This window comes from Clostridium sp. OM02-18AC (assembly GCF_003481825.1).
Taxonomy (GTDB): domain Bacteria; phylum Bacillota; class Clostridia; order Lachnospirales; family Lachnospiraceae; genus Brotaphodocola.
This window is the reverse complement of sequence record NZ_QULW01000003.1, coordinates 173,177-230,433: the sequence shown is the minus strand read 5'-3', so window position 1 is coordinate 230,433 and position 57,257 is coordinate 173,177. Positions and strand designations below refer to the sequence as shown.

The window sequence follows — 57,257 nt, the reverse complement described above, 5'->3', positions numbered from 1 at the left end:
ATTCATTATGAACCCTTGGTCCTTCTTTTTTATAGGCTATGTTTTTTCACAGCCCCTTTACAAAGCGTTTTCATTCAGTTTCAAAGAACCTATTCGGTTTGGGGTTTTCGCATAACCCAAGGGCAGGCTCTACAATCAGCTGCATGCCGACACAGTTAATTGTTTCAACACCACGATAGCTGGTCATTGCCGCTATCCTCTGTTCTTACTTTATCATAAAAGTGCTTGCAGTCAAGAGAAAATAAGTTGTAAGGAGAACTCTTGGAAACTATATTAAATTTATATGAAATCGATCAGTCTCGGATCTACTAATTTTTATAAGGAGAACTGCAAAAGCAGCAAACAATTATGAACAACAAAACCCTAGACTACTACAATTACCATGCCCAATCCTTCGTCTCCAGCACCATATCCGTAAATTTCAAACCAATTCAGGACAAGTTTATAAATGCATTGCGTGGCAAACAGGTGCTTGATTTTGGCTGTGGTTCAGGTCGGGATGCGAAGTATTTTCTGGAAGAGGGGCTTTGTGTAACAGCTGTGGACGGATCAGAAGAAATGTGCAGATATGCCAGAGAATATACGGGCATACCGGTTCGGCATATGCTGTTTCAGGAACTGGATGCGCAGAATCAATATGACGGAATCTGGGCCTGTTCATCCATTTTGCATCTTCCGAAGAATGAATTGCGAGAGGTGTTATCAAAGATGGTGGATGCCTTATGCGGTGACGGTATTATTTATACGTCTTTCAAATATGGGAACTTTGAAGGGGAACGCAACGGAAGATATTTTACGGATTTTTCAATAGAAACATTTACGGAATTTATAAAAGATATAGAGAAAATCAGTATGGAAACATACTGGATCACAACCGATGTAAGACCTGGAAGAGGCGAGGAAAAATGGCTGAATGTAATGCTGCGAAAACATTAGAAACTGCGATTCTGGAAGAATATGTTACCGATGTCATGACGGGTGACCGGGATAAAAGAAGATATTTGTATTATCAGCTGACTCATAGCATGCGCAAGGCGGACCGCATCGATATCATTGTGTCATTTTTGATGGAATCCGGAGTGAAAATGCTTTTGGAGGAACTAAAGCAGGCTATGAAACGCGGCGCAACGGTTCGTATCCTGACGGGCAATTATCTTGGTATTACACAGCCGTCAGCATTGTATCTGATCAAGCACGAACTTGGAGAACTTGTGGACCTCCGGTTTTACCGGGAAAAAGACCGGTCCTTTCATCCAAAATCGTATATTTTCCATTATCCGGATCATAGTGAGATTTACATAGGATCTTCCAATATTTCACGCAGTGCGCTGACATCCGGGATTGAGTGGAATTACCGGTTCAGCAGTTATAAGGACCCTGAAAATTACGAAAAGTTTTATCAGACGTTCGAAGATCTTTTTCAGAATCATTCCATTGTGATTGATGAGGCAGAATTAAAACGGTACTCGAAAACCTGGCACAGGCCTGCGGCTTTCAAAGATCTGGATCGTTATGACAATACAGAAGAAGCGGAAAATACGAAAGTAAGGCTTTTGTTTGAGCCGCGTGGAGCGCAGATTGAAGCACTTTGTGCACTGGAAAACAGCCGGGCAGAAGGTGCGACCCGTGGAATTGTCCAGGCTGCGACAGGCGTTGGAAAAACGTATCTGGCGGCGTTTGATTCCAGAAATTATCAGCGGGTTTTGTTTGTGGCACACCGTGAAGAAATTCTGAATCAGGCGGCTGTTTCCTTTCGAAATGTCCGGAATTCAGATGATTATGGATTTTTTCACGGTAAAGAGAAAACAACGGATAAGTCAGTGATATTTGCTTCGGTATCGACACTTGGAAGAAAGGAATATTTGCGGGAAGAATATTTTCCGGCAGATTATTTTGACTATATCGTCATTGATGAATTCCATCATGCAGTCAATGATCAGTATCTTCGGATTGTAAATTATTTTAAGCCAAAGTTTCTGCTGGGTCTTACAGCTACGCCGGAACGAATGGACGGTCGGAATATCTACGAGCTGTGCGATTATAATGTTCCTTATGAAATTCCATTGAACGAGGCAATTAACAAAGGAATGCTGGTGCCGTTTCATTATTATGGCATTTATGATAAGACTGATTATTCTGTCTTGCATCTGGTAAAGGGACATTATTCTGAGAAAGACCTGAATGAAATTTATCTGGAAAATAAAGACCGATACGAGCTGATCTACAAATATTACAGGAAATACGGTTCGAGGCGTGCATTGGGGTTCTGCTCCACTAGAGAGCATGCTGAAAAAATGGCAATGGAATTCAGCAAAAGAGGAATTCCATCGGCTGCGGTCTACAGTGGTGCAGCAGGAGACTATGCCAAAGAACGGAATGCAGCAATAGAAATGTTAAAGGCGGGCGAGATTAGGGTAATCTTTTCTGTCGATATGTTCAATGAGGGCGTGGATATTCCGTCGGTGGATATGGTACTGTTCCTACGGCCAACGGAATCTCCGGTCGTATTCTTGCAGCAGCTTGGCAGAGGACTGCGACGCAATGCAGGAAAAGAATACCTGAATGTGCTGGATTTCATCGGAAATTATGAGAAGGCAGGAAATGTGAGGCGGCTTCTCACTGGAAATTTTGGTTCGTCGGCAATGTCATACCGGTCATCCGATCAGGCAATGAATCAACTGTCAGACCAGGCTTCAAATCAGGAAGGAATCCCGGATGATTGTCTGATCGATTTTGATATGCGGCTGATTGACCTTTTTGAAGAACTGGATAAAAAACATCTGAAAATCCGGGATCAGATCCAGATGGAATATTTCCGTGTAAAGGAAAAACTCGGCAGGCGTCCATCTCGTTTGGATTTGTTCACTTACATGGATGATGATATCTACCAGCTTGCCATATCGCATGCGAAAGATAATATTTTTAAAGATTACCTTGGATTCTTGAAATCACTGGGCGAGACAACAGATATGGAAGAAATGCTGCTGTGCGGGATTGGCAAAGAATTTTTGAACGTCCTGGAGACAACCAATATGACCAGGGTTTATAAAATGCCTGTACTTCTGGCGTTTTATCACGACGGTGATGTTCGGACAGATCTGACAGCATCGCAATTGATTCAGACTTGGAAGCACTTTTTTGATCAGAATCGAAACTGGAAAGATCTGGACAAACAGATTACCTATGAAAAATATAAAGCCATATCCGACAAAGACCATTTAAAGAAGATCATTACAATGCCGGTCCATTTCCTTTTGGAATCTGGAAAAGGATTTTTTGTAGAGAAGGACGGCTTTGTGATCTCACTTAGAAGTGAACTGCAGAGGCTAGTGCATCATGAAGTGTTTACAGAACAAATGAAAGACATTATCGAATACCGGACGATGGATTATTATCGGAGGAGATACCGGGAAACGAGATAATGTGTATAGGATTCTGTTCTAAAAGTCCGTACTTAGAAGGAGAAGAATAGTATGGAAGAGAAAGCAATTGCGCTTTATCATAGAATCATGAAGCGGGAAAATTTCGAGACAGCAGCGACCGATTTGTTTCATTTGCTGGTAAATGCCCAGAAAAAGGACCCAAATGTCCCAAGAATTTTGTATGTCGATATTGATGGACATCGGAACAAGGCCGGCGGATTTGACCGGGATATGTTGGAATTGCAAAAAGAATTTGGAATCGATTTTTTACTGCAATTTTTTCAAGAAGTTCATTTTCCATTGATTAGTGTAAAAAATACCAGAGAGCAAAACAATGACATACCACCAGAATTGGTGATTGGAAATGCAGAAAATGAAAAAGATCAAAGTCTGGATGAACTGTATATAGAAAATTATGCAAACACAGAGTTTATGTCAGAAGACAACGTTTATGATTATCTGAAACGGTTTTCAAGCTTTTTGAAGGATTATAATCAATGGAATGAATGCAATGAAAATGAGGGAAGCAGTGAAACAGATAAGCTTCATCTTCTAAATATGTGGCATGAGCATTTGAAAGATATGATCATGGAATTATTCAATAATTTTCTGTATGGGAATTTACTCTCAGCGGCTGCAATGACAAGGACATTAATCGAATGCTATGTTTATATCAGTATCTTAATTAAGGAACAAGATCCTAAGCTGATTGAGGATTGGTATCTTTGTGGCCTGATGATGAAAGTGAAAGAAGCGAAGAATCGGAAATCTCCGGTTTTAGGAATGGTAAAGCAGCTTTGCAAAGTTCTAAATCGTGATTTTTCAGAGATACAGAAAAAATTTGACGCAAATGACAGGAATAAAAATGAGAACAGTTGGCTGTGTGATGTCATTGGAGAAAAAAGGGTCACATTTAGAAAAGCCTGCGAATACTTGGGAGAACCTCAAGTGTATGGGGATTTTCAACAATTATGTTCTTTTGTGCATGGCCAGGATGTTCAGACGAAGATGATGCCATTTGTATTTTATTCTTCCATATACACAAAACTATATTTGATGTCCACGTATATTTTTAAATCGATCCGATTGTTTCCTATAGATGATACGATGGAACAAGAAATACAAAGTTTGGAATTGGGAGATCAGATATTGAATGATAGATGGGAGTGACAGCCCCTATATTGAAACTTTTTGAATCATAAACTTATGGTAAAAATAAAGAAAGAAGGTACACACCATGTTATTTATCGAATATCCAAAATGCTCTACATGCCAGAAGGCAAAGAAATGGCTGGATGCAAATCACATTTCTTATACAGACCGTCATATCGTGGAGAACAATCCAACGTATGAGGAACTGAAGCAGTGGTATGAGCGCAGCGGACTTCCGCTGAAGAAATTTTTCAATACAAGCGGCATGCTTTATAAGGAATTACAGCTGAAAGACAAACTTCCGGGCATGAGCGAAGAAGAACAGCTGAAGCTTCTGGCGTCGAATGGAATGCTGGTAAAGCGTCCGCTGATCGTGAAGGATGAGTTGGTGTTGACGGGATTTAAAGAAGAGGAGTGGAGCGAAAAATTGGGTTGCTGATGAAAAAATCCTCCATGATATCTATGAAGAGATGGATGTCATGGGGGATTTTTCATGTTGATCCCCACTCAGTAAGATAGCCTTATTAAAAATGGGAACCGATGCTTGAGATGTTAACAAATGCTTACATTTCAATCCACAGGGAAAACCTGATAAAAAGAATGTAACATGACAGGAATAAAGTTTCAAGTAAAAATTATGCAGAATAAAATATGTTTGTAAGAATTTGATAACAAATATATTGATATCTAATATGACTTGCAGTATATTAAAAGTAGTAGATCAAATGGAATGATTTATTTGTAACATTAAAAATATTCATTTTAATGCGAATTGAAAGAATAGTGATGAGCACATACTGACTGAAACACAATCATATTCGATAAAGTCACTTTGACCGTCTCTTGATGATAGACAACAGCGAGTACAGGCGGTTAGTAGTATACTCGCATCAGGGATAGGTTTTGATTAAGAAGAACAAGTAGGGAGGCGATAGATTTCAATGGGTACTACATTTTCAAAAGATATATTGGATTGCATGAAAGGGTGCATTTTATCTATTTTTTGGCCGAAAAAAGATATAGTTGATTTTATGAAAAAAGTTGGTTGCACCTCACGGGAACTGATGCCAGAAAGTGAGTATAAAGAACTGCATAGAGTTGAAATTGTAGATCAAATTTTTACTAATTTGGAAAAAAGAAGTGATTCAGGAATAGGACAATTTCGGTGCATGTTAAAGGAACTAACGGAATGGAATTATTTCAATCCTTATTATTTTCAGAAATTGAACAAATTGAGTGAGAGCGAAGCAAAAAGAAATATCAGTCATTTAAAACAGCTTCAGGAGATTCGGGATTATAAAATAAAGCAGGAAAGGCAAAGACAAGAAGAACAGGAAAGAAAAAGGAAAGATATCAGCATTAGTAGAAATGAATTAAAAAAGATTTTCTTAAATCTATTTAGTGGAAAAGATCAGAATGGAAGAGAAATAAATGCACAGCGAAGAGGATATTTGTTTGAGGAATTTCTAAAGAAATTGTTTCTAAATGAGAGTATAGAGGTTACCGAACCGTTTAAACTTGTGGGAGAACAGATTGATGGCTCCATAAAGTATGATGGAGAGCATTACATAATAGAAGCTAAGTGGCATGATAAATGGATTGCATCTGATAGCTTGTATCAGTTTGCAGCAAAAGTAGAAGGAAAGATGTATGGAAGAGGATTGTTTATTTCTGTAAATGGTTTTTCACCCGATTCGCTACAATCTTTGACAAAAGGCAAGGCACTTAGGACTATTTTGGTAGACGGAGGGGATTTAGTTCTAATTACAGAAGGAATGTACACATTGAAAGAAATGCTTGATAACAAAATTAAGGCAGCTCAAACGATGGGGAGAATATATGTTAATTCTACAAATTTGGCTGATAAAGTTGCCCAGCAGTAATAAGTTGGGCTTTTTATAGGACAGCTAAAAAGTTATACTAAATATCCAACAGCTAAAAAGTTATTCTTTTGGTAATGTGTGTTCAAGAAAAATGTCAAATAGATTTTGTTAAATGTTATCTTAAAAATTTTTATCCTATATAAAAGGAAAGGAGTGATCATAACGTGATTCAAAAAACCTACCCCATATCCATGGAAATTGCAGGAAACACAGCTCTCTGGACCCGGCCAGACACTGGCGATTCACCATGCAGCTATCCCGCACCCACATATTCCGCAGTTCGCGGATTGTTTGAAAGCGTTTTGTGGGGGCCGGCCGTTCTCGTGATTCCGAAAAAAGTGGAGTTGTGTGCAATTCCGCAATTCCATTCTTATGCGACCAATTACGGAGGACCGCTGCGGAAAAATGATTCTGTTAAAAAGGGTAACAATTATCAGATGTATGCAACGGTTCTGCTTGATGTTTGCTACCGGTTGTATGCAGATGTTATTCCGAATCCTGACAAATCGAAAATGCCGGGGCGGGCGTTGGAATGGGACCGAAAAACAACATCTCCCGGGCATGCTTATCAGGAAATATTTAATCGCCGTTTAAATCGTGGACAATCCTACGCAACATTAGCTTTGGGCTGGAGCGAGTTTACACCTTCTTACTTTGGTCCGTTTCGGGATACAACGCATGTGTGCGAAAATCTGCCGGATATCCAGATTCCTTCGATGCTGCGCGGTGTATTCCAACAGGGTTATTCTTCTCATTATCAGGCATTATATGATACCGATTTGTGCATCCACAAGGGCGTTCTGGAGTATCCGGAGAGGAGTGATTGTCGTTGATCAATGAATTGTATAACTTATCCGAAACGCTTGAAAAGGCAAAAATCCAAACGCAAAACTGGCATAGAAAATACAGACCAATCCCAAATATAAGAGAAAAGACACCTTGTGTTTGTATTATGTTTTCTGATGAAAAGGTGATGAAAATTTCTTCGCTTGATCCCAAATACAGTACGATTTTGCGAAAATATGGTTCGAATCAGGGAAGCTATCCATGCATGAACCTGGCATCATTGTATCGTGTTACGGAGGATCCTATCAAAAAAGAATTAAATGAAATAGCAGATCATCCAGAGAAACTAAATGGTGAGACACTTGAAAAGATAAAAGGATGGTGTACGGAATATAACTGGGGAAAAAAGTTTCAGGGTAAGTACAAAATATCAATGGAAAATACCGTTGTGGAACTGCAGACGGCAGCTGCCCGGTTTGAACCGCTTCAAATATTAATCGACGAGACAAAATGCTTTTCGGATGCATCCCGCTTACATAAAGAACTGGAATCTGTTGTTTGGAAGATGCTGGGTCAGCGGGAACATGTGAAACTGGCATTGGCGGTTCTTTTTTATCAGGGAAAATCTGGGGCGGATGCAGCCGATGATTATGGTTCTCTTTCCGTGGCACTTGAATCTGCAAAATTAATAGAGGCTGGAATACCGTCAGTAAGCGATAAATTTGTCACAGGTTTGAATGCGTGTTTACTTGAAATGGACTTCTCTCAACAAGGGGAACAAGAAGCAAATGATGTTGATGCGTTCGGAAATCCATTTCAGGCAATAGAAGAACCAATGCCGGGCGTGAAGCTGGCTGGTGGCTTCGATGTTACGATCCGTACCATGTTCAAAGAACAATACTGCCAGAACAGATATGGAAAAATCGAGAATGCCAGTTATCCGATTTCTCCGTCTATGCGTGTGAAGCTTCAGGCATCACTGGAATGGATCGGAAAAGAGGAACAGAGAGATAAAACATGGATGAACCTGGAAAAAAATGAAATTTTGTTTGTATATCCATTCAGAATGCCACAAGTACCGATTTCTTTCACGAATTTCTTTGGCTCTTCAAAGAATCTGGAAGAATCGTTCACAACACGGTCAGAAAAGTTTGTCCAGGAGTTAATAAAATCGAAAGATCCCGAAGTGGATTCGCAGGCGAAATGGATTCAGATTTTTATTCTCCGAAAAATTGATAAAGCACGAACCAAAGTTGTTTATACACGTCAGACAAATCCGTATGAATTGGAAGCATGTTCGGAGGCTTGGAATTGCGGCTGCAAAAACCTTCCACGCTTTCCATTTGGTGAGCCTGTGGTATTGGAACCATTGGATACGTCGGATGTACTAAACCGATTCTGGAAAGCAAATGGTGAAATGGCAACCGACCGGTTTCACCCGGTTCCGAGATATCGTGGATTAGAATTGTTGCTGGAACCTACGTTACCCGTAACTGCTGATCTTCACAGAGTATTGGAAAAGACTGAGTTACTGAGTCCATTCCTTGGAAATTTATGTGCGAAAGATAATTGGAATCATTCCATATGGAAACATGTGAAAAACATGGTATCGTTGTTGGGAATTTTACTGGATCGAGAAGATATCAGAAAGGAGGACTATATGGAGAATGTGCCATATCTCTATGGTCAGTTATTAAAAACGGCAGATGAACTTCATGCGCTTTATTGCAATGTGGTGAGAAAAGGTGATTTTCCGCCGCAGTTTTTGGGAAGTGGCTTGTATCGAAATGCCAGTGAGACGCCAGCCCGCACGTTGAATATTTTAAGTCAGCGTATCATGCCGTACTATGCCTGGGCGAAAAGTTATCGATACAAAGAAAGAACAGAACCGGGGAAGGAAAGCTGGCGGGCAGCGTGGCTGTATTATCAGTTTGAACGAATTATGAATCTGCTGCGTGAAAAATGGACAGTCCCGGCCCGATTTAATGAGGAGGAAAAAGCACAGTTGTTTATTGGATATCTTGCGGCATTTCCTAAAAAAGAAGAAAGTACGATAAACGAGGAGGTAGGAATCGATGAGTAATGAAATTAAGCGTGCAACAGGATTACTGGTAATTGAAGCAGTGAATTCAAATCCGAATGGTGATCCGGACCGAGAAGGCGATCCACGTCAGCGGCCGAACGGATGCGGAGAAATTTCTCCGGTTTCTTTCAAGAGAAAATTACGTGATTTGCTGGATGATCATGATACTCCATTTTTTCAGGCACTTCCGGAAATGTTTAGCAATCATGCGGACCGTTATTTTATTTTAGAGCATCGTGGACGTGACAGAAAGCAGATCACAAAAGAACTGGGAAAATCACCGGCTGATTTTAGAAATAGTGAATTTGTAAAGAAGTATTGGGATGCGCGCGTGTTTGGTAATACATTTCTTGAAGATGGCGGCGATAAAGGTTTTATTAAAACGGGAGTTGTGCAGTTTGGAATGGGTATTTCAATTGCGCCTGTCGATATTTTGCGCCAGACAAATACCAATAAAGCAGGTGTTCAGGAGGGGAAAAATGCCGGAATGGCACCACTGGGCTATCGCGTCGTAGATCATGGTGTTTATTGCATGCCGTTCTTCGTTAACCCCAATTATGCGGATAAGAGCGGATGTACTGCAGAGGATATCGAACTCTTAAAACTGCTGATTCCACATGCGTATGAGCAGAACCGCTCAGCAATCCGCCCGGATGTTCGCATCCGCCATGCGTGGTATATAGAACACAAAAATATACTGGGCAGTTGTCCAGAATATAAGCTGATCGAAGCGTTGACACCTGAAAAAATCGGAGACAAAATGGAACCCTCTTTATCGTGGAACGATTATCAGGACAAGCTTTCTCTTCCGGAAGAGTTGTTGGCGAAAGTAGATAGCTGTATCGATCTGGTGAATTTATAATGGAAGATTATCTTGCGCACAGTGCTAAAATGGAGTATCCGGCACAAACATATCTTGCACATATTCAAGGCGTAGATATGAGAGCTGTGCAGTACGCAAAGGACGTTGAACAGCACGCAAAATATTTGAAAAATGAACTTCATGATATTGTTCATGATGCGGTCTGTCTGCATGACCTCGGAAAATTAGAAACAGAGAATCAGATGGTATTACGAGGTCATGGACATGACCAGAGACATTTGCCGATCAATCATGTGGATGCTGGAAGCGCTGCGTTGGTAAAGAATGGTTATGGCTATGCAGCGCTTGCAGTCTATTCTCATCATAAAGGTCTTCCGAATATGCAGGCTGAGAGTATGAGAGAAACAGCCATTTTTCGTGATGAGCATATAAAAGTCCGGCAACACACGGATTCTGTGCTGTCAGATTTACTGCAATGTCACCAATCTGTGTTTCTCACCGAAACTTGTAAAGAGGAACAGCCCTATCCTGGAGAAATCAGTGTGTTTATTCGCATGGTTTTATCGTGTCTTGCGGATGCAGATCACACAGATACGGCGGTTACATATGGAAAGGCAGTTGAGTCGGAATTACCGGCATTGCGTGCAGAAGAACGACTTGCTGCATTGGATCAGTATGTATCAAAGCTAGAAGGTGATGATGAGCGTAATCGTCTTCGGCGGGAAATGTATTTAGTCTGCCGTAATGCCCGGATTAACAGTGATTTTTCATCTTGCGATAGTCCGGTGGGATCGGGAAAAACAACAGCAGTTATGGCACATTTATTGCAGCAGGCCATCAAACGCAATGCCAGACATATTTTTGTGATTCTTCCGTATACAAGTATCATCCAACAATCAGTGGATATTTACCGGAAAGCCTTGTTGCTGCCTGGTGAAGATCCAGAAGCAGTGGTTGCAGAATTACATTCACGGGTTGATTTTCAAAATTACAATACCCGTTATCTGACTTCATTATGGCGGGCGCCGATTGTAGTTACAACTGCAGTCGCATTTTTCGAAACACTTGCTTCCAATCGTCCATCAGCGCTGCGGCGGTTCCATGAACTGCCGGGGAGTGTTATTTTCATTGACGAAGCACATAACGCATTGCCTTTAAAATTATTGCCAATTGCCTGGAACTGGATGAATGTATTGGCAGAAGAGTGGAACTGTTATTGGACGCTTGCCTCGGGATCTCTGGTACGTTACTGGGAATTGAAACCTTTATCGCAAGTTGGTATGAAGCATCCCTGCGTTGAGGAATTGGTTTATGCGGATCTGCAAAAGCGCTTAATGATGTATGAAAAAGGCAGGATTCGTTTTTGCTTTCAGGAAAAACCAGTTACAAGAAAGAAACTGATAGAATGGATTCACAGCGCTCCGGGTCCGAGACTGCTGATTGTAAATACAGTTCAAAGTGCGGCAGTACTGGCAGATGACTTTTTAAAAAGATTTGGCCGATCTCATGTGGAACACCTATCAACTGCATTGAAGGCAGAAGACCGGGAACGTAAAATTGAGAAAATCAAAAGACGATTAGAGAATCGTGACGATACGGACTGGGTGTTGGTAGCAACTTCTTGTGTGGAAGCAGGCGTTAATTTTTCTTTCCGAACTGGATTTCGAGAGTTATCATCATTGCTTTCGCTTTTACAGGCCGCGGGGAGAGTTAATCGGCATGGAGATTGCCCTAGGGCAGAAATGTGGAGTTTTACGTTACAAGAAGATTCCATGTTAAAAGAGAATACGCAGCTGAATACTTCCAGAGACGTTTTGCGTGATTTCTTTTTACAAAATAAAGAAATTGTGCCAGAACTCAGCACCTACGCCATGGATGAGGAAATTGTCCGCGATGATAGTTGCCTGCGAACGATACAATCGCTCATGACGCAGGAAGCAGCCATGCAGTTTCAAAATGTCGCAAAGGAGTTTAAAGTGATTGATTCTGATACGGTTACAGCAGTTGTTGATGAATCCTTTGCAAAAGAAATTGCACACGGCAAAGGCGATTGGAAGGTATTGCAGAAAAAGTCCATTTCAATTCCCCGGAATAAAATCAAGCAATGGAATGTAAAAGAAATTGCAGATGATATTTTTCAATGGACTTTGGCGTATGATGAATTTTGGGGATATATGCGTGGCGTTTTGGAACAGTACAAGTAGAAGTTTCTGAAATATTTGACACGAATAGGTATTGGGTGCGAGTCAGAAGTGCACATAAAATGTTGGCAGATTCGCACCAGTAAAATTGTATATTTTTATAGGGTTGACAGCAATAGAAGAGGATAATGGTATTATTTTGTGAGTATTGCTGTGATTTATGCAGGCGTGCAAGGAATGGTTGTGCATGTTTGCTGTCGCTTTCTACGAGGAAGCTGTGGATTGAAATTTTGTGATCTGCATCGGCGTCATATCAACAATGGTCGCTTTCTACGAGGAAGCTGTGGATTGAAATGTGTTGCATAGTATTTAAAAATATACCATTTTTGAGTCGCTTTCTACGAGGAAGCTGTGGATTGAAATCGTATATGCCGATGGTAACTGGCAGCTTTATCAAGTCGCTTTCTACGAGGAAGCTGTGGATTGAAATTTCTGTATCGGGAATTACAGCATAGCTCAAATGGTCGCTTTCTACGAGGAAGCTGTGGATTGAAATTATGTCATTGGTGTACTGCACCGTAACAGGCAGGTCGCTTTCTACGAGGAAGCTGTGGATTGAAATCCTGTCCTATATGACATATTATTATGTCCAGGGCAAGTCGCTTTCTACGAGGAAGCTGTGGATTGAAATTTCAGTGTATTCGGTCGGTGGAACGAAAAATATGTCGCTTTCTACGAGGAAGCTGTGGATTGAAATAGAACGGTTTTGACCCCGGTGATTTTGCAACATCGTCGCTTTCTACGAGGAAGCTGTGGATTGAAATATGCTGTCGGAACGATTGAAGTCACCGTACACAATGGTCGCTTTCTACGAGGAAGCTGTGGATTGAAATTTTGCATGGATGGTAACAACGGTGGTTTTATTGGGTCGCTTTCTACGAGGAAGCTGTGGATTGAAATGCTTGATGTTGGCATCAATCTGGGGCTGTGCCATCGTCGCTTTCTACGAGGAAGCTGTGGATTGAAATAGGTATTTGACCACTTTGAGCCGATCATAAATCGTCGCTTTCTACGAGGAAGCTGTGGATTGAAATATAGTGCCTAGTGAAAGGGGGCGGTTGTTATGAGTCGCTTTCTACGAGGAAGCTGTGGATTGAAATGAACTCCAGACCGATGTTACCGGACGGTTTTACACCGTCGCTTTCTACGAGGAAGCTGTGGATTGAAATCTGAATGTCCCTTGTCATATCAATACCGCTTGGGGTCGCTTTCTACGAGGAAGCTGTGGATTGAAATACAGTGCTTAGAAAGGGGGAAATAGTATGTCTGGGTCGCTTTCTACGAGGAAGCTGTGGATTGAAATCTGCCATTTATAATATACCTCCACTGTTTCTTCTGTCGCTTTCTACGAGGAAGCTGTGGATTGAAATTACAAGGTCACGGGCGGCACGACATATCACATTTAGTCGCTTTCTACGAGGAAGCTGTGGATTGAAATCTTTGACTGTCTTTATTATATACTTACGGAAGTATGTCGCTTTCTACGAGGAAGCTGTGGATTGAAATTTTGCACCGCCGCCGTTGTTGCCTGCTCCTGCTGTGTCGCTTTCTACGAGGAAGCTGTGGATTGAAATTTACGTCAGCAGCAGTGTGTCCTTGCGTTCCGCGTCGCTTTCTACGAGGAAGCTGTGGATTGAAATCCTTGAACAACGTACAAGAGGGCGTGTTATACCGTCGCTTTCTACGAGGAAGCTGTGGATTGAAATCACCCTCTGCCAGCTAATATCTGCATAGGCATAGTCGCTTTCTACGAGGAAGCTGTGGATTGAAATATCACGTATGGTTTTTATTGTTCCGTCTTCGTCAGTCGCTTTCTACGAGGAAGCTGTGGATTGAAATATTCCAGCAAACTCGTCAAGCTCCTCAAACCAAGTCGCTTTCTACGAGGAAGCTGTGGATTGAAATAAGTACAGCAAACGCAAGGTAGAGCAGCTGGCGAGTCGCTTTCTACGAGGAAGCTGTGGATTGAAATAATTATAAAGGTCTGGCAGGTTTGCAACTACTGGTCGCTTTCTACGAGGAAGCTGTGGATTGAAATACCTGAAAGGTCAATCTGTAACTTAGCAACTTCAGTCGCTTTCTACGAGGAAGCTGTGGATTGAAATCTTCATAAACTTGCAGATTTTGCGTGATTCAACCGTCGCTTTCTACGAGGAAGCTGTGGATTGAAATTATGACCGTATCGGATCCATACTCTTTGATTCTTGTCGCTTTCTACGAGGAAGCTGTGGATTGAAATCACCCTCTCCATACCCTCTGTCGATAAGATCCGTGTCGCTTTCTACGAGGAAGCTGTGGATTGAAATCCGGGACGTCGCCCAGTTCCGCAAGTTCTGCGTTGTCGCTTTCTACGAGGAAGCTGTGGATTGAAATATAACTCTTGCATTGTTCTCTGCTGTGCTTATCGTCGCTTTCTACGAGGAAGCTGTGGATTGAAATAATGGTAGTAATCAACCTTGACCTTGGAGATATAGTCGCTTTCTACGAGGAAGCTGTGGATTGAAATTGTGAGGAGCAGTACGATGACACATACAAAGCATGTCGCTTTCTACGAGGAAGCTGTGGATTGAAATGGGTTAGGAACCTGATATGCCGGAATCGGTGCCGTCGCTTTCTACGAGGAAGCTGTGGATTGAAATTGCAAGCAATCGTAGACGGTCGAGGCGGGGCAGCAGGTCGCTTTCTACGAGGAAGCTGTGGATTGAAATCCATTGTGTTCCGCTTCAGAAATGGGGCGTTTAAAGTCGCTTTCTACGAGGAAGCTGTGGATTGAAATAATGTCACGTCTGCTGTTGCAGCCCAGCAGTTGCCGTCGCTTTCTACGAGGAAGCTGTGGATTGAAATACTCTGGATGCCTCGACCGCAAGCATTGGTAAGGGTCACTTCCTGCGAGGAAGCTGTGGATTGAAATTAAGCGCCATACTACCTCCGCTCCTGTAAACAAGTCGTTTTCTGCGAGGAACCTGTGGATTGAAGTGAGAAAGTTCTGACCAAGAAGATGTTCATCAATATGCAAAGGAATTGATTGCCCTAGAAGGAATAGATGCGTATAATTTAAGTAAAATTAGTGGATATCCACACAAGATATGTACATGGAAAAGCTGTTCAAAGTTGAAGCTGAATACAATGCATGGTTCCAAATCGAAAAGGAAAAAGCATTATGGTAATTATCGAATGTCTAGAAAAAATAGAAAAACTGATGAGTATTTACGAGCCTTACATGGTGGGGTGTCATCTGGAAGATGCGCCGCCGGAGGCGGTAGAAGCTCTTGAAAAAGTAAAGGAATGGTCATGGAAATAGGCTCAGTAAATGCCACCGGTCAGCGAACTGGTGGTATTTTTATACCCATTTACAACATGTTTAAAAGAACAGTTTTTAAATTGTAGAAATCTTGCATCAGGATGTTAAGGACTATCTAAGAAGTATCATCATGCAATAAGAGACCGGAAAACGGACTAACCATATATCTTTTTCATCCCGCCTATGCCACAATATCATTATCTGAGAATACAAGGGATAACAGGGGGAATGATCATTGGAAAAAGGAGAATTACCGGAAGAAAAGCAGCGTGAACAGGAAATACCTGCGGATGCGGGAAATACAGAACACGCAGAAACACAAGAGAAAAAATTGCAGCTTATCTGTGAGATAGATGATGTGCTGACATATGCCATTATACACAATAGTGCCAGAATCGTAAGGGATATTTGTCTGCAAAACGAAACAGAAAATGACAAAACGAATCTGAAAGTTTGCATTACATCGGACAACGGACTAACAGAACCGCTGGAATTTGCGGTGGATCAGATAAAAGCGGGAGAAGAGCGGCATTTTAAAAATTTGAATGTGTCAGTGAATACAGGATATTTTGCATCTCTTACGGAGCGCAGTATCTGCTGCCTAAAGGTTTGTGTCTATGAAAATGAGATGGTTTTGGCAGAGCAGACGGTGCAGATTACAGCACTTGCATTTGACCAGTGGCCGGGACTGAGGTATACATCGGAACTTTTGGCTGCATTTGCCATGCCGAATCATCCGGTAGTCATCAGTCTGATTCAAATAGCTGCACAGTATCTGGAAAAATGGACAAAAGATCCATCACTGGCAGGATACCAGTATCACGATCCGAACCGGGTCAATTATATGGCGGCAGCTGCGTATGCGGCAATTCAGCAGAAAAATATCACTTATGCGGAACCACCGTCCAGTTTTGAAACGTGCGGACAGAGAGTGCGTCTGGCTGATGCGGTAATGGAACAGCATCTTGGAACCTGCCTGGATATGACATTGCTGTATACAGCCTGTCTGGAGGCAATGGGATTAAATCCTATCCTGATCATGATGCAGGACCATATTTTTGCCGGAGTCTGGTTATCAGATGAGTCGTTCACGGACATGCTGGTGGATGATCCATCACAGCTGGAGAAGCGTATGTCCAAGGGAATCCGGGAAATGATCGTGGTGGAGTGTACGGCAATGTGTGCCGGAAAGAGCAGAAGCTTTGATGAGGCATCTGTAATTGCGCAGCGGAACGTATCGGATTATAGCCATTTCGTATTTGCATTGGATGTGAAACGGGCACGAAGTATGGGGATTCGTCCGCTTCCGGTTCGCGTCATGACAGCATCTGGTTTTGAGGTGCAGCATGAGGAACGAAAAGAACAGGATGTCACGCATGCACCAGAGAAGGTTGGAATATCATTCGAATTGCCGGATTCTTTCAAAAAGGAACGGGGTACCAAATTAACGCAATGGGAGAGAAAACTTCTGGATCTCAGTCTGCGGAATATGCTGATCAATATGCGTTTTACGAAAGCAGTAGTGTCTCTTTTGTCAGCGGATATCAGCCTTTTGGAAGATGCATTGTCGGATGGCGAGGAGTTTCAGGTACTTCCAAGACCTGCCGATATGTCGGTCAATGCAGAGGGAGACATTCCGGTTGAAGCGCTTGGGGAATTGGGAATATTTACGGATTTTATGGCGCTTGAGAGCCGGCATAAACGGCTTCATTCCCTGTATTCTGCAAAAGAACTGGATCTTAGTCTTACCAAAATGTATCGTTTTGCAAAAACATCGATGGAAGAAAACGGAGCAAGTACGCTCTATCTGGCATTGGGACTGCTGCGCTGGTTTGAAGAAAAGAAAGACCCCACTGCAAGGTATGCTCCGATTGTTCTTGTTCCGGTCGATATTGTGCGTAAATCTGCCCGCAAGGGTTATGCAATGCGTATGAGGGATGAAGATGCCCAGATTAATATAACGCTGCTGGAATTCTTAAAGCAGAATTGCCAGCTGCAGATCGGTGGATTGAATCCTCCTTTGACTGATGAGCACGGGCTGGATCTTCCAAAGATTTTTGCGATCATTCGTCATGCAGTAATGAATCTTCCCATGTGGGATGTAGTAGAAGCTGGAATTTTGGGGAATTTTTCGTTCTCTCAGTTTGTGATGTGGAATGATATACACAGCAACAAGGAGTTCCTTGAGAACAGCAAAATTGTCCGGAGTCTGATGATGGGAACAGTAGACTGGGATTGTTCTATTCCGAAGGAGATTGATGAGAACGAAGCATATCTTCCAGTGACGGTTGATGCATCTCAGCTGCGCGCGATTAATATGGCGGCGGCCGGAATCAGCTTTGTCTTGCATGGACCTCCGGGAACCGGAAAGTCCCAGACTATTACAGCCATGATTGCAAATGCGTTGACAAAGGGCAGGACGGTCCTTTTTGTAGCAGAGAAAATGGCAGCTTTGGAAGTAGTCCAGAAACGATTGACGGCATTGGGAATTCAGGATTTTTGCATGGAATTACATTCCAATAAATCAACCAAAAAGGCAGTGCTGGATCAGCTTCGCCGTGGACTGGAAATTGATGTTTGTGGAACAGAAACCGATTATGATAAAAAAATCCAGGACATTCGTGCCATGCGGACAGAATTGGATGCTTATGTAAAAGCACTCCATAAAAAACGCAGTTTTGGTAAGAGTCTTCGTCAACTGATGGATCTGTATGAAATGATTCCGGAACAGAGTCAGCTGGTTCGTTTTGATCATTCTTATGCCGAAAATCTGACAGAGAGCGATCTTGATCATCAGACGCAGTGTCTGGAACGTCTGGTTGCTTCTGCAAAGGGCATTGGGCATCCGCAGCACCATCCCTTGGCTGCGATCCGGCAGACACAGTACAGTCAGCGGCTGAAATTCGACCTGGAAAGTACGATTCGTACCTATGCCTCTTCTCTGGAAAATCTGCGCAGGCATGTGCTTGATTTTATTCAGATCATGGAACTTACAGTTCCGGTACAGGAAGCAGAATGGAAACAGATTTGCATATGCGGCAGCATGGTAAGTGCATTAAAAGAAATTCCTGCATTTTTGAGAAACAGTGAAGATACAGACCGGCAGTTTGAACTTCCGTTGGCCTATCTGGAGTCCAGAAATCTGTTTTTACAGAAAAAAGCAGATTTTCTAAAACGCTGGAATGAAAACTTCCTTCGTATGGATATGAACGATTTCCGGGGAAAATATAACCAGGCAAATCGGAGGTTTTTCGGAAAGAAAAAGGCACTGGATGCATTAACGGCAGAATTACAGGCGTATGCTGAGTTTCCGGTAGAAACAGACCGGATTCCGGTTTATCTTACGGATGTGTCTTTTTTCCAGAAAGAGCAGCAGGAAATAGCAGAAGCAGAGAGTACGCTTCCTTATGAATGGAAACAGGTTTTGCAAAAATATGACAATTCCGAATTGTTGCAGCAGTATCGTACAAAAATACGGGAACAGAAACAGGTGCTGAAGCAGTATGAGACTGTGACCAGCAAGCTGGAACGGTCAGGAAAACTGGAAAACTGCATTCAGTGTGCGGAAAAATTACAAGGTGACTGGCAGTGTGCAAAAAAAGCGGAACAAGCGGCGGATGAACTTTTGAAGCTTGATTTTTCGGTCAGCCAGTCAGAGCGTGGATGGCTTGAGAGCCGCCTGGAACTTTGCAAATGTATTCTGGATCATACGGATGCCTTGAAAGACTGGATTATTTACCGGCAATACGATGAAGAATGCAGAACACTTGGATTGTCACCTGTCTGTGATGCTTATGCAAACGGACTTTCTCATGATTCTGTCATGAATGTTTATCTGCGAAGTGTTTACCGCGAACTGATTCTGTCTGTCATTGAAACAGAGCCGGTATTGAATGAATTTACCGGAATAGGCTTTCATGAGAAAATTGCCCAGTTTAAAAAGATGGATCAGGAATTTATGGAATTGATCAAGGCAGAGATGTTCCATAAACTGACACATCAGCTTCCACGATCCGGAGATTCGGTGGAAGCCAGCAAAGAACTCAATATTTTACGCCGGGCTATCAGCAGCAATGGACGTGGAATCTCAGTCCGGAGTCTTTTTGAGCAGATTCCGCATATCCTGCCACGGCTTTGTCCTTGTATGCTTATGAGTCCAATATCCGCGGCACAGTATCTGAGGGCAGAAAACAATCTTGTGGATATTGTGATTTTTGATGAAGCTTCACAGCTTCCGACCTGTAAGGCCATTGGGGTTCTGGCACGTGGAACAAATGCCGTGATCGTAGGTGATTCAAATCAGATGCCGCCTACCAGTTTCTTTGCGGGTAATACCGTTGATGAAGATAATCTGGATCTGGAAGATCTGGATAGTATTCTGGATGACTGTCTTGCGCTTGGAATGCCGTCAGCCTATTTGCACTGGCATTACCGGAGCCGTCATGAGAGTCTGATTGCTTTCAGCAACCGGGAATTTTACGAAAACTCCATGCTCACGTTCCCATCTGTAAATGATCGGGAAAAAAGGGTACGGATGGTTCGAACAGATGACTTCTTTGATCGCGGAAAAGGCCGGGTAAATGAAGGGGAAGCGCAGGCAATTATCCGGGAGATCCGCAGCCGTTATGAGGATCCGATGCGCACAAAACAGACGATCGGCGTTGTAACGTTCAATATCAGCCAACAGACTTTGATCGAAGATCTTTTGCAGGCAGAATTTCAAAAGGATGCGGCATTTGACCAGTGGGCGAATACAGGAGAAGAACCGCTGTTTGTGAAAAATCTGGAAAATGTGCAGGGCGACGAGCGGGATATCATTTTATTTTCCATCGCCTTTGGTCCAGATGCAGAAGGAAAACTTTCCCTGAATTTCGGACCGTTAAACAAAGAGGGAGGCTGGAAACGCCTGAATGTGGCGGTATCCCGTGCGCGTTATGAGATGGTGGTATTTACAACCATGACCTCTGATATGATTGATTTGAGACGGACAAAATCCAAAGGAGTAGAGGCACTGAAGGATTTTCTGGAGTTTGCGCAGAAAGGCCGGCTTCAGGGAGAATATGTGGAGACACATCTTCAGAAAAATCAGGGAATTTTAGAACACGTATGTCAGGCTATCAAAGAAGCCGGATATCAGTATCAGAAATCCGTTGGACATTCCAAATTCAAAATTGATATTGCAGTCATCAACCCGTATGAGCCGGAAGAATATCTGCTTGGTATTATGCTGGATGGAGAATCTTACAGGCAGTCATCGAATACCAAAGACAGGGAGGTTGCTCAGGCTAACGTTCTGACTGGGTTGGGGTGGGAACTGTACCGCATTTGGACAATGGACTGGTAGGACAATCGGGAAAGAGAATTGTCAAAATTGCGGGAAGTTCTGGAAGAAAAGAAGAAAGCTGCGGAGAAACGCTATCAGGAACATCAAAATTTGGAAGAGGAAGAAACTCTGAAAAAAGCAGAATCTACACTGATACCTGAAACAGAGAATGTTTTGGAAAATGTTTCCGGGATAGAGATGGCTTCGGAGCCTGTTTCAAACCAGTCTCAGGAATCTGCTTTGGAGACTGTACCAAAGTCAGAACAGTCACAATCCGTAACGGATGATGCTGAACAGGAAGAACAGCGGATTTTGGATACAGAAGCGCCGATTTCTTATGACCGTCTAGTGAAGAAAACTCTTCGGACATTTCATATCGTCAGATCCAGTCCTCAGACTTTGGAAGTTACAGACAAAGCCATGAAGAAGGTATCTGCACGTTTGAATAAACAGGCTGGAGTGAAATTTTACTGGAGAAAAGATCAAGATCCTGAGCGGTATGCCATATACCGGATAGATGAAAAAGGATCAGATAAACGATCCGTAGAAGAAATCTGTCAGCAGGAAATGAAAAATGCAGTATGTGTTGCACTGCAGGAGAAAGGAGTACAGTCAAAAGAAGAATTATTGCGGAATACAATCCGGGTTATGGGATATAGCAGAAGCAGTACAGCATTGTTGGCAGCTGCTGAACGCGGATTGAAATACGGGCGAAAAACCGGAGAAATTATAATGAATGAAGAAAAAAACTTTATTTTGAATCAGGATAATGAAATGGATTCTGGCAGAATGTAAGGTGAATTAGCCAGATTTTAGAAAATGATACCTGAATTCATCACAAAAAGGCATCGGCTGGGAGAAATCTCTGCCGATGTTTTTTTGCGATTAATTTTACAATATTACGATTGAAATTATCAGCCACTACTTTGATTTAGGATAATGAAGATAGAAATACTGAGAGAAAATTATGATTTGGTGTCCTTTTTAAGGGACATGCTAGGCGGTAAAATAACAATATCAAAAGAAGTATCAAATAGAGATGAATCGAAAGAATAATGGCTATATTCAAAAGCCGGAAGGGATGACGCTATGAAGAATGAGAGAATCGTAAGTATGGGAACTAATTCGATGATTTATCATAAGCCAGGATGCAGATATATTGCAAAAATAAAACAACAGAATAAAATGTCTCTTCCTAAATCTGAGGCAAAGCGAGAGGAATATCATGTATGCAGATACTGCAATAGTATGAATCATCATATTCGGACTGAGCAGCAGCGGATTGAGTATTATTCAAAATATAAAAAGATGCAGTTCAATTACATAAATGGTATTTTATATGTCAAAACAGAAATCGGATGTTGGAAACTTGTATATGTGCGCAGAGAAGAAAAAATAGCTTTGTATCATAGAAATGCGACAACAAAACCTCTTGATTTTGAGCATCCACAGTATGAAGCGTATCATCGCCAGGAAGATAAGCCTTGGGGCAATTCTATTGAAAGTTATTTGGATTACATTTAAGTACAGTTTACAAGGGACTACACAGGGTAGGTATCTGACGGGGGTTCCGCCCGTCAGATTTTCCATGTGATGTTCAAGCTGTCGCTTGTAGCGGCTGTGGTGGTAATCATCAAGTCCACCACCCGCCGCTTGTCGTCAAAGGATACATTCTCCCAAGTGTCGAGGTAGCCGGAAATTTGGCTGACCTGTTCCGGGCTGATGGCTTCCACCGTCAGCTCCGCTATCCTCGCCAGAAGTTCCTGCTTGCGCCCGTCCAGTTCCGCTATCTTCACATTCACATAGGAGAGCAGGACATTGTTTGCACCCGTCAGACTGTCCACCAGCTTTTCAATCTCGCTGTCCACATGGGCAAGCTCCACTTGCAGTACTGCAATTTTCGGGTTTGCCTTTGCCGCTTTCTTTCTGCCTGTCAGAGTCTTGTAGCTTGCCAGTTTCTTTACCATCTGCTGATAAACAACCGCTTCCAGCTCCGAAGTGATGATTTTCCCGCACCCGGCACAGCTTTTATTGTCCAGCCGTTTCGTACAGCGAAGGTATTGCTTGCCGGAGGAATTGAAGATACTCATAAGGGCATACCCGCAGTTCCCGCACTTGATTTTTCCCGCCAGCCATGTATGGGTGGCTTTCCGGGCAGACTGGATTTTCATGTTGTTCATCAGCTTCTTGCGGCAGGTCAGCCAGATGTCAGAGGGGACAATGCCCTCATGGGGAGCCAGTACCAGCATTTGGTCTTTCAAGTCGTTCTTTTTGCTGGGCTTCACATCCCGCCCTTGATACAGATAGCAGCCGTTCATGCCAGTAAAATCGGCAGCGTCATTGACAATGACCATCCCTTGACTTTTGAAAAACTCATACACATCAAGGTCTGCCTGCACATAGACAGGATTGCGTAACATCTGCGCCAGCGTGGGGCGTATCAGCTCTTTGCCATGGAACAAAATCCCCTGTTCGGCAAAGTACCGGGTAATGTCCCCGTAGGAGGTTGTGGGCTGAGCATACATCTCAAACATCAGCCGGATATTTGCCGCTTCGTCTGGATTTACCACCAGCTTTTTTGTATTGATACCGTCCATCTTAATCGGCTCTGTATGGAAGCCGTAAGGGGCTTTCCCACCCATCTTGAAACCTCGCTGGCTGCGGGAATAGTAAGCGTCCGTTACTCGCTTCTGTATGGTTTCCCTCTCAAGCTGGGCGAACACGATACAGATATTTAACATCGCCCGCCCCATCGGGGTGGAGCCCCGCAAATCAACGATGGCTTCGGAAAACCTTATGCCCCGGCTTCCTCACTCTGCCGTTTGTCGGCATACTTGCGGAACACCTCATAAAGCTGCTGTTCCAGCTCCCGGCGTTTTGCCGCTTCCTGCTCCGGCGTGAACACCGGGGAGAGATTTTCCAGCGTGATTTCCTTTCCCTGAAAAGTCACGACTTCGGTTTCTTTCTTGTATCTGATATGCTCCATAGTACCTCCGTATTTAATTTTCAAAGTGCAGTGCCGTCATACCGCGGCGTGAAATGTTTTCTGTCATCGATCACCGTTCCCTTGTGTGCCGCTGCTGCCGTTTCAGTTCTGCCAGCACCTCCGGCGGGATACGGTCTACCAGCCGCTGAATGTCTTTCAGCTCGCTTTCCAGCTTTGCCCGTTCCATCGTATCTTTCATCTTGCCTTTTTCGCTGGCTTTGGCTCTGGCTTCCAACTGTTCATTTTCTGCCAAAAGGTCGTTTATCGTGACCTTGTATTTTTTGAGCTGTCCGGAGAAGTTCTCCATCTGCGGAAACCACTTTTTCAGCAGGGAGAGGGCTTCCTCTTTCTTCTTTCCGGCATTGAACGGGGTAATACCGTCCAGCGTGGCTTCAATGGCTCTTGCCTGTTTGGAGAGATTGACCGCCTGCTTAAACAAACGGGTGGGGATATGCTTCCTGCCTGTCTTGCTGGCACTTTCCCCACGCTCCAAGTCGGGATATTTCTCCACCATATAGGCGTGAAAATCGTCCTGCCATTTTGTGAGGTTGGCTCTATTCCCAATAATCTCCTTTGCACACAGGCGGTTGTCCTCTGTCAGCGGGACAAAGACCAAATGCAGGTGGGGCGTTTTCTCGTCCATGTGTACCACCGCCGACACGATATTTTCTTTCCCTACCCGCCCGATTAAGAAATCAGCCACCCTCTGGAAAAACGCCTGTATCTCCTTTGGGGATTTTTTCTTGAAAAACTCCGGGCTGGCGGTTATCAGCGTATCGACAAAGCGTGTGCTATCCTTGCGGGTGCGGCATCCGGCTTGTTCAATGCGGCTCTGAATGAAATGGTAATAGCGGCTCTCCGGCTTGACGATATGGAAGTTGTATTTACTCCGGCTTGTGTCAATGTCGGGATTGCTGGCGTACTGTTCCTTTTGCCGTTCGTGATGGGCTTCCAGCGGTCTTGCCGGATTGCCTTTGTGTTTTTCAAATCGCAAGATTGCGTGTTGTGCCATGAAACTCCTTTCCACATTCCGTTCTTTTCCGGGACTTTTCCACAGGAAAATCCCGCAGAAAATATCTCAGATAGGATAGGAATGGATAAGATATAAATAAAATCGTTTTAATCTCTGTATTTCTATATACCGTCCGGTTTTCGTACTTCAAGAGGATTGATTATCGTACTTGTGGAGTGCGGTTTTCAGTCCTCCGGCGTACCATAACCGGATTTCTTGAAGTCGGTGTTTGGAACCGCTTCATAGGATTTGGGGTAAATGCGGTTGGGTTTTCCACAGCCCTGCTTCTGGATCTCCACCAGTCCGGCATATTGCAGCTCCCGCAGGGTGTTGACCGCCTTCTGCCGCCCGCAGTGGAGCAGTTCCACTACCTCATTGATGGGATAGTAGAGGTAAATGCGCCCATATTCGTCCGCCCAGCCGTTTTTCCGGGACAGGTCTGTCCGGCGCAGGATAAAGGCGTACAGTACCTTTGCTTCGTTGGACAGGGGTGTGAATGTGGGGGCTTCAAAGAGGAAATTGGGAAGCCGGATAAAGCTGACCACCTTTTCCGGTTGATGGATATAAATGGTGTTTGTCATATCGTGTTTTGTGGACGGTTAGAAGCCTGTTTCCGGGGGCAGACGGTAGTTTCTATTGCCTACCCCTGTTCTGTGCTTGTAAAGCCTTGTAAATCAAGGACTTTTCAGCCCCTAACTGTCCACACAAGACCTCCTTTTCCGTTCACTTTCTGTTTTCTGCCGCCTGTGAACTCTGGCGGCGCAGTCGGGACAGTATTTCGCCCGGTTGGACTTTGGGACGAACACTCTGCCGCAGACCGCACAGCGTTTTAGCTCCTTATCCTGGAAAACCTCCGCTTCCAGCGTTCCGATTTGCGGCAAGACCGACCAGCGGAACCACTTGCAGCAGACCGAGAAAGAAATGGTCTGGGGGCAGGCGTGGATGTCTCCATCGTCAAGGAACATACAGTTCCCGTCCTCATAACAACAGCACTCCCGGCGGATCAGGGCGTTTGCCTGTTTCCTCTGTGTCGGTGTCATGCGGTAAAGGGAGCCGTCCGGCTTGCGCTCTATGGGCGGCAGTTGTTTATATGGGTTCTCTCTCATGTGTTCCCTCCATTTTTCCTTTGCCGTTCTCCCCGAAAAGGCTTCCTGCCCCATTCCTGCGGCGTGTTCCAGCGTTGGCACGCTCCCCGGACTTCGGGACATTTTGTCCCGAAGTGGCTCGTTGCGGTGCTTCCCCTGCTGGGGTATTCCTTTTCGGATGGTCATTCATTTTTCAAGGTGCAGTTCATCGATGAACTACCCTAAGTCTACACGAAAAAAATGCAATTCCCGGAATCTTGCGAGAATTGCATTTTAGGGCAATATTCAATTTCAAAATTGCAGTTCTGCAATTTTCTTGTATAATGGGAAATAGGAAAAGGAGGTGCTGTGTATGGCTTTACCCGGAACACCCGGACAAAGGATTTCTGATTTGTGCAACGGCAATCATATTTCTCAAAAGCAACTTGCGGAGAAGATAGGCGTATCTGCTTCCCAGTTGAGCCGCATTGTCAGTGGGGAAACAAAGACGGTCAGCAGCGATATTCTCATAGGCGTGGCAAAGGAATTTAAGGTATCAACGGACTACATATTAGGCTTGTCCACCTTGAGTGTCCGTAAAAGTTATGATATTTCTGAATTAGGATTGTCCGAGGGAGCTGTGAGAGGGCTTGTGGCAGGTACAGTCGATGTGCAAATCCTTAACCGTCTGTTGGAACACAGGAACTTCCCGAAACTGATGGATTTGATACGGATTTATTTTCAAGACACAGCGGCAAAGGGTATCATGGCACGAAATCAGCTGATTGAACTGGCAACGGCTTCCTTGTCCGATCTGATGAAAGAACACCCGGAACATCGGGCAGAAGCAAAACAGGATTTGCAACTTCTGAACGCACAGAAGATGGGAGAACATGAAGCGGAAATTGAAAAAATCAAGAATGTATTTCTTGCTATCCTGCGAGATATTAAGAAAGATATGGACAACAGAGAACAGCCAGGAGAAGCTGTGACCGCCGCTATGTTCCAAACCATGCAGGAAACCATGAAAGACCACCAGCAGGAGCTGCTTTCTATGGACGATGTAACTGCTATGATTGCCGGACAGATTGGGAAGTTTCTTCCGATGGACGAGGAAACGGCGGAACAGTTCCGGCAGTTGGCAAAGAGGATGATGGAGCAGGTAGGAAAATAATTGCAGAAAAATATATGTAGTTTTATAAAACAATCAGGAGGATTACATGAGACGGGTAAAAAAAGAAAAAAGGAATAAAGTGCTTATTTTTAGTGTGATTATCTTGCTTCTTGTATGTGCAGGCATTGCGATAGCCAGTTTGCATAAAGTAAATAATATTTTGTTGGAAAACTCGTCTGAGGCAACAATAGAAATTATTGGAAATTCAAGTACAACTGAACCTGCACAAGAGCTTCGAGGAACTGTAAAAGATGCAACAATGAATACTCTAACTGTTCAAGGTGAGGATAATCGTGAATATTATTTTGGAACAGAAGGTGTAAATATTTCAACTGGTGAGACAGGAATAGTGATTGGGAATCCAGTGACAGTTTCATATCATGGCAAATTGGATTTGAATGCATCTGTACAAGAGGTTGAATTACTTTCCATTACGGTTACGGATTCCAGTTTGAATACCGAAAATCCTGAACCAACAACTGGTGAAACAGAGCCAAGTCCCCCTTCTGCTTCCGTGACACAGAAAGCACAAGAAATTCTAAATGCAATGACGCTGGAAGAAAAAGTTGGACAGATGTTTATTGCACGCTGTCCCGAAATAAATAGCGTACAGAAGGTAAAGGAGTATAATCTTGGAGGTTATATTCTTTTTAGCCGAGACTTTTCTGGAAAAACAAGAGATGAAATTATCCAGAATATTCAAAGTTACCAAGGTGCAGCAAAAATCCCCATGTTTATCGGAGTAGATGAAGAAGGAGGCACTGTCAACCGTGTTAGCACAAACCCTAATTTGCGAGCTGTGCCTTTCTGGTCCCCTCAAGAACTCTATGCTGAAGGTGGCTTTGATTTGATTCAAAGTGACACACAAGAAAAATGTGAATTATTGAATAGTTTGGGGATTAATTTGAACTTTGCCCCAATCTGCGATGTTTCGCAAAATCCAGAGGATTTTATTTATGACCGGAGTTTTGGACAGAACGCAGAGCAAACTGCCGCTTATGTCCACTTAGTTGTGCAAACCATGTTTCAAGAAGGTATGGGGAGCGTCCTAAAGCATTTCCCCGGGTACGGAAATAATGTGGATACACATACAGGTATTGCTTATGATAATCGCACCTATGAAACATTTTTGAACTCAGATTTCTTGCCGTTTCAAGCAGGAATTGATTCTGGAGCCAATATGGTATTAGTTTCTCATAATGTGGTATCCTGCATGGATAGTCAAACCCCTGCTTCGCTGTCTTCACAGGTACACAAAATCCTGCGGGAAGAATTAAAATTTACTGGAGTTATTATTACAGATGACTTAGCTATGGATGGTGTGCGCAATTTTGCAGAAGACACAAAAATTGCAGTTCAAGCTGTGAAGGCAGGAAATGATATGTTATGCTGCACAGATTTTGAGGTGCAAATTCCAGCCATACTTGAAGCAGTCAAACAGGGAGAAATTACAGAGGAACGAATCGATGAATCTGTTTTACGCATATTAGAATTAAAAATTTCACTTGGGATAATATAAAAGTTTATTTACAAATAGTCTAAAATTTCAGTTTTTACGGAGTGTGTCCACAAGTTCGGTGTAGAACGAGGAACGGGGACTTTCATATACGCCCCGTCTGCTGATGAAACCAGTCCTGCGCTTGCGGCTCCACGTCACGCAATCACAACCCTGTTTTCCTGCTGCTTCAAACGCCTTTGCCCTCCCCGGCGGCAACCTTATTTTCGCAGCAACGCCGACAGAGCGTATAACACACTACACTTTGCAAGCAAAGTCGTGTGCCAAGGGGCAAGCCCCTTTGGAAACCCCGGACAACAAAACAGGCTGAATATCTCGCACTTTCCCGGTGCTTGATACTCAGCCTTTATTTGTTGTCAGCAGCCCCCGTTTCGTGGTCTGCGTGTAGTTCCTTGTAAACTGACCTAATGAACACGATAAATACAAAGCGGCTCTTGAACGCGGCGAAAAGATAACAAAGTTTTCCAGTAAAAAGTACGAAAGACATGAAGCAAAAGCTCAAAGAAAACGTGAAAACAGAAGAGTTGATTATCTATTCAGAATGCTTGAGAGAGAAAATTCAGGTTATAAAGAATTATCATATTGTTAAGAAAATCAATGAAAGTGTCTAGTGCGAATTGGAAGCACACATAAGATCAGAGTTGGATTCGCACTGAAAAATTGCAGTGTTTTTATAAGGTTGACAGCACTGTGGAAAAATAATAAGATTATTTTGTGAGGTTCGTTATAAATGTTATGATGGGCGAATAATTGTGCATATGTGGAGTCACTTCCTTCGCGGAAGTGTGGATTGAAATTATCATATTGGGTGATAACCGAAATTTATATATTGACGGCTTGAAACAATACAGAAAAGAACAGAAAACAGATATATTAGTGTCTTTCATGAAAAAAAAGAAGCAGAGGTTTATTATCAGCAATGTGAATATTTCATGTAATACAGAAGCTAGAAAAGTGGTTGTAGGTTACGGCTGTATAGAGAATCGGTGTAAGGTATAAAAGAAAAAATCAGTAATTTAGCAAACCTCAAATTAGAGAGATGTTACGAATAAGAAAGAACAGGTGAATTGATATGATTGATATTTATACAGAAAAGAAATCGTCTCCCAATTGGATTCTAAAAAATGATCTTTATTTTAATTTAAATACCAGTAATGAAGAAATGACGGAACAGGATAAGAAGCTTATTTATCAGGTTGATGATGCAGTTTTAACAACAGATAAGCATATAGAAACAAAATATGGACTGGGAACCATCAGAAATTTATCTTCCGGCTGCAAGACTTTATTAAATATTGTAAAACATCCAGATAAAATAGTATGTGTTGAGGAATGTGGACCTAATGTTCTTAAATTGATATTTCAGATGGACAATATAAAAATTTGTATGTCACGACCAAGTTATGTTGAAATTCCAGACAAGGCTAAACTGTGTTTTAACAATAAAGATATAGTGACAGGCAATGCAGGGTATCAAGCCTGGTGGAGCAGAGAGTACGAAAGGAGAGAGGAAGATGATTTATAAAAACATTGCTTTTCAGGCAGCCCCTTTTTTCTATAATTTGTCTTTCGATGACCGAATTACTCTTGTCGGAGGAGACAGTGGAACAGGAAAAACAGTTCTCTATGAGATCCTTGAAGATTTGAAACTGACAGATGAGTATCATGCTATTAAGCTATTTAATTATAAATCGGAAAATATTCTGGAAGATCTTAAAAAGTGCAGAAATAGTTTTGTTGTGATTGATAATGCCGACATTTTGATCACTGATGATATACGAAAATTTATTAATTTCGAATTTTCAAATCAATATATGCTCTTTTTGAGAAATTGTGATGGTTTAAATGTTTCAGATAAAAGTTTCAAAGTGCTAAAATTGAAGGATAATAAGATAACACTGGAAGAGGAAGTGTGATATGAAGTATTTGTGGACAGAAGATACCGGTGCAGGTTTTCATTTCTGGCAATTGGTGAATCAACATTTCTTTGATGGTGAATTTGTCGTTGAAAGCAAAGAGAGTAATCAAGGTATATTGGATGCAATCTATCAGTTACAACCTGTTTCGGATGACATCTATTATATTGCATTTGATTATGTATTAGATAACCAGGATATAAGGAATAAGTATCGTATTTTAAAGCAATTGGCTAATCAGTCGAACGGTCATATTGTTATCTTGGATATGATTTGTTTTGAATATTTAATTTTGGCATTTGATAAACTAATTTCATGGACAGGTACAGGAAAGAAAGATAAAATTAATGCGCGGGACGAGATTCTTTCAGCAATGGAAAATCATAGAATTAATTTATCGAAAATTAAAGGTGAAAAAACAATACAATATTTGTCTGGTTTTAAACGGTTTTCCACAGAGCGTGTCATGAAATCATTGGCAGGTGAGTTGACTGAAAATGAAAAGTGGTCTATAAAAGGAACTCTGATGGGAGAGTGTTGGTATAAGAACTGCTGCGTATCAGATCATAAAGACCACTTTAGATGCGGGAAACCGGAACTTGAATCTGGAAACAAAAAAGTGACAGCATTAATTCTGTCAGAAGTTGTACAGCAGATTTTGAAAACGATATGATTTCGGAGTGGAGTATTGATTAATGATTACTTCATAATAAAATAAGTTTTCATTATCAAATCTTAGGCAATTGTGGAAAGCATGTATGCATGTCATTGAATATGAGGTGCGAGTCGCAAGTACACATAAAAATACGTGTGGATTCGCACGTCTTCCAATAAGAATATTTTATTTGCTTGACGATATGAAAAAGAAATATTATTATTAGTTTGTAAGTCGTGCTATGATTTTTGCAGATATGCACGAGAAAATTGTACACATTTGCTGTCGCTTCCCTCGCGGAAGCGTGGATTGAAATAAGCAGATGCACAGATCTATCCCGAACGGAATTGTGTCGCTTCCCTCGCGGAAGCGTGGATTGAAATTTGCATCTGCGAATCCGGTTGTAAGAGCAATCGGGTCGCTTCCCTCGCGGAAGCGTGGATTGAAATCTTATACGGTTTCAGCATCGTTATCGTCCTCCTTGTCGCTTCCCTCGCGGAAGCGTGGATTGAAATGGATTTTTGTTTACAGGAGCGGAGGTAGTATGGCGTCGCTTCCCTCGCGGAAGCGTGGATTGAAATGCCCTCATGGTGTTTTAGTTCTCGGCATTTTGCGTCGCTTCCCTCGCGGAAGCGTGGATTGAAATCGGTTACTGTATCGTTTACCCTTATCTTTGTAACGTCGCTTCCCTCGCGGAAGCGTGGATTGAAATTGTGGTATTTACAATCTTGTACTCGCCCCTGCGGTCGCTTCCCTCGCGGAAGCGTGGATTGAAATATTGATATAACACCCCGCTTTTTGCCCGTATTTGTCGCTTCCCTCGCGGAAGCGTGGATTGAAATCATATCAGTGCCGCAAGTATGCCGAGAATGTATTTGTCGCTTCCCTCGCGGAAGCGTGGATTGAAATCGGCGTGACCGTGGCCGGGGAAAAAACCAATGAACGTCGCTTCCCTCGCGGAAGCGTGGATTGAAATCAGTCTATGCCGTCCACGAATAAAAGCAAGGTGTGTCGCTTCCCTCGCGGAAGCGTGGATTGAAATCACGCCTGTAGCCGTCTGGATGCCGGAGGACTCATTGTCGCTTCCCTCGCGGAAGCGTGGATTGAAATTGCTGATGTGTCAAATAGGTATGGTGCATATCAGTCGCTTCCCTCGCGGAAGCGTGGATTGAAATTTCCAACACTGAATATGATGCTGACAGTGATATTGTCGCTTCCCTCGCGGAAGCGTGGATTGAAATTGATATTTTCAGCAACACCTCCCGCATCTCTGCCGTCGCTTCCCTCGCGGAAGCGTGGATTGAAATATGACAGCGCCGTCCAGATAGTATTGTGCCTGCGTCGCTTCCCTCGCGGAAGCGTGGATTGAAATATTACTGCATCGGTTTTCCATCCGCCACGCTCCTGCGTCGCTTCCCTCGCGGAAGCGTGGATTGAAATAATGATGCAATAGCAAATTCAGGCGTGGGTGACGTCGCTTCCCTCGCGGAAGCGTGGATTGAAATAATGGTTGTCATTAACCTTGACCTTGGTGATATGGTCGCTTCCCTCGCGGAAGCGTGGATTGAAATAATTTGATGCCCTTGCCATATATCGGTGCATCAGGTCGCTTCCCTCGCGGAAGCGTGGATTGAAATCATACTTTGCACACATTCCTGTATCTTCATAAGGTCGCTTCCCTCGCGGAAGCGTGGATTGAAATAGTTTGGAAATACTTGCTATATCAATAAAGATGAAGTCGCTTCCCTCGCGGAAGCGTGGATTGAAATTAGCAAGCGGGCGAACCGCTCTAATTCCATATTTGTCGCTTCCCTCGCGGAAGCGTGGATTGAAATTCCCATAGATCTGTTTGTTATCCGGATCCAGTGAAGTCGCTTCCCTCGCGGAAGCGTGGATTGAAATTCCTCCAGGAAATGGCGGATCGAACGGGTCTGAGTCGCTTCCCTCGCGGAAGCGTGGATTGAAATATGCACTGCCCGTATGATTCCCGCATGAGCCGAAGTCGCTTCCCTCGCGGAAGCGTGGATTGAAATTATCTGGTCGTACAGATAGCCCACCAGTATATTTTGTCGCTTCCCTCGCGGAAGCGTGGATTGAAATTTCCAGGTATCCTCCGCTCCAACATCATCTTCTGTCGCTTCCCTCGCGGAAGCGTGGATTGAAATCTGAAAGCCGGTCACGAAAAAGGATTGTGGCATTGTCGCTTCCCTCGCGGAAGCGTGGATTGAAATCAGCGTGATCTCCACGCTGATTTTTGCAAGCTCGGTCGCTTCCCTCGCGGAAGCGTGGATTGAAATCGCAAGGAAATACTACCCGTACCTTGACTGGCTCAGTCGCTTCCCTCGCGGAAGCGTGGATTGAAATTTCTCAGCCTCCGGCATGATTGCCAAGCTCGCCGTCGCTTCCCTCGCGGAAGCGTGGATTGAAATCAGGGTGATCGAAGCCATGCGTCGTATGGAAAGGTCGCTTCCCTCGCGGAAGCGTGGATTGAAATCTCCATAATGTGGTTATAAACCTCGATTACCATCGTCGCTTCCCTCGCGGAAGCGTGGATTGAAATCCGCACTTGCTTCGGCACACGTTCGCGACACATGTCGCTTCCCTCGCGGAAGCGTGGATTGAAATCGGAAGCGGACGAATGACACCATAGAATACACGTCGCTTCCCTCGCGGAAGCGTGGATTGAAATAAAAGCATACCAAAAAGAGTTCAGATGTGGCCGCTGTCGCTTCCCTCGCGGAAGCGTGGATTGAAATGGTTTCCTGCTGCTGCCAATAGCAAGCACGGCAAGTCGCTTCCCTCGCGGAAGCGTGGATTGAAATTAATCCCCGTTATCCATAAGAACTCCGCAGATACCGTCGCTTCCCTCGCGGAAGCGTGGATTGAAATTTAACGGTATCTCTGGAAAGGTTCACGCCCTTGTCGTCGCTTCCCTCGCGGAAGCGTGGATTGAAATATGATTCAAGATTTTAGATTTCGAAGCAGAGCGGGTCGCTTCCCTCGCGGAAGCGTGGATTGAAATGACTGCAAGATCGTGATTGAAAAAGCGTGTGTTGGTCGCTTCCCTCGCGGAAGCGTGGATTGAAATTTTTCAGAGGAAGTCAGCTGGCGAAGCCCTCTTGGTCGCTTCCCTCGCGGAAGCGTGGATTGAAATTGGGAAGTCCTTTGCGTAGAACGTCGCCCAGTTGTCGCTTCCCTCGCGGAAGCGTGGATTGAAATTACTTTAAAACTTCCTGATGGGTTAATAGCAACGTCGCTTCCCTCGCGGAAGCGTGGATTGAAATCGTCTGAGTGACAAGTCCATTCCGGTTCCGTTTTGTCGCTTCCCTCGCGGAAGCGTGGATTGAAATCAGTATCGTATCAGCTGCGCTTCTGGGAGAGTCATTGTCGCTTCCCTCGCGGAAGCGTGGATTGAAATTATAATTACACACTCACTGTAGACCCGGATAAAGTCGCTTCCCTCGCGGAAGCGTGGATTGAAATATTCTGTACACCCGGTTCATCACCTTTACCTGCGTCGCTTCCCTCGCGGAAGCGTGGATTGAAATCTCTGCTGCCCTCTGTGGGTCCGGCGCGGTCTTTAGTCGCTTCCCTCGCGGAAGCGTGGATTGAAATCTCCGTACAACTCAACAGGTGCGGGGTACACAAAGTCGCTTCCCTCGCGGAAGCGTGGATTGAAATGCAATATTCCGAACGATGTTTTCCAGGGCATTCTGTCGCTTCCCTCGCGGAAGCGTGGATTGAAATAAGCTAGAATACCGGAGCTGTCATAAGTATGAGGCTCGCTTTCCTCACGTAAGCACAAATTCCAGAAATATCCAGTATCTTAAATACCTGGCATTTTTATAGTACACCTATACAATTATAATGTAACACAACAAGAACATTATATGAGGAGGGTGTATATGGCAGAATTATATTTTACAATTTCTGGCTGTAAACATTATTACGGTACGGATTTTATGGAGAAGGGCATGAAAGTCCAACTCGTAAAAGAACCGGACAATGAATTTGACAAAGAAGCCATTCAGGTGATGGTAAAAGGTCTCGGAAAATGTGGTTATGTGGCGAATAGTCCTTATACCGTAAAGGGGGAATCCATGAGTGCCGGAAGATTGTATGATAAGATTGGAGATACGGCAAAGGGAAAGATTTTATTTGTTTTGGATCAGGGTGTGTTATGTAAGATCACAGATACAGGAATAAAAAGTGAAGAATAGAGAAGGTGTTTGTTTCGTTGCGCATTGCGCGGAAAGGAATGTACTGTGAAATATATTGCACACAAAGATGGAGAACGGCAACAGTCGGTTTTGGATCATTTGGAGGGGACTGCGAATCTGGCAGGAATTTTTGCAGATGCTTTTTGCAAACAGGACTGGGGATACTGTTGTGGAATGCTTCATGACATAGGAAAGTATTCTGATGAATTCCAAAAAAAGATTCAAACGGAAAGCGATGACCGGGTTGATCATGCGACAGCCGGTGCGCAGGAGTGCGAGAAAAAGGGCGGACTTTATCCGATATTAGAATATTGTATCGCAGGTCACCATGCGGGGCTACCGGATTACGGAAATAAGTCCGAACGTTCCTCACTGGTTGGTCGATTGAAAAAGAAAATACCGGATTATCATCATTATGTGGATGAGATAACATTTCCGCAATTGCAAACAATGCCGTTTGATCCGAACATGACGCCAGATCCGGATTTCTCATTGAGCGTATTTATCCGTATGCTGTATTCCTGTCTGGTAGATGCGGATTTTCTGGATACGGAATGTTTTATGCAAAACGGTAAGACGGAGCGGGAACAGGGCGAAGCTATGAATGTTCTCTTGAAAAAACTTGAAGATCATATTGTGGATTGGCTGAACGTGAAAGATATTGATACAATCAATGGAAGACGAACCGAAATTTTACAGCATTGCATGGAAACAGGGCAGAGCGCAGAACGTGGTTTGTTCCGGCTGACTGTTCCAACAGGCGGCGGAAAAACAGTGGCATCGCTTGCATTTGCCCTCTGTCATGCGGCAGCACACCATATGGATCATATTATTTATGTCATTCCTTACACCAGTATCATCGAGCAGAATGCGGCTGTATTTCGGGAGATTTTAGGAGAGCAGAATGTTCTGGAACATCATAGCAATGTGGATTATACCAGTTCAGAAGAGCTCCGGCCCATGCAGCTGGCATCGGAAAATTGGGACAAGCCGGTTGTGGTGACGACGAATGTACAGTTTTTTGAATCTTTGTTTGCCAGCAAATCGTCAAAATGCAGAAAACTTCATAACATTGCTAATAGTGTAATCATATTTGATGAAGCACAGATGTTTCCAATTGAATATCTAAAACCTTGTCTGTTGATGTTAGAGGAATTGGCAGCAAATTATCGCTCCAGCATTGTTTTGTGCACCGCTACGCAGCCTGCATTCACAGAGTTGTTTCAAAAATCATGGAAGATTACGGAGCTATGCCCAAGAATGGAAGAACAGTTTTCTTTCTTTAAACGGGCACAGTTTGAAAATATTGGAGTCGTGTCCGAGGAAGTCATGGCAGAACGTCTGCTGGGAGAACATCAGGCACTTTGTGTTGTGAATACCAAAAAACGGGCACAACATCTGTATCAGCGTTTGAAGGGCGATGGTGTATTTCATTTATCAACGACGATGTATCCCAATCATAGAAGAAGAGTTTTGAAATTGATACGCAGCCGGCTGAAGCAGGGAGAAACATGTATCCTGATTTCTACCAGCCTGGTAGAGGCAGGGGTTGATCTTGATTTTGAAACCGTGTACCGCCAGATCGCAGGTGTAGATTCTATGATCCAGGCAGCAGGAAGATGCAACAGGGAAGGAAAACGGCCGCTCCAGGATAGCCGGGTTTATATTTTTGATTTTGAAGGTGCAGAGAATGTCCCAAGCCAGAGACAACAGATGGATGCGGCCAAATCTCTTTTAAAAGATGGTGCTGATCTTTCAGATCCAGAAAGTATTACCTGTTATTTTAAGATGTTATACCATTATAAAGAAGATCAGATGGATAAAAAAGAGGTACTGTCTGAATTTAAAAACAAGGATTATCATTTTGCGAAAGTCGGAAATGAATTCCGTCTGATTGAAGAAGGCAATAAAACTGTTTTTATCAATCGGGAGGAAGAAGCTGGCCAGATTTTACAGCAACTGCGTTTTCAGGGATATACGAAAGGTACATTGCGGAAAGCCCAGCAATATTGTGTCAGTATTTATGACAAAGAGTTTGAAAAAATGAATGGTGCCGGGATGTTACGGCCGATTTCAGAGGATCTGGAAGATTTCTATGAACTGATTTTAGATACCCAGTATACGGATGAGATGGGACTTGATTTGGGTGTTGAGCAGGGTATGGCATTATTTATCGGATGAATGGTTGGCCGATTTGAAATGAGAAGAATCGGAAAATCCTGTTACTGGACATGTATGTGTGAATGCTAATCACAGAGGTATCGGTGAATGGAAGAAATTTGTAATTATGGAAATATAGGAAAGGGGTGAATACTATGGCTGTGGGAGTTAAGGTCCGTGTCTGGGGACCGTATGCATTATTCACCAGACCGGAAATGAAAGTAGAACGATGTTCGTACGATGTCATAACACCGTCTGCAGCAAGGGGAATTTTGGAGGCAGTATACTGGCATCCGGGGTTGAAATGGGTCGTAGATAAAATCTATGTCAAAAAGCCGATCCGTTTCACGAGTGTGCGGAGAAATGAGGTAAAGAGCAAGATCTCTGCAAGTAATGTGCTGCAAGTGTATAATGGAGTAGACAAACCACTTTATCTCAATACAAAAGAAGATATCGTGCAGCGGGCATCCATTATTTTGACCGACGTGGAATATGTGATTGAAGCACATTTTGAAATGACGGATTATGCAAGCAAAACGGATAATCCTGGAAAGTTTAAGGATATTACCATGAGGCGCTTAAGGAGGGGGGAATGTTATCATATGCCTTATTTTGGCTGCAGAGAGTTCCCGGCGCATTTTGCTCTGTGTGAAGAGGACGAAGTACAAACCTGGTATGATGCAATACCGGAAAAAGATCTGGGTTACATGTTGTATGATCTGGATTATTCGGACCAAAACGACATCCAGCCTATGTTTTTCCGGGCCGTTATGAAACGTGGATGCATTGATCTGAGAAACTGTGAGGTGATACGGTGATTCTGGAAACATTGGTCAGGCATTATGAAAATTTAGCAAAACAGGGAAGCGTTTCTAAACTGGGCTGGTGTCAGGCAAAAGTTTCATATGGGATTAATCTTACAAAAGATGGAACGGTAAAGGAAATTCTGTCTTTAAAGCATGAAGAAGAACGTGGAAAAAAGAAAGTCTTGCAGCCGGCACAGAAGTCGGTGCCACAAATGGTAACCAGGTCTTCTGGTGTTGCGGCCAATTATCTTTGCGATAATTCCAAGTATTTGCTGGGAATTGATAAAGACGGAAGCTCTGGCCGTGTGCAAGATTGCTTTTTAGCAGCGAAAGAAAAACATTTGAAATTACTTCAAAACGTGGATAGTACTATGGCAAACGCAGTCCGTACCTATTTTGAAACATGGAATCCTTCACAGGCAAGCGAAAATGCGTTAATACGGGAACACTGGGATGAAATTACAGATGGCGGCAACCTGATTTTTTGCATGAATGAAGAGGAAGCGCAGGCTGATGCTGCCATTCGCGCAGGCTGGGATGAAACTCAGACTGGAGATGATCAGAAAACAGATGGCATCTGCATGGTGACTGGAAAACCGGCTGAAATATCACGAATTCACAGGACGATAAAAGGGGTACCGGGAGCGCAGTCCAGCGGTGCTGCCCTGGTTTCCTTTAATGCACCGGCCTTTGAATCGTATGGAAAAGAGCAGAGTTATAATGCTCCGGTCGGAAGGTATGCGGAGTTTGCGTATACGACAGCGCTGAATTATCTGCTGGATCAGAATAAATACCGGCTTCAGCTTGGCGATACCATGATTGTATACTGGGCTGAAAGCGGGCAGGAAGCGTGCCAGAAAGCATTCTCGTTTGTGATAACGCCCAATCATGATAATCAGAGAGAAATCCAGAAAGTGTTTGATGGTTTACAAAAGCAGAAATATATCGATCTGGATGATATTGAGATTGACCCGGAACAAAAATTTTATATTCTGGGGATTGCAGCGAATGCAGCACGATTATCTGTGCGTTTCTTTTATGAAGATTCTTTTGGAAATATATTGGAAAACATTGCTGCGCATTACCGGAACATGGATATCGTAAAACCCAAATGGGAGGAACGGGAATATCTTGGTGTTCGGGAGATGTTAGATGAAACGGCCAATCAGAAATCGAAAGATAAAAAGCCGGTGCCCAATATGGCAGCTATGGTTATGCAGGCCGTCATATCCGGAGACCGGTATCCAGCAAGTCTGTTTACAGATCTGCTGATCCGGATTCGCGCGGAACAGGGAACTGTTACCTGGGGGCGCGCAGCCATGATAAAAGCATATTTGATCCGCAATTGCAATTGGGAGAAAGGGGAGAATTATATGGGATTGAATAAAGAAAGCCGGGATAAGGCTTATGTGCTGGGACGCTTATTTGCCGTGTTGGAATCGATTCAGAAGGATGCAAATCCGGAAATCAAAGCCACGATCCGGGACCGCTATTTCAATTCCGCATGTGCGACTCCGGCAGTTGTATTTCCGGTCCTGATTAAGCTTAAGAATAGTCATATCAAAAAGCTGGAGCGGGAGAAGACGAAGTTAAAGGATGATTATGAAGAACTCTTGGCTGAAATCATGGACAAATTGGAAGAAGAAACAAGTTTTCCATTGCGCCTGACTTTGGAGGAGCAGGGGAAGTTTGACCTTGGGTATTACCATCAGATGCAGGAAAAATATAAGAAACGGGAGGATAAGTAAATGGCTGAAGCAATCAAAAACCGATATGAATTTGTCGCATTATTTGATGTGGAGAATGGAAATCCAAACGGAGATCCGGATGCAGGAAATATGCCGCGTATCGATCCGGAAAGTGGTCTGGGGCTGGTTACCGATGTCTGCCTGAAACGGAAAATCCGCAATTATATTGACCTGGTAAAGGAAGGGGAACCTGGGTATCAGATTTACATTCGCGAGGATGTTCCGTTAAACCGGAGTGACCGCACAGCATGTGAGTCCATGGGAATCACAGAAACGGATGAGAAGAAAGTGACGGAAGAATTGAAAAAGTTAAAGAAAAATGATCCGGATGCAGATGTGAAGATCCGTGATTACATGTGCAGCAACTTTTTTGATATCCGTACCTTCGGAGCTGTTATGACAACCTTTGTAAAGGCAGCATTGAACTGTGGACAGGTGCGTGGTCCGGTACAGCTTGGATTTGCGCGGAGCATTGATCCGATTATCAGTCAGGAAGTTGCTATCACCCGAGTTGCCATCACGACCGAAAAAGATGCAGAAAGCAAGAATACAGAAATGGGACGGAAGAATATTGTTCCGTATGCGCTTTACCGGGTAGAAGGTTATGTTTCTGCAAATCTGGCAAGAAAGGTAACCGGATTTTCGGAAGAAGACCTGGAACTTTTATGGGAGGCGATCATCAATATGTTTGAGCATGATCACTCAGCAGCACGTGGAAAAATGGCTGTGAGGGAACTGATTGTATTCAAACACAGCAAGGAGTTGGGAGATTGCCCGGCCTATAAACTGTTTGATGCAGTTGAAGTGAAACGCAAGGAGGATGTTGTATATCCGAGAAAATATCAGGATTACACCGTATGTGTGCACACAGAAAATATCCCGGAGACTATATCTGTGAAAAGGATGATATAATGGAATATTCCGAAGATGATTATTTGATGATATCTGGTATTCAGCATTTTAAATTCTGCAGGAGACAGTGGGCGCTGATTCATATTGAGCAGCAGTGGGAGGAAAATGAACATACCGTGATTGGAGAACTGATGCACAAAAAGGCACACGACCCTTACATTACTGAGAAACGGAAAGATACAATCATCGCCCGTGCGCTTCCGGTATCATCCAGAATTATGGGAATCAGCGGAGAATGTGACATCGTGGAGTTTCATAAATGCGAAGACGGAATTCAGTTGTATGGACACCGAGGCACGTATTCTGTGTACCCGGTAGAATACAAGAAAGGAAAACCAAAACATTCGGAGGAAGATATCCTTCAGCTTGTTGCACAGGCTATGTGTCTGGAAGAAATGTTTTCGACAGAGATACCAGAAGGTGCACTTTTTTACGGCGAAACCAGAAGGCGCGAAGTGGTACCGGTTACAGATGATCTGCGGACTGAAGTAAAAGCAATGTTTCAGGAAATGCACCAGTATTTTGCACGCAGATATACACCGAAAGTGAAACCGAGTAAGGCATGTAATTCCTGTTCTCTGAAGGATCTGTGTCTGCCAAAACTGGCAAGGAGCGGGACTGTAAAACATTATCTTGAGCAAAGGCTGGAGGAAACCGAATGAAGAAATTATTGAATACGCTTTATGTCACTTCGGAAAACAGTTATTTGTCACTTGACGGTGAAAATATTGTGATTTACGATGCAGATACAGAATGCGGAAGATTACCGTTACATAATCTGGAAGGAATCGTTTCGTTCGGCTACAGAGGAACAAGCCCCGCACTGATGGGAGCATGCGTTGATCGTAATATTTCGTTATGTTATCTGACACCACAGGGAAAATTCCTGGCAAGAATCAGTGGGAAAGTACGCGGCAATGTCATTTTGCGAGAACAGCAGTATGAGAGCAGTAAAAGTGAAACCATGAGCATGGAAATTGCCAGAAACTGTATCATGGGCAAAGTATATAATGCAAGATGGGTCCTGGAGCGTGCACTTCGGGATCATCCCATGCAGATTGATGTGGAACGGGTCAAGACAGCATCGTCACAGTTAAAGGACAGCCTGGAATGGATACGGAACAGTCAGAGTAAAGATCAGCTTCGTGGATATGAGGGAGAGGCAGCCAGTATTTATTTTGGTGTGTTTGATCAGTTGATTTTGCAGCAGAAGAAAGACTTTCCGTTTACAGGACGAAATAAACGTCCGCCGTTAGATAACATCAATGCGATGTTATCCTTTGTATACACGCTGCTGACCACTTCAATTACTTCCGCATTGGAATGCGTTGGTCTGGATCCGTGCGTAGGATATCTTCATACGGAGCGCCCGGGGCGAGCCTCTTTGTCTTTAGATTTGATCGAAGAATTACGAGCCGTCATGGCAGACAGGTTTGTATTGTCTCTGGTAAACAAAAAGATTGTAAGTGGAAAAAACTTTACGAAAAAAGAAAACGGTGCCGTTCTTATGGATGATGATCTGAGAAAGAAACTGTTGACGGAATGGCAGAATCGAAAAAAAGACATCATCACACACCCATATCTGGGCGAAAAAGTAGAATGGGGAATGGTTCCATATGTTCAGGCTATGCTCCTTGCAAGATATCTGCGTGGTGACCTGGATTCCTATCCGGTTTTCCTTTGGAAGTGAGGTGGCAGAAGATGCTTGTATTGATTACTTATGATGTAAATACAGAAACAGCAGCAGGAAGAGCCCGCTTGCGAAAAGTTGCCAAGCAATGTGTGAACTACGGGCGAAGAGTGCAAAATTCTGTGTTCGAATGCATTCTCGATAACGCCCAATGCATTATGCTAAAATCCATTCTGACAGATATCATAGATGCTGAGGTGGACAGCCTGAGATTTTATTATTTGGGAAATAAATACCAGACGAAAATCGAGCATGTAGGCGTAGACCGCGGCACAGCTGCTGATCAGGTATTGATTATGTAGTACGTGTTCGGTGCGAGTCGAAAGTGTACATAAAAATGACAGGAGACTCGCACCCGAAAAAAGTAACAAAACGTGTTAAATGAGCATTTATCGAAATCAATTTGAAACATCCTAAAAATATGATTTGTGCGAAATGTGAGAGAAGATTGTATGTTGGAGAAAGAAAATTAGTGATAAATGCAGTCGCTCCTTCGCGGGAGCGTGGATTGAAATTCGCCCCTATTTATCCCCATTAAATAGTAAATGCAGTCGCTCCTTCGCGGGAGCGTGGATTGAAATATAATTATCTCCCGTCCGCCAGACGGATACAGGAAGTCGCTCCTTCGCGGGAGCGTGGATTGAAATCAAAAATCATGGATACTGGTTTACGGCCGCATAGTCGCTCCTTCGCGGGAGCGTGGATTGAAATCGCTTATGGATAAAGCAACTGGGTCGATTGCATCAAGTCGCTCCTTCGCGGGAGCGTGGATTGAAATATAAGCCAATACTGTTTTGATGTTATCATTTTTGTCGCTCCTTCGCGGGAGCGTGGATTGAAATCGCGAATCAATATGCGAATGGTGGAGAACACATGTGTCGCTCCTTCGCGGGAGCGTGGATTGAAATAAGAAAATCTTAATTTAATATATCATCCAGATTTTTGTCGCTCCTTCGCGGGAGCGTGGATTGAAATCGCACCACATTAAACACTCCCTACTACGGTAACATGTCGCTCCTTCGCGGGAGCGTGGATTGAAATACACCTCAAAAATAAGTTTGAAAAATTAGCTAAAGTCGCTCCTTCGCGGGAGCGTGGATTGAAATCCGTCTATGCAGTCAGATTCAAGTGCGCATATCTCGTCGCTCCTTCGCGGGAGCGTGGATTGAAATGGTTCCAGACCGTATGAGTTATCGCGGGTAATACGGTCGCTCCTTCGCGGGAGCGTGGATTGAAATCATCTATCTTGGTATCTTTATCATTGGTGCCGCGTCGCTCCTTCGCGGGAGCGTGGATTGAAATTATGTGTATGGCTCGCCGTGATTATTCGCGAAAGTGTCGCTCCTTCGCGGGAGCGTGGATTGAAATGCGAAAGTGGAGATTTTAACGAATAGTTAGAAAGGTCGCTCCTTCGCGGGAGCGTGGATTGAAATCTTTTGCTGCATTCATCATGTCACCTGCAGCTACGAGTCGCTCCTTCGCGGGAGCGTGGATTGAAATACTAATGCCTGATACATTTCAGCACCGCTTTATGTCGCTCCTTCGCGGGAGCGTGGATTGAAATCCTGTCCGGCTGTAAAACTGCCCCTGCCACCACGTCGCTCCTTCGCGGGAGCGTGGATTGAAATTTCCAGTACCCAGTACACTGAAAGTCAGTTACGTCGCTCCTTCGCGGGAGCGTGGATTGAAATTGTGCTCTGGAGAACCAAGTATTAATGTGCCTGGTCGCTCCTTCGCGGGAGCGTGGATTGAAATATACAGATGAGGATGATGTAAATGGAGTCTTATAGTCGCTCCTTCGCGGGAGCGTGGATTGAAATAGACGATTAGTAAACAGTTGGAAGCCCTCTGGAAGTCGCTCCTTCGCGGGAGCGTGGATTGAAATCTCTTTGATCCGAACCTCTCTTGCTACTTTAATGTCGCTCCTTCGCGGGAGCGTGGATTGAAATAAAAACACGGTTCCGTATGCGCATCCGTACTCCGTCGCTCCTTCGCGGGAGCGTGGATTGAAATGGTAAAAAGGGGTCTGGCAAGACCACCCTTTTAAGTCGCTCCTTCGCGGGAGCGTGGATTGAAATAGACGATTAGTAAACAGTTGGAAGCCCTCTGGAAGTCGCTCCTTCGCGGGAGCGTGGATTGAAATCCGGGCAAATAACTCCACTATCCGTAATTCGCGTGTCGCTCCTTCGCGGGAGCGTGGATTGAAATTGTGTTGATCTGGTCAATCCTGATCTCTGCGATGTCGCTCCTTCGCGGGAGCGTGGATTGAAATCTGATGAATCAACAGTGAATTGACCATTACCAACGTCGCTCCTTCGCGGGAGCGTGGATTGAAATAATGATTGGTTGGTACTCTTCTTCTCGGATGTATACGTCGCTCCTTCGCGGGAGCGTGGATTGAAATTCATAAACCTCGGCAACTGTTCATCTGGTATAACGTCGCTCCTTCGCGGGAGCGTGGATTGAAATACACCACCAGTAATCACACCGAACCCTGAATTTGCGTCGCTCCTTCGCGGGAGCGTGGATTGAAATTCCTTGATACGATAACATTAAATAAACGCCGTAGTCGCTCCTTCGCGGGAGCGTGGATTGAAATAGTGCCTCAGAAATTCGTGGTCTCACCAAATCCAGTCGCTCCTTCGCGGGAGCGTGGATTGAAATAGAAGCAGAACAAGGCGTACAATGAGTATTGCAAGTCGCTCCTTCGCGGGAGCGTGGATTGAAATATTAGTGATATCAGTATATGATTATTTATTTTAGTCGCTCCTTCGCGGGAGCGTGGATTGAAATTGGATGCAGAGGGAAGATGGCGGAAGGAGAGATTTAGTCGCTCCTTCGCGGGAGCGTGGATTGAAATATGATAGCTTCGATTATTCGGTTTAGGATATAGCGTCGCTCCTTCGCGGGAGCGTGGATTGAAATATTCAGGGTGCTATTGAAGCAATGGCAACCCTTGTCGCTCCTTCGCGGGAGCGTGGATTGAAATTTATGAGAAGAAGTCACAGGCTACATTATCCCCTGTCGCTCCTTCGCGGGAGCGTGGATTGAAATCGGTGTAGCGTTCTGTTTGGATGCTTCCGGGTTCGTCGCTCCTTCGCGGGAGCGTGGATTGAAATTTGAATACCCCCGCAACAATCAATCCTGAAATGTGTCGCTCCTTCGCGGGAGCGTGGATTGAAATCTTACTGCCCAGAATGTAAAATGCAGTTTGATCCGGTCGCTCCTTCGCGGGAGCGTGGATTGAAATCGTCAAAGTAGTTACCCTCACGCACCATGCCTTTGTCGCTCCTTCGCGGGAGCGTGGATTGAAATACACAGATGGACGATGTTGACAAGTCCTATATTGTCGCTCCTTCGCGGGAGCGTGGATTGAAATTGTCAGCTCCTGCTGTTCTGGGATATCTGTGTCGTCGCTCCTTCGCGGGAGCGTGGATTGAAATTGGCATGTACAGGTGCGGTTTGTCTACGATGCTTGTCGCTCCTTCGCGGGAGCGTGGATTGAAATCATTGCGCATATAAGGTAACTGTACCGTTATTATGTCGCTCCTTCGCTGGAGTATAGTTCAACAGACTTAAAAAACATAAGTTTTAAACAAAAGAAAAACTTCGGACGCGCGCAAAAAGAAATACAACTCAATGTAAAATTAAAAAAATAAAGATTTTAGTTGCATTTTCAGAAAATGTGGCGTATACTGTCTGCAATGGGAAGGCAACGGCGCTTTTAAAGCAAGATTTGTCTGCCCTTTTTTTGTATCATAAGAACTTTTGAAGTTATCTTATGAAACAATTTATCGCATACAGAAAAAATTTGGGAATGTGTTTTCTGTATGGATTGTAACTGCTCGGCTTCCGATCGGTTGGTTGCATAAATTTTTATTAGACAGGAGGACTTCATATGAGTGAAAAGAAAAAAGGCGGCGGCGCGCTCTTGGGAGCAGCATTTTTGATGGCAACATCTGCAATTGGACCAGGTTTCCTTACTCAGACATCCACATTTACGGGTCAGTATCAGGGCAGTTTTGGCTTTGTCATTCTGGTATCGATCATCCTCGCGGCAATCGCACAGATTAATATCTGGCGTGTCCTTTGTATTACAGGCCTACGTGGACAGGATGTCGCAAATAAAGTTCTTCCGGGACTTGGATATTTTGTATCATTTATGATCGTTCTTGGTGGACTTGTTTTCAACATTGGTAACGTTGGCGGTGGCGCATTAGGCTTGAATACGTTGCTTGGGATTCCGACCACAGTGGGTTACGTCATTGCAGCAGCGATTGCAATCATGGTTTTCTTATTTAAAAATGCAAAAGCAGCCATGGATACGCTGACGAAGGTACTTGGAGCGATCATGATCGCGGTTATCTTTATTGTAATTATTGTAGTAAAACCTCCGGTAGGAGATGCTCTGAAAAATACATTTGCTCCGTCAACCGGTATTCAGCCGTTATTCCCGGCAATCCTTACCCTGATGGGCGGAACCGTTGGTGGTTACATAACCTTTGCGGGTGCACACAGACTGATTGATGCAGGTATTACCGGCGAGGAAAACTTAAAAGAAGTAAACAGAAGTTCCGTTATGGGCATTACGATTGCAACAATTGTTCGTATTTTCCTGTTCCTTGCTGTACTTGGTGTTGTTTCCAAGGCCGGTGTGGAGCTTGACGCATCCAACCCGGCTGCAAGCGCGTTCAAACAGGGCGCAGGTGAGATTGGATATCGTTTTGCAGGACTTGTGCTTTTATGTGCAGCAGTTACCTCGATCATTGGCGCAGCTTACACATCCGTATCTTTCTTAAAGACATTCAATAAGTCGATTGAGAAGAACGAAAATGCCTTGATCATCGCGTTTATTGTAGTTTCTACTGCAGTTATGATCATTCTTGGAAATCCGGCAACCCTGTTGGTTGTTGCAGGTGCATTTAATGGACTGATCCTTCCGATTACCCTTGGTATCTGCCTGATTGCTTCTCAGATGAAGTCGATCATGGGACAGGATTATCATCATCCGACAGTCCTTCTGATTCTTGGAATTATTGTTGTGATCTTATCCGCATATATGGGTATTCCGACGTTTGTAACAAAGATGGGCGGACTGTTCTAGTGCAGTGTATCGGTCATTTGGCGAAATGTGAGCGACCATCACACGGGCTGGGATTATGAATTACTGGTCGCGTTATGACGTTTGCTTCAAATGAAATATAAAAACAGAAGGGACTGCAGCAAAATGAAGCGCATAACGATAGGTTGAAAATATCGAGCTGCATTTTGCGACAGGCCCTTTCTGATTACGTGATACTACCTTTTAAAAGGAGATTTAAGATATGGCTGAAATTAATATTTTGACAGCGGGAGACAGTTCGCTGCTGATTCAGTTCGGCAATGAAATCAATCCCGAAATCAATCAAAAGATCAAAGCAACAGTTCAGCTGATGCGGGAACAGCATATTGAAGGTGTTCAGGATGTGATCCCTGCATTTTGCTCGCTGCTGATCAATTATGATCCGCGTGTTATTTCTTACAGTGAGATTACAAAGCGGATGAAAACGCTTTTGAAGGTTGAGACAAAGGCGGGGACTGGGAAAAAGAAGATTTATGAAATTCCGGTCTGTTATGGTGGAAAATATGGTCCGGATCTTTCTTATATTGCAGAACATGCAGGTATGACGGAGGATGAAGTCATTGCTTTACATAGTTCCAAGGATTATCTGATCTATATGCTTGGTTTTCTTCCGGGATTCTGTTACCTTGGTGGTCTGGATGAAAGGCTGCATACGCCGAGACTGGCTACTCCAAGAATTAAGATTGAAGCCGGAAGTGTGGGAATCGGCGGTTCCCAGACCGGTATTTATCCGATGGAGTCCCCTGGCGGATGGCAGCTTATGGGAATGACACCGGTAAAGACTTATGATCCGGAGCGGGCGGTCCCGATTTTGGTTGAAGCGGGAGATTATATCCGCTTTGTTCCGGTAGACGAAGAAGAATATCTGCGAATCAAAGAACTGGTCGATTTGGGAGAATATAAGTGCACGGTTCGCGAAGGTGAGGTGTAATATGGGAATCCGTATATTAAAAGCGGGACTGCTTACAACCGTTCAGGACCTTGGACGAAGCGGCTATCAGAGCCAGGGATTCGGTGTTTCGGGGGTAATGGATGTCCGCTCGTTTAAAATAGCAAATCTTCTGATCGATAATCCAGAGAATGAAGCGGTTCTGGAATTTACGCTGATCGGTCCAACTCTGGAGTTCACATCGGCTTCGATCATTGCGATCACCGGTGGAGATTTCCAGCCAGAGGTGAATGGAGAGCCGGTGCCAATGTATACCGCTCTTTACATGAATAAAGGAGATATCTTAAAATTCGGAAGCGCAAGATCTGGAAGCCGCGGCTATATTTCTTTCTCTGGCTACCTGAGAATTCCGGTAGTGATGGGAAGCCGCTGCACAAGCTTAAAGAGTAAGATTGGCGGATTTAAGGGAAGAAAACTGCTGGAGGGTGATTATATCAGTTTCCGTATTAAGAGAAATTATCTTCCGTTCTTCCTTTCCAGAAAACTGAACATTCACGAATTTGATCAGGAAAGTGTTATGCTGCGTGTTGTGATGGGACCGCAGAATCACATGTTCAGCAAGCAGGGAATTCACAATTTCCTGCATGAAGAGTATACCGTAACGAGTGATTTTGACCGCATGGGATGCAGGCTGGAAGGACCGTTCATTGCGCCGAAGACAACGTCAGATATTATTTCAGAAGGAATTGCACTTGGATCGATTCAGGTTCCGTCCCATGGAAAACCGATCATTTTGCTTGCAGACCGTCAGACAACCGGTGGGTATGCAAAGATTGCGACTGTCATCAGTGTGGACATTCCGAAACTGGTGCAGAGAAAGACAGATCATAAGATCCGCTTCCAGGAAGTTTCCGTTGAAGAAGCCCAGCGGTTGTACAAGGAAGAAGAAAAGAGTTATATGGCGATGCGTGCACAGATCCATAAACCGTGTAAGGAAGTTCTGGAATGCAGACAGGTTGCAAAACGTCTCAGACGACTGTTTCCGGATTAAAAATAGGATAGCGAATAGAAGGATAAGGAGATTATTCATATGGATTTAGAGAAGATTGAAGGACTGGTAAAAATTATTGAGAATTCTTCCCTGACGGAGTTTTCCATTAAGGATGGAGATACAAAGATTACGATGAGCAAGCTGACCCATCCGCCGGTGATCACGGCAGGACTTCCGGCAGCTCCGGCTCTGGCAGCTGCACCGCAGACTGCTGCAGAAGAGAAAGAGGAGGAGAACGATGACATCGAGCTGATTCTCGCACCGATCGTCGGAACGTTTTATTCTGCATCAGGTCCGGACATCCCGGCTTTCGTAAGAGTCGGTGACCATGTGAAAAATGGCCAGACTGTATGTATCCTTGAGGCCATGAAGCTGATGAATGAGATCCAGTGTGAATTCGATTGTGAGATCGAGGCTGTTCTTGTAAGCAATGAGCAGAAAGTGGAATATGGTCAGCCACTGTTCCGCGTAAAGAGATTATAAGAGCAGGAGGAGCGGCCGATGTTTGAAAAAATATTAATTGCCAATCGTGGCGAGATTGCGGTCCGCATCATCCGGGCGTGCAGAAATATGGGAATCCAGAGTGTTGCGGTCTATTCTAAGGAAGACCAGAACAGCCTTCATGTTCAGCTTGCTGACCAGAGAATCTGCATCGGGGAAGGACCTGCAAAGAACAACTATTTAAATATGGATCAGATCATTATGGCAGCTAAGAACACGGGCGCGGATGCCATTCATCCAGGTTATGGCTTTTTGTCAGAAAACAGTGAATTTGTACGCCGGTGCAAGGAAAATGAAATTGCGTTCATTGGGCCTGATGCAGAGGTTATTGACCGTATGGGAAATAAATCTCATGCGAGAAAGACGATGATGGATGCCGGGGTTCCGGTAGTTCCTGGAACCAGGGAGCCGGTTTACGATGCGGAGGTCGGAAAACAGCTGGCAAAAGAAATTGGATATCCGGTTATGATCAAAGCATCTTCTGGCGGAGGCGGAAAAGGCATGCGTGTTGCCATGTCGGACGATGAGTTTGAGTTCCAGTTTGGCGTTGCCCAGCGGGAATCCGCAAATGCTTTTGGCGATGACACGATGTACATTGAGCGGTTTGTCCAGAATCCACGCCATGTCGAAATCCAGATCATGGCAGATTCCTTTGGAAATGTGGTTGCGCTCGGAGACCGTGATTGTTCCGTGCAGAGAAATCACCAGAAACTGATCGAGGAGTCTCCGTCACCGGCGGTTACGGACGAGATGCGTGCCGAGATGAACCGCTGCGCGATCCTTGCGGCGAAGACGGTGCATTACACGAATGCGGGAACCATCGAATTCATCGTGGATCCAACAGGACATTTCTATTTTATGGAGATGAACACGAGAATCCAGGTAGAGCACGGTGTTACGGAAATGGTGACGGGAACGGATCTGATCATCGAGCAGATCCGGGTAGCCATGGGAGAGCCGCTTAGTTTTACTCAGGAGGAGGTACGTCCGCGCGGTCATGCGATCGAGTGCAGAATCAACGCGGAGATTCCGGAAAAGAACTTTATGCCGAGTCCTGGTGTGGTGAGACATCTGCATCTGCCGGCCGGAAATGGTGTCCGTGTAGATACCGGCCTGTATACGGGGTATGAGATTCCGTCAGAGTATGATTCCATGATCGCAAAGGTAATCGTGCATGCTCCGACAAGAGAAGCCGCACTGATGAAGATGCGCTCTGCACTCAATGAGATGCTTGTGATCGGCGTGGAGACAAATCTGGATTTCCAGTATCAGATCATGCGCCATCCGGTCTTTGCGGAAGGAAAAGCAGATACCGGGTTTATTGAAACGGCAATGCATATCAAATAAGTCATGACAGGAGGAACTACCAATGTATTGTGTAGATTTAAACAGTGATTTGGGCGAAAGCTTTGGACGTTACACCCTTGGTATGGATGATAAAGTAATCCCGCTGATCACGTCCGCGAATGTGGCATGTGGATTTCACGCATCTGATCCGGTGGTGATGAAGAAAACGATCGAGATGGCAAACGGGGCAGGCATTCGCGTTGGTGCGCATCCGGGATATCCGGATCTGATGGGATTTGGACGTCGGAATATGAATGTGTCTCCGGCAGAGGCGAAAGCGTATACACTTTACCAGATGGGTGCCCTGGATGCGTTCTGCAAGGCATCCGGTGCGAAAATGCAGCATGTAAAACCGCACGGCGCATTTTATAATATGGCGGCAAAGGATTACAAGCTGGCGCGTGGTATCTGTGAGGCAATCGCAGAGTATGATCCGGAACTGATCCTGATGGCTCTTTCCGGGAGTGAGATGATCCGTGCGGCACAGGATTGCGGTCTGCGTGCAGCATCCGAGGTGTTTGCTGACCGTGCCTATGAAGAAGACGGCAGCCTGGTAAGCAGAACCAAAGAGGGCGCAATGATCACCGATGAAAATGAGGCGATCGCCCGTGTCATCCGCATGGTAAAAGAGCAGAAAGTAACGAGTATCACCGGAAAAGATATTTCCCTGAAAGCTGATTCCATCTGTGTACACGGAGACGGTGCAAACGCACTTGCCTTTGTTGCCAAGATCCGCGAGGCATTTACAAAAGAAGAAATCAAAATCTGTCCGCTTGCAGAGATGCTGTAAAAGTAGGCAAGATGCTATAAAAATGCTATAAAGAAACGGAAAATGGTGTTGGATATGTTTGTGCTAACAGAAACCAAACACAGAAGATAAGAAGAGAATAAGAAGAGCATGAGAAAAGCAGGCTGAAAAGATGCCTGCTTTTTTTATGCTCTTATATTTGCGGTGCGCTCCGGAATCGTTTGGTTGATTACTGCCTGATATTTTTGGCAATGACTTTTACCACCTGCTTCATAATAATCGGTTTTGGAATGTGGTCGTTCATGCCTGCCCGGATGGATGCCTGAATGTCTTCCGTGAATGCATTTGCCGTCTGCCGGTCTGACAGTGTGCGGATGGATTTTGTGGCAGTGTAGCCGTCCATTTCCGGCATCATGATATCCATCAGGATCAGATCAAAGGTATGGACCGGATTGTCCATTCATAAGTTCAACGTATCGTTTGGTGATGGCCATACCGAGACTGGTACCTTTGTATTTGGTTCTGGCATCGGAAAGTTCCTGGGAAAAGTCATCGAAAAGTTTTTTCTGAAATAATACCCTGCGGTTTCAGAAAATCATATTCCTGTGGATATTTGCCGGCAATTTCTTCCAGTTCATGAATGATAACGGTTTCCTGTTTCCAGAATGTGTTCATTCAGGATGGCATGAGGCTGATCGGGATATTCTGCAGGTTATCGATTTCCGGTTTTATACCGGGAGCACACCATTCATAAGTATTGCTGAGCGCAAGATGTTCCTTTGTGGCCCATTCAATAAAGATAGAACCGGTCTGCACAGGTGTAGTTCCCGATGGATTTCAGGAGACTTGGAATGGTATCGGAGAGCCCTTCTTTGTTCTCTGCAAGATCCATGCGGGAAATCTGATGAAGAATATCATCCATGCTGCGCAGTCTCTTTTTATAATCAAGTTCCGCCTCCGTCATAGTTTCATCCCTCTTTACTGTTTGAATAAGTTATGTTTTTAACAAATACAGAAATTCGCTGCAAATATTATACATGAATTTTGTTTATAATACAATCATTCTGATAAGAATCACAAAATATTAGAATGTGTAAAAAATAATTTGTCCATTTTATAGATATTTTTGTCGTAAAACGATATAATGGTGTATATGGATTTTACCAATCTGTCGACCTTGTCTGGACGCATGAATGGCAAAGTCTGTCTGGACACTTACTACCAGGTGGTTATATCGGGCTGGAACCGCGGAAAGTTTATTGAAGCGGAACGGGATCAGACAGGAAATGTCCAGAAGGTACTTTATACCTATCAGGTTATCGATGAGCAAAAACGCCGGGAGCAGGAACAGCTGCAGGATCTGAAAAATACATACCGGGATACGGAAAAACAAAACAAAGAAAAAACAGAATCATTGGAACACGATAAAAAAGCATTGTCAGATACACTCCAGTATCAGAATAGTTTTGTCAAGATCCTTCTGGATCAGATTAATTGCGGCGTTATGGCTTATACTGTGCCGGGACGTAATCTTCTTCAGATCAACCGGGAAGCGCTGCGCCTGTTTGGATGTGAGAATTTTGATGCGGCAAGGGAAAAACTTCGTGCCGGGCAGACGCATGTGATTGTGTCACTCAAAGATCAGAAGAAGCTTTTAAAGCTTCGTAAAAAGGAAGGCTCTGTAGTTTATCGCTTTACGATCCGGAGTGATCATGAGGAAGAACGGCAGATCCTGGCGGAAAGATCCTGTATGATGCGAAACCGCAGAAGCTGGAACTCGAAAAACTGGATGAACCATTTCAAAAGCTGGGCATGGGTCTTAAGTATCTGGACCATGCAGTGCAGGAGATGAAAGCGTATTCCGCTGCTTTGTCGAATGGAATTCTTTCCGTGGAGACGCCGGGACGGGACAATTTCCTTTGTGAAAACCTGAAGAATATCCATGCAAACTTAAATCATCTGACATGGCAGGCAAAGCAGGTAGCCAAAGGAGATTATTCCCAGAAAGTATCATATCTGGGGGAATTCTCGGAAGCTTTTAACACAATGACAGAGCAGTTAAAACAGCGGGAAGGGTTCCTGATCGAAGAGGCACAGCAGGAAAAACAGCAGGCATCCATTGATCCGCTGACCCAGGTTGGAAACCGCTATTATTTTCAGCGGAAAGCAGAGCAGATGCTGCAGTCAGAAACGGAACTGGTGCTTTGTTACTGCGATCTGGATCATTTGAAGTATGTCAACGACAATTATGGGCATAGTGAGGGAGACTGGTATCTCCGCCATTTTGTGGAATCTGTGAAGAAAATTACGCGGGAGAATGATCTGTTCGCGCGGCTTGGAGGCGATGAATTCTGCATTATCCTGAAAGACTGCCCCAAAGAAGTCGCATACAGCAAAATGTACTGGATCCAGCACGATTTTGCAAAGCAATCTGAAAAACCATATGAGAAAAATTTCAGTTTTGGAATTGTGCGTGTTCCGGCACAACACGGACAGGTAGACCTTGATGAACTGATTCAACGGGCGGATCAGGCTATGTATCAGCAGAAACGCACCCATTACTTGACTAAAATGCACAAAAAAATATGATGAATTTTGTCAAGTTTGTGCACACTTTTTGCTTCTGATATGATACTATAATGGACGTAAACCCCCCAATACATTATATAGTTTTTGCAACAAAACGAAATACCTTCTCCTGAAATGACCGGTTCCCCAACCGGTCATTTTGCATTTTAAGAAAGATTTCATCGAAAATAAATTCAGGAAAGTCTAAGGTTGCCAGAAAAATAGAAAAGCGAGGAGAACCTTATGGAAGTATATGTATATATGATGCGTGCAGATGCCCCGCTCACTGCTTCGGAAGAAGAGACTCTAAAATGTCGTCTTTCTGCAGCAAGACAGAATAAAATAGAAAAGCTCCGCTATGCGGCAGACAAACGGCTGTCTCTTGGTGCGGGGCTTCTTCTGGATTACGGGTTAAACCAATTTGGTCTGAAAGAGCGGGACGAAACGTTTGCTGCGATTGAAAATGGAAAACCTTGCCTGAAAAACCATCCGGAAATTCAGTTTAATCTGTCACATTCCGGCTCTATGGTGATGGCTGCCTTTACATGCCAGAAAGACAAAAAGAACTCTGGATGTGCTGAGACAGTCGGACGCATTGAGACAGAACAGAAAGCTACTTTTTCTGGTCCCCGGGAATGGCTGGCCTGTCCTGTCGGGTGTGACGTGGAACGCAAACAGAAAGCACGTATGGAGGTAGCCAGACGTTTTTTTGCTCCTGCTGAGCAGCAGATCCTCTTATCTGCGAAAACAGAAGAGGAAAGGGATCTGTTATTTGGCCGTTTATGGACGTTAAAAGAAAGTTTTCTGAAAGTAGAAGGAAAAGGCATGGCTATGCCCCTTGACAGCTTTGCCATGGAACTTGGTGATCCTTCCCGCCTTGCCGGTGAACGTGCCAGCCAGTACCGTTTCCAGGAATTTGAACTTCCAGACTATTGTGCATCGGTGTGCGTGAAACGGAAAAATCAGTCTGAGAACGACACGTTTTTTTTCTCTTTTCAAAATCTGCAAGATATGGTATGATACCGTTAGAATTTAAAAAGGAGAAATCTGACCATATGGATATGAAACGAGTGTTTTTGAAGTTAAGCGGTGAAGCACTTGCCGGACCGAAAAAAACCGGTTTTGACGAAGATACAGTCAAAGAGGTTGCCAGACAGGTGAAAATTTCCGTTGATGCAGGCGTTCAGGTCGGCATTGTCATCGGAGGAGGCAATTTCTGGAGAGGACGTACCAGCGACGCGATCGAGCGTACCAAAGCAGACCAGATCGGTATGCTGGCTACCATCATGAACTGCATTTATGTTTCGGAAATCTTCCGCAATGCAGGCATGAAGACAGAGGTTCTGACACCGTTTGTCTGCGGCGCTGTAACAGAACTGTTTTCCAAGGATAAGGCAAACCGCTATTTTGAGGAAGGCAAGGTTGTATTCTTTGCAGGAGGAACCGGACATCCGTATTTCTCTACCGATACCGGCATCACTCTGCGGGCCGTGGAGATGGACGCAGACTGCATTCTGCTTGCAAAATCCATCGACGGCGTCTATGACAGCGATCCGGCCAAGAATCCGGATGCAAAGCGCTACGATACCATCAGCATCCAGGAGGTTATCGACAAGAAGCTTGCTGTGGTTGACCTGACTGCATCCATCATGTGCATGGAGCACAAAATGCCTATGGCAGTATTCGATTTAAATGAAAAAGACAGCATTGCAAACGCAATGCAGGGTAAAATAAACGGCACGATCGTGACCGTCGATTAACAGGAGGACACTATGCAGGAACACTTAAAGTTATACGAGGACAAAATGGAGAAATCTCTGGACGTGCTGCTCGACGAGTACGCATCCATCCGCGCAGGACGTGCTAACCCGCATGTACTGGACCGCATCCGTGTAGACTATTACGGAACCCCGACCCCGCTCCAGCAGGTCGGCAACGTCAGCGTACCGGAGGCACGCATGATCGTGATCCAGCCTTGGGAGAAGAATCTGTTAAAGGAGATCGAGAAAGCAATCCTGGTTTCTGATCTGGGCATCAACCCGACCAACGACGGTAACGTGATCCGCCTGGTATTCCCGGAATTAACCGAGGAGCGCCGTAAAGATCTTGCAAAAGATGTAAAGAAAAAAGGGGAAGGTGCGAAAGTTGCAATCCGTAACATCCGCCGCGATGCCATCGACAGCATCAAGAAAATGGAA

Annotated in this window: 43 protein-coding genes, 1 pseudogene and 3 CRISPR repeat arrays (1 of these 47 cut by a window edge); of the genes and pseudogenes, 37 read left to right on the top strand and 7 right to left on the bottom strand. The window is 44.2% G+C overall.

The window, feature by feature from the left end; genetic code table 11:
* The first annotated feature begins 348 nt into the window (after positions 1-348).
* The 13 genes from DXB18_RS03900 (at position 349) to DXB18_RS16100 (ending at position 22,498) form a co-directional block, all read left to right on the top strand.
* Positions 349-936 carry a class I SAM-dependent methyltransferase gene (locus tag DXB18_RS03900; RefSeq protein ID WP_118706078.1) on the top strand — a complete coding sequence of 196 codons (588 nt, stop codon included), beginning with the start codon at positions 349-351 and terminating at the stop codon, positions 934-936.
* Positions 906-3,422: a DEAD/DEAH box helicase family protein gene (locus DXB18_RS03895; RefSeq protein ID WP_118706076.1), complete on the top strand. Its 2,517-nt coding sequence runs from the start codon at positions 906-908 to the stop codon at positions 3,420-3,422. The genes DXB18_RS03900 and DXB18_RS03895 overlap by 31 nt, the downstream gene beginning before the upstream one ends.
* 51 nt (positions 3,423-3,473) lie before the next feature.
* Positions 3,474-4,592 (top strand): DUF5677 domain-containing protein, encoded by a 1,119-nt coding sequence (locus DXB18_RS03890; protein ID WP_118706074.1) that lies wholly within the window; start codon positions 3,474-3,476, stop codon positions 4,590-4,592.
* A gap of 67 nt (positions 4,593-4,659) precedes the next feature.
* Positions 4,660-5,013 (top strand): arsenate reductase family protein, encoded by a 354-nt coding sequence (locus tag DXB18_RS03885; RefSeq protein WP_118706072.1) that lies wholly within the window; start codon positions 4,660-4,662, stop codon positions 5,011-5,013.
* A gap of 502 nt (positions 5,014-5,515) precedes the next feature.
* Complete coding sequence (locus tag DXB18_RS03880; protein WP_118706070.1) at positions 5,516-6,457, top strand: restriction endonuclease; 942 nt, start codon at positions 5,516-5,518, stop codon at positions 6,455-6,457.
* A 164-nt stretch (positions 6,458-6,621) separates the two neighbouring features.
* Positions 6,622-7,290 carry a CRISPR-associated protein Cas5 gene (cas5, locus tag DXB18_RS03875; protein WP_118706068.1) on the top strand — a complete coding sequence of 223 codons (669 nt, stop codon included), beginning with the start codon at positions 6,622-6,624 and terminating at the stop codon, positions 7,288-7,290.
* Positions 7,287-9,326: a hypothetical protein gene (locus DXB18_RS03870; protein WP_147355215.1), complete on the top strand. Its 2,040-nt coding sequence runs from the start codon at positions 7,287-7,289 to the stop codon at positions 9,324-9,326. The genes cas5 and DXB18_RS03870 overlap by 4 nt, the downstream gene beginning before the upstream one ends.
* Positions 9,319-10,188: a type I CRISPR-associated protein Cas7 gene (locus tag DXB18_RS03865; protein WP_118706064.1), complete on the top strand. Its 870-nt coding sequence runs from the start codon at positions 9,319-9,321 to the stop codon at positions 10,186-10,188. Before DXB18_RS03870 ends, DXB18_RS03865 begins: the two co-directional genes overlap by 8 nt.
* Entirely contained in the window at positions 10,188-12,353 is a 2,166-nt protein-coding gene (locus DXB18_RS03860; RefSeq protein WP_118706062.1) for a DEAD/DEAH box helicase, read from the top strand. Before DXB18_RS03865 ends, DXB18_RS03860 begins: the two co-directional genes overlap by 1 nt.
* A 193-nt stretch (positions 12,354-12,546) precedes the next feature.
* Positions 12,547-15,327: a CRISPR direct-repeat array (repeat unit 33 nt; unit sequence GTCGCTTTCTACGAGGAAGCTGTGGATTGAAAT).
* Positions 15,328-15,510: 183 nt separating this feature from the next.
* Positions 15,511-15,651, top strand: a complete 141-nt coding sequence (locus DXB18_RS16105; protein ID WP_182430456.1) for a hypothetical protein — start codon at positions 15,511-15,513, stop codon at positions 15,649-15,651.
* A 235-nt stretch (positions 15,652-15,886) separates the two neighbouring features.
* Positions 15,887-20,995 (top strand): DUF4011 domain-containing protein, encoded by a 5,109-nt coding sequence (locus DXB18_RS03855; RefSeq protein WP_243103139.1) that lies wholly within the window; start codon positions 15,887-15,889, stop codon positions 20,993-20,995.
* A 90-nt stretch (positions 20,996-21,085) separates the two neighbouring features.
* Complete coding sequence (locus DXB18_RS16490) at positions 21,086-21,769, top strand: hypothetical protein (protein WP_243103137.1); 684 nt, start codon at positions 21,086-21,088, stop codon at positions 21,767-21,769.
* A gap of 294 nt (positions 21,770-22,063) precedes the next feature.
* A complete protein-coding gene (locus tag DXB18_RS16100) occupies positions 22,064-22,498 on the top strand; it encodes a hypothetical protein (RefSeq protein ID WP_182430455.1) in 435 nt (144 codons plus the stop codon).
* A gap of 53 nt (positions 22,499-22,551) precedes the next feature.
* Here DXB18_RS16100 and DXB18_RS03845 read toward each other — a convergent pair.
* From DXB18_RS03845 to DXB18_RS03820, 5 genes and pseudogenes are all read right to left on the bottom strand, one after another.
* A pseudogene (locus DXB18_RS03845) lies at positions 22,552-23,736 on the bottom strand (recombinase family protein); the annotation flags it as partial.
* A gap of 32 nt (positions 23,737-23,768) precedes the next feature.
* Positions 23,769-23,960 carry a hypothetical protein gene (locus DXB18_RS03840; RefSeq protein WP_002566025.1) on the bottom strand — a complete coding sequence of 64 codons (192 nt, stop codon included), beginning with the start codon at positions 23,958-23,960 and terminating at the stop codon, positions 23,769-23,771.
* Between the two features lie 70 nt (positions 23,961-24,030).
* Positions 24,031-24,972 (bottom strand): MobV family relaxase, encoded by a 942-nt coding sequence (mobV, locus tag DXB18_RS03835; protein WP_118706060.1) that lies wholly within the window; start codon positions 24,970-24,972, stop codon positions 24,031-24,033.
* 185 nt (positions 24,973-25,157) lie between these two features.
* On the bottom strand, positions 25,158-25,553 hold the full coding sequence (locus DXB18_RS03825; RefSeq protein ID WP_117558680.1) for a replication initiator protein A: 396 nt from the start codon (positions 25,551-25,553) through the stop codon (positions 25,158-25,160).
* A 111-nt stretch (positions 25,554-25,664) separates the two neighbouring features.
* Positions 25,665-26,078, bottom strand: a complete 414-nt coding sequence (locus DXB18_RS03820) for a cysteine-rich VLP domain-containing protein (protein WP_118540404.1) — start codon at positions 26,076-26,078, stop codon at positions 25,665-25,667.
* A gap of 331 nt (positions 26,079-26,409) precedes the next feature.
* Between DXB18_RS03820 and DXB18_RS03815 the strand changes: the two genes are divergently transcribed.
* The 19 genes from DXB18_RS03815 (at position 26,410) to DXB18_RS03720 (ending at position 52,533) form a co-directional block, all read left to right on the top strand.
* Positions 26,410-27,210, top strand: coding sequence for a helix-turn-helix transcriptional regulator (locus tag DXB18_RS03815; protein WP_117558679.1), 801 nt, complete (start codon positions 26,410-26,412; stop codon positions 27,208-27,210).
* A 46-nt stretch (positions 27,211-27,256) separates the two neighbouring features.
* A complete protein-coding gene (locus DXB18_RS03810) occupies positions 27,257-28,729 on the top strand; it encodes a glycoside hydrolase family 3 N-terminal domain-containing protein (RefSeq protein WP_243103134.1) in 1,473 nt (490 codons plus the stop codon).
* A gap of 1,069 nt (positions 28,730-29,798) precedes the next feature.
* Positions 29,799-30,251, top strand: coding sequence for a DUF4869 domain-containing protein (locus tag DXB18_RS03800; protein WP_118706056.1), 453 nt, complete (start codon positions 29,799-29,801; stop codon positions 30,249-30,251).
* Positions 30,241-30,642 carry an ATPase gene (locus tag DXB18_RS03795; RefSeq protein WP_118706054.1) on the top strand — a complete coding sequence of 134 codons (402 nt, stop codon included), beginning with the start codon at positions 30,241-30,243 and terminating at the stop codon, positions 30,640-30,642. Before DXB18_RS03800 ends, DXB18_RS03795 begins: the two co-directional genes overlap by 11 nt.
* 1 nt (position 30,643) lies before the next feature.
* Positions 30,644-31,315, top strand: a complete 672-nt coding sequence (locus DXB18_RS03790) for a hypothetical protein (RefSeq protein WP_118706052.1) — start codon at positions 30,644-30,646, stop codon at positions 31,313-31,315.
* 266 nt (positions 31,316-31,581) lie between these two features.
* Positions 31,582-35,044: direct repeats of the CRISPR family, unit length 32 nt; unit sequence GTCGCTTCCCTCGCGGAAGCGTGGATTGAAAT.
* Positions 35,045-35,202: 158 nt separating this feature from the next.
* The gene (locus DXB18_RS03785; RefSeq protein ID WP_118540408.1) at positions 35,203-35,517 is read left to right on the top strand and encodes an HIRAN domain-containing protein; all 315 of its coding nucleotides are present in this window, start codon (positions 35,203-35,205) and stop codon (positions 35,515-35,517) included.
* Between the two features lie 45 nt (positions 35,518-35,562).
* A complete protein-coding gene (cas3, locus tag DXB18_RS03780; RefSeq protein WP_118706050.1) occupies positions 35,563-37,698 on the top strand; it encodes a CRISPR-associated helicase Cas3' in 2,136 nt (711 codons plus the stop codon).
* 134 nt (positions 37,699-37,832) lie between these two features.
* The gene (gene cas5c / locus DXB18_RS03775) at positions 37,833-38,495 is read left to right on the top strand and encodes a type I-C CRISPR-associated protein Cas5c (RefSeq protein WP_118540409.1); all 663 of its coding nucleotides are present in this window, start codon (positions 37,833-37,835) and stop codon (positions 38,493-38,495) included.
* A complete protein-coding gene (cas8c, locus tag DXB18_RS03770) occupies positions 38,492-40,231 on the top strand; it encodes a type I-C CRISPR-associated protein Cas8c/Csd1 (protein WP_118706048.1) in 1,740 nt (579 codons plus the stop codon). The genes cas5c and cas8c overlap by 4 nt, the downstream gene beginning before the upstream one ends.
* The gene (cas7c, locus tag DXB18_RS03765) at positions 40,232-41,143 is read left to right on the top strand and encodes a type I-C CRISPR-associated protein Cas7/Csd2 (RefSeq protein ID WP_118540411.1); all 912 of its coding nucleotides are present in this window, start codon (positions 40,232-40,234) and stop codon (positions 41,141-41,143) included.
* Entirely contained in the window at positions 41,143-41,805 is a 663-nt protein-coding gene (gene cas4, locus DXB18_RS03760) for a CRISPR-associated protein Cas4 (protein WP_118540412.1), read from the top strand. Before cas7c ends, cas4 begins: the two co-directional genes overlap by 1 nt.
* Positions 41,802-42,833 (top strand): type I-C CRISPR-associated endonuclease Cas1c, encoded by a 1,032-nt coding sequence (gene cas1c, locus DXB18_RS03755; protein ID WP_118540413.1) that lies wholly within the window; start codon positions 41,802-41,804, stop codon positions 42,831-42,833. Before cas4 ends, cas1c begins: the two co-directional genes overlap by 4 nt.
* Positions 42,834-42,844: 11 nt before the next feature.
* Positions 42,845-43,135, top strand: a complete 291-nt coding sequence (gene cas2 / locus DXB18_RS03750) for a CRISPR-associated endonuclease Cas2 (protein ID WP_118540414.1) — start codon at positions 42,845-42,847, stop codon at positions 43,133-43,135.
* Between the two features lie 182 nt (positions 43,136-43,317).
* Positions 43,318-46,406: a CRISPR direct-repeat array (repeat unit 31 nt; unit sequence GTCGCTCCTTCGCGGGAGCGTGGATTGAAAT).
* A 325-nt stretch (positions 46,407-46,731) separates the two neighbouring features.
* The gene (locus tag DXB18_RS03745) at positions 46,732-47,937 is read left to right on the top strand and encodes an NRAMP family divalent metal transporter (protein WP_118706046.1); all 1,206 of its coding nucleotides are present in this window, start codon (positions 46,732-46,734) and stop codon (positions 47,935-47,937) included.
* 220 nt (positions 47,938-48,157) lie between these two features.
* Complete coding sequence (pxpB, locus tag DXB18_RS03740) at positions 48,158-48,886, top strand: 5-oxoprolinase subunit PxpB (RefSeq protein ID WP_118706044.1); 729 nt, start codon at positions 48,158-48,160, stop codon at positions 48,884-48,886.
* A 1-nt stretch (position 48,887) separates the two neighbouring features.
* Positions 48,888-49,895 (top strand): biotin-dependent carboxyltransferase family protein, encoded by a 1,008-nt coding sequence (locus tag DXB18_RS03735; protein ID WP_118540417.1) that lies wholly within the window; start codon positions 48,888-48,890, stop codon positions 49,893-49,895.
* 39 nt (positions 49,896-49,934) lie between these two features.
* Complete coding sequence (accB, locus tag DXB18_RS03730; protein ID WP_118540418.1) at positions 49,935-50,378, top strand: acetyl-CoA carboxylase biotin carboxyl carrier protein; 444 nt, start codon at positions 49,935-49,937, stop codon at positions 50,376-50,378.
* An 18-nt stretch (positions 50,379-50,396) separates the two neighbouring features.
* Positions 50,397-51,743, top strand: coding sequence for an acetyl-CoA carboxylase biotin carboxylase subunit (gene accC / locus DXB18_RS03725; protein WP_118706042.1), 1,347 nt, complete (start codon positions 50,397-50,399; stop codon positions 51,741-51,743).
* Positions 51,744-51,765: 22 nt separating this feature from the next.
* Positions 51,766-52,533: a 5-oxoprolinase subunit PxpA gene (locus tag DXB18_RS03720; RefSeq protein WP_118540420.1), complete on the top strand. Its 768-nt coding sequence runs from the start codon at positions 51,766-51,768 to the stop codon at positions 52,531-52,533.
* Between the two features lie 187 nt (positions 52,534-52,720).
* Here the strand turns inward: DXB18_RS03720 and DXB18_RS03715 are convergent, their stop codons facing one another.
* Positions 52,721-52,951, bottom strand: coding sequence for a response regulator (locus tag DXB18_RS03715; RefSeq protein ID WP_118706040.1), 231 nt, complete (start codon positions 52,949-52,951; stop codon positions 52,721-52,723).
* Between the two features lie 330 nt (positions 52,952-53,281).
* Positions 53,282-53,455 (bottom strand): hypothetical protein, encoded by a 174-nt coding sequence (locus DXB18_RS16095; RefSeq protein WP_182430453.1) that lies wholly within the window; start codon positions 53,453-53,455, stop codon positions 53,282-53,284.
* A 189-nt stretch (positions 53,456-53,644) separates the two neighbouring features.
* Here DXB18_RS16095 and DXB18_RS03705 point away from each other — a divergent pair, with 189 nt between their 5' ends.
* The 5 genes from DXB18_RS03705 to frr all read left to right on the top strand — a co-directional run.
* Positions 53,645-54,343 (top strand): hypothetical protein, encoded by a 699-nt coding sequence (locus tag DXB18_RS03705; RefSeq protein WP_118706038.1) that lies wholly within the window; start codon positions 53,645-53,647, stop codon positions 54,341-54,343.
* Complete coding sequence (locus DXB18_RS03700; protein ID WP_118540423.1) at positions 54,304-55,080, top strand: GGDEF domain-containing protein; 777 nt, start codon at positions 54,304-54,306, stop codon at positions 55,078-55,080. Before DXB18_RS03705 ends, DXB18_RS03700 begins: the two co-directional genes overlap by 40 nt.
* Positions 55,081-55,302: 222 nt before the next feature.
* The gene (locus DXB18_RS03695; protein WP_118540424.1) at positions 55,303-56,079 is read left to right on the top strand and encodes a 4'-phosphopantetheinyl transferase superfamily protein; all 777 of its coding nucleotides are present in this window, start codon (positions 55,303-55,305) and stop codon (positions 56,077-56,079) included.
* 35 nt (positions 56,080-56,114) lie between these two features.
* Positions 56,115-56,819: a UMP kinase gene (gene pyrH, locus DXB18_RS03690; protein WP_118540425.1), complete on the top strand. Its 705-nt coding sequence runs from the start codon at positions 56,115-56,117 to the stop codon at positions 56,817-56,819.
* Between the two features lie 12 nt (positions 56,820-56,831).
* On the top strand, positions 56,832-57,257 hold the 5' portion of the coding sequence (gene frr / locus DXB18_RS03685) for a ribosome recycling factor (protein WP_118540426.1). The gene runs 129 nt beyond the window's last position; only the first 426 of its 555 coding nucleotides appear in the window; it begins with the start codon at positions 56,832-56,834; the stop codon falls past the right edge of the window.

Coding starts and splice junctions, on each gene's coding strand:
- DXB18_RS03900 (WP_118706078.1), top strand. CDS start 349: ATGAACAACAAAACCCTAGACTACTACAATTACCATGCCCAATCCTTC.
- DXB18_RS03895 (WP_118706076.1), top strand. CDS start 906: ATGGCTGAATGTAATGCTGCGAAAACATTAGAAACTGCGATTCTGGAA.
- DXB18_RS03890 (WP_118706074.1), top strand. CDS start 3,474: ATGGAAGAGAAAGCAATTGCGCTTTATCATAGAATCATGAAGCGGGAA.
- DXB18_RS03885 (WP_118706072.1), top strand. CDS start 4,660: ATGTTATTTATCGAATATCCAAAATGCTCTACATGCCAGAAGGCAAAG.
- DXB18_RS03880 (WP_118706070.1), top strand. CDS start 5,516: ATGGGTACTACATTTTCAAAAGATATATTGGATTGCATGAAAGGGTGC.
- DXB18_RS03865 (WP_118706064.1), top strand. CDS start 9,319: ATGAGTAATGAAATTAAGCGTGCAACAGGATTACTGGTAATTGAAGCA.
- DXB18_RS03860 (WP_118706062.1), top strand. CDS start 10,188: ATGGAAGATTATCTTGCGCACAGTGCTAAAATGGAGTATCCGGCACAA.
- DXB18_RS16105 (WP_182430456.1), top strand. CDS start 15,511: ATGGTAATTATCGAATGTCTAGAAAAAATAGAAAAACTGATGAGTATT.
- DXB18_RS16100 (WP_182430455.1), top strand. CDS start 22,064: ATGAAGAATGAGAGAATCGTAAGTATGGGAACTAATTCGATGATTTAT.
- DXB18_RS03840 (WP_002566025.1), bottom strand. CDS start 23,960: ATGGAGCATATCAGATACAAGAAAGAAACCGAAGTCGTGACTTTTCAG.
- mobV (WP_118706060.1), bottom strand. CDS start 24,972: ATGGCACAACACGCAATCTTGCGATTTGAAAAACACAAAGGCAATCCG.
- DXB18_RS03825 (WP_117558680.1), bottom strand. CDS start 25,553: ATGACAAACACCATTTATATCCATCAACCGGAAAAGGTGGTCAGCTTT.
- DXB18_RS03820 (WP_118540404.1), bottom strand. CDS start 26,078: ATGAGAGAGAACCCATATAAACAACTGCCGCCCATAGAGCGCAAGCCG.
- DXB18_RS03815 (WP_117558679.1), top strand. CDS start 26,410: ATGGCTTTACCCGGAACACCCGGACAAAGGATTTCTGATTTGTGCAAC.
- DXB18_RS03810 (WP_243103134.1), top strand. CDS start 27,257: ATGAGACGGGTAAAAAAAGAAAAAAGGAATAAAGTGCTTATTTTTAGT.
- DXB18_RS03800 (WP_118706056.1), top strand. CDS start 29,799: ATGATTGATATTTATACAGAAAAGAAATCGTCTCCCAATTGGATTCTA.
- DXB18_RS03795 (WP_118706054.1), top strand. CDS start 30,241: ATGATTTATAAAAACATTGCTTTTCAGGCAGCCCCTTTTTTCTATAAT.
- DXB18_RS03790 (WP_118706052.1), top strand. CDS start 30,644: ATGAAGTATTTGTGGACAGAAGATACCGGTGCAGGTTTTCATTTCTGG.
- DXB18_RS03785 (WP_118540408.1), top strand. CDS start 35,203: ATGGCAGAATTATATTTTACAATTTCTGGCTGTAAACATTATTACGGT.
- cas5c (WP_118540409.1), top strand. CDS start 37,833: ATGGCTGTGGGAGTTAAGGTCCGTGTCTGGGGACCGTATGCATTATTC.
- cas7c (WP_118540411.1), top strand. CDS start 40,232: ATGGCTGAAGCAATCAAAAACCGATATGAATTTGTCGCATTATTTGAT.
- cas4 (WP_118540412.1), top strand. CDS start 41,143: ATGGAATATTCCGAAGATGATTATTTGATGATATCTGGTATTCAGCAT.
- cas1c (WP_118540413.1), top strand. CDS start 41,802: ATGAAGAAATTATTGAATACGCTTTATGTCACTTCGGAAAACAGTTAT.
- cas2 (WP_118540414.1), top strand. CDS start 42,845: ATGCTTGTATTGATTACTTATGATGTAAATACAGAAACAGCAGCAGGA.
- DXB18_RS03745 (WP_118706046.1), top strand. CDS start 46,732: ATGAGTGAAAAGAAAAAAGGCGGCGGCGCGCTCTTGGGAGCAGCATTT.
- pxpB (WP_118706044.1), top strand. CDS start 48,158: ATGGCTGAAATTAATATTTTGACAGCGGGAGACAGTTCGCTGCTGATT.
- DXB18_RS03735 (WP_118540417.1), top strand. CDS start 48,888: ATGGGAATCCGTATATTAAAAGCGGGACTGCTTACAACCGTTCAGGAC.
- accB (WP_118540418.1), top strand. CDS start 49,935: ATGGATTTAGAGAAGATTGAAGGACTGGTAAAAATTATTGAGAATTCT.
- accC (WP_118706042.1), top strand. CDS start 50,397: ATGTTTGAAAAAATATTAATTGCCAATCGTGGCGAGATTGCGGTCCGC.
- DXB18_RS03720 (WP_118540420.1), top strand. CDS start 51,766: ATGTATTGTGTAGATTTAAACAGTGATTTGGGCGAAAGCTTTGGACGT.
- DXB18_RS03715 (WP_118706040.1), bottom strand. CDS start 52,951: ATGGACAATCCGGTCCATACCTTTGATCTGATCCTGATGGATATCATG.
- DXB18_RS16095 (WP_182430453.1), bottom strand. CDS start 53,455: ATGACGGAGGCGGAACTTGATTATAAAAAGAGACTGCGCAGCATGGAT.
- DXB18_RS03705 (WP_118706038.1), top strand. CDS start 53,645: ATGGATTTTACCAATCTGTCGACCTTGTCTGGACGCATGAATGGCAAA.
- DXB18_RS03700 (WP_118540423.1), top strand. CDS start 54,304: ATGGGTCTTAAGTATCTGGACCATGCAGTGCAGGAGATGAAAGCGTAT.
- DXB18_RS03695 (WP_118540424.1), top strand. CDS start 55,303: ATGGAAGTATATGTATATATGATGCGTGCAGATGCCCCGCTCACTGCT.
- pyrH (WP_118540425.1), top strand. CDS start 56,115: ATGGATATGAAACGAGTGTTTTTGAAGTTAAGCGGTGAAGCACTTGCC.